A 57,671-nucleotide genomic window follows, 5' to 3' on the forward strand; every position below is an offset into this window, starting at 1 on the left:
GCCGGACGGGCTGGATTTTCCAGCCCGTCCGGCGCTTGAGGACCGGGGGTCCGGGGGCGGAGCCCCCGGTTCGGGAAGGGGCGGGGTGGGGAAGAACCGCCGGAGGCCCTTAGACCCGGGCTGCCGCTGACCGGCCCAGCAGCACCCAGAGAAGGAAGGGCCCACCCAAGACGGTCGTCACGATGCCGACCGGCACCTCGACCCCGTCGAAGACGATCCGTCCCACCGTGTCGGCGAGGACGATCAGCACGGCGCCCGTCAGCATCGACCCCAGCACCGGCACCCGCAGCGGCCCGGCCAGCCGCCCCGCGATGACCGGTGAGGCCAGGGCCACGAAGCCCACCGGGCCGCAGATGCCGACGGCGAGCCCGGCCAGCCCCACCGCGAGCAGCAGGCACACGAGCCGGACCCGGCCCGGGGCGACGCCGAGCGACGAGGCGGTGGAGTCGTCGAAGCGCAGCACGTTGAGCTGACGCGCGACGACGAGCGCGAGCGGGACGAGGACCGCGAGGCCGATGAGGACGGGGACGGCGACGGAGTAGCCGCGCCCGTTGAGGCTGCCGGAGGTCCACACGTACAGGGAGCTGGCGGAGTTGAGGGAGCGGCGCGAGAGGACGACCTGGGTGACGGCCGAGGCGAGCGCCGACATGGCCAGGCCGACGACGAGGATGCGGTAGCCGCGCTGGCCGAGGCCGCCGGAGACGGTGGTGACGACGAGGACGGCGGCGAGGGCGCCGAGCGGGCCCGCCCACCAGGCGCCGAAGGTGCCGGTGAGGGTCGTGGAGAGCAGGACGGCCGCGGTGGCGCCGTCGTTGACGCCCAGCAGTTCCGGCGTGGCGAGGCGGTTGCGGGCGAGGGTCTGGGTGAGGCAGCCGGCGAGGCCGAGGGCGGCGCCGGCGGCGAGGCCGGCGACGATCCGCCCGAGCCGGAACTTCTGCACCATCAGCACGTCGAAGTGGTCGCCGGAGCCGAAGACGGCGTTGAAGGTGCGGCTCAGGCTCATCTCGTTCTGGCCGGCGTAGGCGGACAGGACGACGGCGGCCACCAGCAGCGCGGCCAGGGCGAGCGCGGCGAGCGTGGCCCGGCGCGGCAGCAGCAGCGACAGCGCGCCGCGCCGCACGACCAGGCTCTCGGAGCGCTCCTTCGTCCCCTGGGGCAGACGCGGGAGGCGGGGGAGGAGCCGCCGGGGCGGGCGGCCGGCCTCCTGTGTGGCCGGGTCGGTCATGCCCATCGCGCCCATGCGCCGGGAGCGGACGATGCCGATGAGGACGGGGGCGCCGATGAGGGCGATGATGACGGAGACCGGCGCCTCGAAGGGCCGGGAGACGACCCGGGCCAGCACGTCGGCGCCGGTCAGCACGCCCGCGCCGATGAGTCCGGCGAGGGCGATCTGCGCGGTGAGCCGGGGGCCGGTGACGGCCCGGGCGAGGAATCCGGCGAGCAGGCCCAGGAAGGAGATGGGGCCGACCAGGGCGACGGAGGAGGCGGTGAGCAGGGTGACCGCCACGGCGACGACCACCCGGATGGTGGAGGGCCGGTGGCCCAGGCCGCGGGCCAGGTCGTCGCCGAGCGCCAGCGCGGACAGCGGGCGGGCGATGAGCAGCGCCACGACGAAGCCCACGGCGAGCACGGGCAGCAGGCCGGTCAGCTTGTCGTAGCCCTCGACGCCTGCGAGCGAGCCCAGGACCCAGAAGCGGAACCGGTCGTAGGTCTCGGCGGAGTTGACGATGATGACGCTGGTGACGCCGCCGAAGGTGGCGCCCAGTGCGGAGCCGGCCAGGACCAGCCGCATCGGTGAACCGCCGCCCCGCCGCCCCGCGATGAGCAGGACGAGCCCGCTGGCGACGATGGCGCCCCCGAAGGCCCACAGCAGGTGCCCGAGGCCGCTCTGCACCCCGAGGAAGGCGATGCCGACGACGACGCCGAGCGAGGCGCCCGCGTTGACGCCCAGCAGGCCCGTCTCGGCGAGCGGGTTGCGGGTGACGGCCTGGAGCAGGCTGCCGGACGTGCCGAGCGCCGCGCCGACGAGCAGGGCGGTCAGCGTGCGGGGGATGCGCAGGTCCCCCACGACCAGGGACAGGCGGGAGTTGTCGCGTGCGCCGTCGCGGCCGAGGAGGTAGTCCAGGACGTCGCCCGGCCCGACTTCTCCCGCGCCGATGGACAGGGAGAGGGCGGCGAGCACGAGGACGGCCAGCAGCAGGGAGGCGGAGGCGATCGGAAGGGTCCGGCGGCCGTGCGACGGTCTGGAAAGTGCCTGGTCGTCGACGGCTTCCGCCTCGGTGTCCACGTGCGACAAAGTCATAAGGTAAGGCTAGCCTAATGATATGTGGGGCCCCGAGGGCCTCACGGGCATCGGCATGCGAATCCGGACACACAGCAATAAAGTGGGCATCGTTCCGCAGTCGCCCCCCGAGGAGAGACGCATGCCCACCCGAACCCTGAAGGACAAGGTCGTCGTCATCGGGGGCGCGTCGAGAAACCTCGGCAGCCTCATCGCGCGGGAAGTCGCGGCCGACGGCGCCAAGGTCGTCGTCCACTACAACAGCCCCTCCTCCAAGGAAGGGGCGCAGCAGACCGCCGACGCGGTCAGGGCCGCGGGCGGCGAGGCGGTGGTCCACGAGGCCGACCTGACCCAGGTCTCCGAGGTCGAGGGGCTCTTCGAGGTCGCGGTCGGGGCGTTCGACAAGGTCGACTGCATGGTGAACACCGCCGGAATGGTCATCAAGAAGCCGATGACCGAGGTCACCGAGGCCGAGTACGACAAGATGTTCGCCGTCAACTCCAAGGCGGCCTACTTCATGATGCAGGAGGCCGCCAGGCGGCTGGAGGACGGCGGGAAGATCGTCACCATCGTGACCTCGCTGCTGGCCGCCTACACCGGCCTGTACTCCGTCTACGCGGGCAGCAAGGCGCCCGTCGAACACTTCACCCGGGCGCTGTCCAAGGAGCTGTTCGGCCGCAACATCTCCGTCAACAACATCGCCCCCGGGCCGATGGACACCGGCTTCTTCTACCCCGCCGAGAGCGAGGACTCGATCGCCTACCACAAGTCCTCGGCGATGAACGGCGAGCTCACCAAGATCGAGGACATCGTGCCCTACGTGAAATTCCTGCTCACCGACGGCTGGTGGCTCAACGGGCAGACCCTCTTCATCAACGGCGGCTACACCACCCGCTGACCGGCGGGCGACGCCACCGCGGTACCGGCCCCGCCGGCGGGCTCCGCGCCCTCGGCGGCGAACAGGCGCACCACCGGCGGGATGAGACAGCGCGGCACCCCGGAGGGCGGCCCGTCCAGGACCTCGACGAGCTGGCCGTCCAGGAGATCGCCGATGATCCGGTGCGCGCGGGCCACGCTGCACCCCAGCGTCGCCGCGGCGCTGTGCGGGCTGAAGCCCGGCGCCCGGTCCGCCGCCAGCGTCCGCAGCGCCGAGCGCGTCGGCTCGTCCAGCGCGCCGAACGCCGCCGCCATCACGGACCGCACCGTCAGATCGCCCGAGCTCAGCTCCCGCAGCCGGGTCCGCGGATCGTGCAGCACCTCGTCGGCGAGCGTGCGCATCGTCCAGTGCGGGCGGGCCAGCAGCCGGCAGCCGATCACCCTCAGGGCGAGCGGCAGATGGCCGCACAACTCCGCCACCAGGGCGGCCTCGGAGCGCTCCGCGCGGACGCGGTCCTCCCCGAGCATCCTCGCCAGGAACGTCAGCGACTCCTGCGGGCTGAAAGGACGCGCCTCGACGCATTCGGCGTCCGCCAGTGCCGTGAGCCGGCGGCGGCACGTCGCGATGACGGCCGACTCGCCGACCGCCGGACGTACGCAGCGGATCTGCCCCTCCGAGCCGGCGCCGTCGAGCACGATGAGCACCCGCCTGCGCGCCAGCACGGCCCGCAGCCGGGCGCTGGACTCCTCCAGTGACTCCAGCGACGCCGCCGCGCCGTCCGTGGCCCCGAGCGACTGCAGGATCCGGCGCACCACCTCGTGCGGTGCCTGCGCGGGCCGGCCGGCGGGGGCCAGGTCCACGTAGATCTGGCCGTCGGGAAAACGGGACCGCGACAGATGGGCGGCGTGAACGGCCAGAGCCGTCTTGCCCGCGCCGGGATGGCCGACGACGAGCGTCAGCCGCTGCCTGGCCGGCGCCGCCCCGCCGCCCCGGCGGCCGCCGGGGGACAGCGCGCCGCCCAGCCGCCGCAAGGCGTGCTCACGCCCGGTGAAGTCGGGAATGTCCGGTGGTAGTTCACAGGGGGGAGCGCAGCCGTCCGACGGCGGCGGTTCGCGCTCCGGCGCGAGCCGCGCGGCCCTGGCCGCTTCGACGAGCCCCCGGGCGGCCTCCCCGCCCCGGCCGAGCGCCCCGGCCAGCAGCTCCACGGACGTGCGCCGCGGACGGCCGGTGCGGCCGCGCTCCATGTCGCTGATGGCGCGCACGCTCAGCCCCGATACGTCCGCGAGCTCGGCCTGGGTCATCCCGGCCGCGAGCCGGCAGCGGCGCAGCAACGGGCCGAACGAAAGCCCCTGGCCCTCGTCACCCACCTTCGATTCCCCCTCGGCCGTCCACGGCTGACCCCAGGTTAGGACCATGACCCCCTCAGTCAAGATGCCCCGACCGCGCCTCTTGTTGTACTTCACGGGGTTTGCGGACGCTCGGTGAACTGCGCCCCGAAAAGGGAGCGGTAGCGCACCGGTGGTTTTCCGGAGGTTCCGGGCCGCCGACCGGAAGCCGGCCGGCGATCCGTCCGCGGGCGGTGCGGAACACGTTGCGCGCCGCCGCCCACCGGCCGGAGGATTCCGCGCAAGCGGCTACGGGCCTCGCCGTGCCGTCCACGTAACGGGAAGGTGGCCGATGGCTCCCCAGCTCGAAGCGCTCGCCCGGAGCCGGAACGCCCATGACCCGACCCTGCGTTGAGCCCGGGCCGCGGTACGCCAAGGGCCACTGCTGCGGCGACGGTTTCCTCCTCCTGCTCGACCCCGACGACCGGATCCGCCTGTCCGACGGCGCCGTGCGCGCCCTGTGCGATCCGCACAGCGGGCTGGGCGGCGACGCGCTGCTGCGCCTGGTGCGCACCCGGCGGGGCCGCCTGCCCGGCAGGCCGCGCGGCGACTGGTTCGCCGACGTGCGCAACCCCGACGGCTCCCACGCCCTGACCTGCGGCCCCGGCCTCGGCCTCGTCGCCCGCTACCTCACCGCGGCCGGCCTGGCCCCGCCGGGGGAGATCCTGCTCGCGACGCGCGGCGGCGACGCGCGCACCACGGCCGGCGCCGACGGCCTGACGACGGTGGAACTGCCGCCCGCGCGCGTCCTCGGCCCGTCGGAGGTGACGCTGGACGGGCACGCCTTCACCGGGACCGCCGTGTCGCTGGACAGCCTGCACCTGGTCTGCCCGACCGAACTGCCCGTATCCGCCCTGGACCTGACCCGCGAGCCCCGGCTCGACCTGGCCGACTTCCCGGCCACCTCCGGCGTCCTGGTCCCCGACGTGGCCCTGTCGTTCGTCAACGTCCTGCCCACCGGCAGGCTCCGCGTCCGCGTCCACCGTCCGCGCGTGGGGGAGTTGCCCTCCCGCGGCACCGCGGTGTGCGCGGCGGCCGCGGTCGTCCAGCACACCACCGGCCGCCGGGGCCCCATGGTCGTCGAGAGCGCCTCGGGGCCGCTGTCGGTCACCGTCGGCAGGAACAAGCCGACGCTCCTGACGGGCGCGAGCAGCATCGCCTCCGAGGGCGTCCTGGACGCGCGCTGGCTGGCCTCGCTGTGAGCCGGACGCCCCTCCAAGCGAGGGCATGGGCCGGGTGGCGCGAACACCGTATGGACAACAGCGGGCACGGTGTCCAAGGTCGTAGCGGACCCACGACACCGACCGAGGGGAAGCCATGCGCCCGCGTCGAGCGACCGCCAGACCGTGGATCGTCCCTCTGCTCCTCCTGCTCATGACCGCCGCCATGGCGCTGCCCGCCCTGCCGCACGGCACCGGCGGCACCGCGGAACCCGCGGCGGCAGCCCGCGACAGCGGCGGGGGCCCGCCCCGGCCCCTGGCCCGCGACGTCGTCCTCGCCGTGCACGGCGGCGCGGGCACCGCGCTGCGGCCGGGAAACACCGACGCGCGCACGGAGAAGGCCTACCGCGACGGGCTCGCCGCAGCGCTGCGCGCGGGAGCCGGGGTCCTGCGCGACGGCGGGGACAGCGTGGCCGCCGTCGAGGCGGCCGTGCGCGTCCTGGAGGACAACCCGCTGTTCAACGCCGGCAAGGGCGCGGTGTTCACCGAGGACGCCGGCCACGAACTCGACGCGTCGGTCATGCGCGGCTCGGACCAGGCGGCCGGCGCGGTCGCCGGAGTGCGCCACGTGCGCAACCCCGTCTCCGCCGCCCGCCTCGTGATGGAGAAGACCCGGCACGTGATGCTCGCCGGCGAGGCGGCCGACGCCTTCGCCGCGCGCAGCGGGCTCACGCCCGTGACACAGGACTACTTCTGGACGCAGAAGCGGTGGGACGAGCTCGTGAAGGCCAAGGGGGTACGCGCCGGGACGGAAACACCCGGCGCGAGCACGACCGGCACGGTCGGAGCGGTCGCCCTCGACGGCCGCCGCGATCTCGCCGCCGCCACCTCGACCGGCGGCATGACCAACAAGATGGCGGGCCGCGTCGGCGACTCACCGGTGGTGGGAGCCGGCACCTACGCCAAGAACGGCAACGTCGCCGCGAGCGCCACGGGCCAGGGCGAGGTCTTCATCCGGGGCGCCGCGACCGCCACGATCTCCCACCTGATGGAGTTCGGCGCGATGGACGTGGCCGGGGCGGCCCACGAGGTCGTGATGCGGCGGCTGCCGAAACTGGGCGGCACGGGCGGAGTGATCGCGCTGGACTCCCGTGGCACGTACGCCGCCCCGCACAGCAGCGAAGGGATGCTGCACGGCTATGTGACGGCCGACGGCCGCGTCGTCACGCGGGTGTTCCCGGACGAGCCGGCCCCCGGGCGGTGAACGGGCGGCGCCCGGAATGACGCGCCGCGTGTGCCGCCGGTCACGGTCCCAGGGCGCCGTTCGGCTCGCCACCAGGGCGAATGCGTGGGCCGCAAGCCTGTGTTGACGACGTTGCACTGGAGTCGGCCGGCGGGTGCGCCGAGGATACCGATCATGAACTCCAGCGAGACGAACTCCTCCCGGACCACCGCCGCCCCGCGCGCGGCCGAGGCGACAACAGCCCGGCCGGCGGGCGATGTGCTGGCGGTCGTCAGCCAGAGCGGCCCGACCGTCACCTTCTTCGACGCCGCCACCTACGAGCGGCTCGACGTCCTCGAAGTCCCCGCCGAGCCGCACGAGTTGTGCTTCGACGCGGACCGTCGCCTGCTGTACTGCGCCAGCACCTACGTCTCCGGCTACTACCACGCGCACCAGGGCCGGGCCCGGCGCGTCACCGTCATCGACCCCGACACCCGCACCATCGTGGACACCCTGGACACCTCGCCCGATCACGCGCCCCACGGACTCGCCCTGGACCGCGCCCGGGCCCGGCTGTACGTCAGCGTCGAGGCCACCGCCACCGCCCCCGGCGGAGTGATCGTCTACGACGCGCGGACCCGCGAGCGCGTCGGCAGGATCCCGGTCATGGCCGACGGGCCGCACTGGTTCGCGATCACGCCGGACGGCCGCCGGGGCTACTCCACCAACAAGGAGGCGCCCTTCGTCTCCGTCGTCGACCTCGAACGCGAGGAGTTCACCGGCCGGATCGAGGTGCCCGGCAGCGAGGGGCTGGACCTCTCACCCGACGGCCGCTACCTCTACGTCGCCGCGCCGAAGGGCGACTTCCGCACCCCGCCCGCCGCACAGCCGGGCCTGCGCGTGATCGACACCGCCACGGGGGAGGTCATGCGCACTCTGCCTACCGAAGGAGTGGTCTTCCCCGTTCACACCACGGCCACCGGCGCCGTGCTCGCCGGGGAGCTGCGCATGGCCCCCGAGGCGGGTGGCGCGCTGGGCGAGCAGGTCAACGGCGTGCTGCACGTCTTCGCGCCGGAGACACACCGGCCGGTGGGCCAGGTGGAGGTCGGCCGGTTCCCGCTGACGATCACCTCTTCGCCTGACGGCTCAGTGGGTTACGTGTCGAACGTCGTGTCCAGCACGGTGACCGTGGTCGATCTGGAGCGCGTGGAAGTGCTCACCACCCTCGCCGTCGACCGGGCGGGCGAAGCGGGGGCCCACGGGCTCGCGTACATCCCCGCGGCCCAGGACTGAGGCGGCATCAGGGGCCTCGGGCCGGCCCGGCGCGCCACCCGGGCGGGCGAATCGCGGCGCTGCCCGCGGTTGCGGGAGCCGGCACCTGCCCTGAGGGTGGGTGTCAAGATCATCGAACCGGCATCGCTACCGGGGTGAGGTGACGGGCCGTGCGTCGCCGGCGGTCCGTCACCCGTGAGGAGTCGTGCATGTCCGCATACCGTGACGTCTTCCGGCCTGGCCGCGGGCGCCACCGCCGCCGCCGACGGGCTCCGCTGAAGACGGCCCTGACCGTCTCCGTGCTGGTGGCCTGCTCGGCGTTCATGGCGCACGCGGTGGACGACGACCCCACGGAGTGCGGGCCCCTGGGCGACGCCGGGAGCAACCCCAACTGCCAGGGCCAGGCCGTTGGCAAGCGCGTCGACGGCCCGGCGGGCAAGGCGGGCGGCGGTGGCGCCGACCCGGTGCCCCAGGACGGCGACGGCGCGGGCGCGGTCACCCGGCCGCGCGCACCGGAGCCGGACGGGGTCTGGGACCGCGAGCGGTGCGGCAATACGTCCGGACGGGTGCTGCTGACGCTGGACGACTGGCCGTACAACGACCCGCAGCGGTCCGTGCGGATCGGTGCCCAGCTGCAGGCCCAGGGGGTACGCGCGGCGTTCTTCCTCATCGGGAAGTTCGCCGCCCAGAACCCCCAGATCACCGCGACCCTGCGGCAGCAGGGCCACTGGGTGGCCAACCACTCCTTCTCCCACCGCAAGCTGCCCAGCCTGGACGACGACGTCCTCATGGACGAGATCCGCCAGGGCGTGCCCGGCAACCTGCTCCGCCCGCCCTACGGCGCCGCCGACGAGCGGGAGCGGGACGTCGCGGCCGAGCTGGGCTTCAGGATCTGCAACTGGACCATCGACACCCACGACTGGGAGAAGGTCGACGGCAGGCCCCGCAGCGTGGAGGACATCCGGGCGAGCGTCCGGGACGCCACGCCGGAGGAGAAGAACAGCGGCGTGGTGCTCGGCCACCTGTTCAGCAACTTCCCCGACGCCCTGCCCGGCATCATCAGTGACCTGCAGAACCAGGGCTACGGCGTCTGCCGCAACAACGGACCGGTCACCGAACAGGTGCCCTTTCCCCTCGACTGCTGACCACGGATCAGCGGTAGCGCAGATACTGCCGGCGCACCGCCCGGAACGCCGCGAGCTCCTCCTGCCAGGCGCCCGTCACGGCGTCCGTGCCGGCCCCCGCGTCGATCATGGTGCGCAGCCGGGACGAGCCGGACAGCTTGTCGATGAAGTGGTCCGGGCGCCAGGCGAAGCCGCTCCAGGTCCGCTTGGCGGTGACCAGCAACGCCACCGCCGTACGCACCGGGTCGTAGCCGGCCCGGTCGTGGACGTGCAGCTGCAGGCCGCCCATGGTCCTGCCCTGGAACGGGCCGAAGGTCGGCACGTAGTAGGCCTCCCGGAAGCGGACCCCCGGCAGCCCGGCGGCGTTGGCGGCCTCGGCCCAGCGGCCGTCGAGCCCCTCGGCGCCGAGCATCTCGAAGGGCCGGACCGTGCCGCGCCCCTCCGACATGTTGGTGCCCTCGAACAGCCCCGTGCCCGCGTAGACCAGCGCCGTGTCGGGTGTGGCCATGTTGGGGCTGGGCGGTACCCACGGCAGCCCCGTGGCGTCGTAGAAGTCGGCGCGCCGCCAGCCCGTCATCTCCACGACGGTCAGGTCCACCGTCCGGCCGGCCGCGGCCCGCAGGAACTCGCCGTTGTAGAGCAGCGCCAGCTCGCCCACCGTCATGCCGTGCGCCTGGGCGATCGGCGCCCGCCCGACGAACGTGGCGTAGCGCGGATCGAGCACGGGCCCGTACGCCTCCCGGCCGGAGACGGGATTGGGCCGGTCGAGCACGACGAAGCGCTTGCCGGCCAGGGCGGCCGCCACCATGCAGTCGTAGAGCGTCCAGATGCAGGTGTAGAAGCGGGCGCCGGCGTCCTGACTGTCGTAGACGAGCGTGTCGACGCCGGCCTTGGCGAAGACGTCCGCGAGCGGCTGCCCGCTCTTGCGGTAGGTGTCGAGGACGGGCAGACCGGTCGCCGGATCGGTGTAGTCGCCCTCCGAGAGCCCCGCCTGCGGGGTGCCCCGGTAGCCGTGCTCGGCGCCGAAGACGGCGGTCAGCCGTACGCGGCGGTCGGCGTGCATGACGTCGACGACGCCCCGGGCGTCGGCGGTGATGCCGCTCTGGTTGGTGATGACCCCCACGCGCTGCCCGGCCAGCAGCTGGAAGCCGTCGGCGGCGATCCGCTCGAAGCCGGTGCGCACCCGTACGGCCGAGCCGGCCCGGGGCGCGGGGCCGGGGCGCCCGGCGACGGTGCTCCCGTGCGCACCGGCCGCTGCCGCGGGAGCGGCCGGCCACATCGCTCCGGTGGCTCCGGTGGTCAGCAGGGTGCGTCGGGAAACCGTCATACTCCCGCAAAGTAGCCCATCAGCGGCCCGTTGCCGTGTACCTCACCGGCAAGGCGTGCACGCCGCGCAGCATGAGGCTCGGCCGCCAGGTGAGCTCGTCGGGATCGCAGTCGAACGCCAGGTCGGGGCAGCGTCGCAGGAGGGTCTCCAGGGCGATGGACGCCTCCATCCGGGCGAGGGAGGCGCCGAGGCAGTGGTGGATGCCGTGGCCGAAGGCGAGGTGGCCGCGCGCGTCGCGGCGGATGTCGAAGCGGCCGGGCTCGGCGAACCGCCGTGGGTCGTGGGCCGCCGCCGCGAGGACCACGATCACGGCCTGCCCGGCGGGGAGGGTGGTGCCGCCGATGTCGACGGGCTCGGTGGTGTAGCGGTAGGCGGCCCGCTCCACCGGGCAGTCGTGGCGCAGGATCTCCTCGATCGCGCCGTCCAGCAGCGAGCCGTCGGCCCGCAGCGCGGCGAGCTGGCCGGGGTGGCGCAGCAGGGAGTGGACGCCGCTGGAGATGAGGTTGACGGTGGTCTCGTGGCCGGCGACGAGCAGGACGAAGGCCATGCCCGACAGCTCGGCGGGGGACAGCCGGTCGCCGTCGTCGGCGGTGCGGGTCAGGGCGCTGAGGAGGTCGTCCTGCGGGTCGCGGCGCTTGGTGTCGATGAGGTCGGCGAGGTAGCCGGTCATCTCCCCCATGGCGGCCATCGCCGTTTCCGCGGTCGTGGGCAGGATCATCTCGTTCGACCACGCGCGGAAGGCGGCCCGGTCGGCGGCCGGGACCCCGAGCAGCTCACAGATGACGGTCAGGGGCAGGGGGAGGGCGAAGGCTTCGACGAGGTCGGCCCGGCCGAGGGGCAGCATGTCGTCGAGCAGCTCGTCGGCGATCCGCTGGATCCGGGGGCGCAGGGCCTCGATGCGCTGGGTGGTGAACTCCTTGACGACCAGCTTGCGCAGGCGGGTGTGGTCCGGCGGGTCGGTCTGGAGCATGTTCACGCCGATGCTGTAGCCGCCGTCGCCGTCCCAGCCGGGCGAGTTGCGTATGTCGTGGCTCATCCGGGGATCGGTCAGCACCGCCCGTGCCTCCTCGTACCCGACGACGAGCCAGGCTTCGCGGCCGTCGGGGGTGAGGATCCGGTGGACGGGGCCCTGCTCGCGCAGGCGGTCGTAGAGGGGGTGCGGGTCGGTGTCGAAGTCGGTTCCGGGGGGTGTCAGTTCCTCGAGCGTGGGTGCGGACATGGGCGTTCCCTTCTCTGCGCGGTGACCTGCCGGGGAATCAACCGGGGATCACTCCCCAGTTGATGGTCGTGACCGTACCAGAGAACTGGGGCATGCTCCCCACTTTTACGGCGGGTGGGGGCACCGGCCCGATGCCCCGTCAATGCCCGCCGGGGCTAGGCCCGGGGCCGGCCGGTCCCCGGCGCCCGCCCGGACCGTTCGCCGTCGCGCTCTCCCGCGCCCGCCGCGGAGTCCGCGGCGTCCCCGGCGGGTGGGCCGGTCCGCCTCGACTGCCGGTCCGTGTAGGCGGTCAGCACCGGCAGCGTGAGCACCAGCCAGCACGTGGCCAGCAGCCAGCCCCCCACGATGTCCGTGGGCCAGTGGACGCCCAGGTAGACGCGGGTGGCGGCGACGCCGATCGCCCACAGGGCGCAGCACGCGGCGGCCACCCGCCCCGCCAGGGGCGGCGCCACCCGCAGCAGGGCCCAGGCCAGCAGCCCGGCCACGATCGCGCTGGTGGTGGCGTGCCCGGAGGGGAAGGCCGCCCCGGAGGAGTCCGTGACCCGGTCGGCGAGGGGCGGCCGCGGCCGGTCCACCGTGACGCGCACGGTCATCCGCACCAGCTGACCGAGGGCCAGTACCGCCACCGACGCCAGGACGACCCGCGCCCGGTGGCAGGCGATCCAGCCCGCCAGCGCCGCCAGCGTGTAGGCGGCGAGGCCCGTCCCCGTGTCGGTCAGCAGCTTCGCGACGTCCACGGCGCCGGCGGACCGCCGCTCCAGCGCCGCGTCGTGCAGCGCCGCGTCCACCGGGAACGGCACGCCCCGCGCGGCCACCACCAGAGCCGTCAGCACGGCCAGCGCCACAGCCGCCGGGATGACGATCAGGCAGGCCCGTCGCGAGGGCCGGGGGCCGTTCACGCGGTGGTCAGCAGGAGCGGCCGCAGCCGGCCCTTGCGGGCCCGTTCGACCCAGGGGGTCCCGCGGGTCGCCCAGATGGTCAGCGGAACGGCCAGCGCCACCCCGAGCAACGCGCCGCCGACGACATCGTGCGGGTAGTGCGCGCCGAGCCAGACCCGGGAGGCGGCCATGGCCACCGCCGCCAGCAGGGCCACCGCTCCCAGGCGCCGCTCGACGAGCCACAGCGCCGCGGCCGTCGCGAAGGCGATCACCGCATGGGTGCTCGGGAAGGACCAGTCGCCGGGAGCCGGGCACGACTCCAGCGTGAAACTCCGCGGTATCGACCGGCAGGGCCGCTCCTCGCGCACCAGTGTCCTCAGCATCATGTCCACTCCGTAGACGACCGCCACCACCCAAGGCGTGGCCAGCGCCCTGGCCATCATCGGGGAGTCCGAGCGCCGGGCCAGCCACCAGGCGGCGAGCATCAGCGCGGCGAACAGCCCGAGGCCGAAGGCCGACCACGTGGAGACCGTATCGTTCAGCAGCCAGGGGGCGTGCCGCGCGTCCCGGGTGATGGCGGTGTAGAGACCGCCGTCGATGCCCGAGCCGTCGAAGACGGGCAGCACGACGACCGGGAGCCCGGGGATGCGGAGAGGGGCTAACGCTATGCCGTTCATCGCCGTCCTCCGTCCGGGCCGGCGGACGCGCCCGCCTCCGCGGCCGCCCGGCGCCGGCTGCGCAGCAGCTCCAGGGCCAGCGGCAGCAGCGAGAGCGCGACGACGACGCCCACGATCGGCAGCAGGTAGCGGTCCACGTCCGGTACGGCGGACCCCAGCCCGTAGCCGGCCAGGACCAGCCCCACCGTCCACAGCAGGCCGCCGGCCACCTGCCACACCGCGAACGCGCGCGGCGCCACCCCGAGCGCCCCGGCCAGCGGATTGAGCACGGTCCGTACGACGGGGACGAAACGGGCCAGCACGATCGCGCGGGCGTGCCCGTACCGGTCGAGCAACTCCTCGGCCCGCGCGGCCCCTTCCCGCAGCTTCTTGTTGCGGGAACGGGCCAGCAGGGCCCGGCCGCCCCGCCGGCCCAGCACGTATCCGCACTGCGCGCCGGCCAGCGCGCCGGCCACGGAGGCGGCCAGCACCTGGACCAGGTCCAGATGCGGCCCGGAGTGCGCGCCCGCCCTGCTGAGCAGCCCGGCGGTGAACAGCAGCGAATCGCCGGGCAGGAAGAACCCGACGAGCAGACCGGTCTCGGCGAACAGCACGACGGCGACGCCGAGCGCGCCGAATGCCGCCAGGAGGGAAGAGGCGTCCAGGACATTGACGGCCAGGACATGAGCGGATGGTGGTGCGAGCACGAGTGCGATGCCTCCCATGATCGGGGGCGGCCGCGGGGCCGGCCCGAAGGAATTGCCGGGCAAGCTGATTATCCGGATCACGGTGGGCAGTTCATTTCATCGCCGCCCGGAAATACAAGAATCCCCCCGCCCCGGGGCCCGTACACCCGGAGCAGGGGGATTTGGTGGCACCGCGGCGAACGTCAGTGACCGTGCTGTACGTGCTCTTCGTGGTGCTCGTGGTGTTCGTGCTGATCGCCCGAGGAGTTGCCCGAGCCGTTCCCCGAAATGATCGGGATCTCGTCCAGCAGGTGCGACAGCGGGTCGTCGCCGTCGTTGATCGTGGAGTTGTCCGTGCACTGCTGCTGCTGCTGGGACGTGAGGATCGGAATGTCCTGGACGCCGATGTTGAGCAGTGCGATGAGCGACTGGATGCCGATCTTGCCGATGCCGATGCACGGCTTGTTGAGCGTGCCCTGGATGAGGCTCATCTGCGGGCTTTCGTGGCCCCCGGTCTTGGTGTTGCCGTAGCCGGTCTTCGCACCGTTGGCGTTGGCGACATCCTGGTCGTTGCCGATGGCCATCGCGGGGGAGGCGACGGCGCCGACCGCGGAAGCAGTCACCGCAGCCGTGGCGAGTACCTTCTTGAGCACGTCTATAGCCTTTCGATCGATCGATGTTTCCCACCGGGAAGCGACCTGAGTAACTACAGGCGAATTCAGAAGTTCCGGAATTTCACTCATTCGAGCCAGCGGGCCATTTGGGGGCCGGTGCGCCCAACTCCGTATTAGCGGGCCTCTTCCCGAAGGCGCGCTGTGCAATTGAGTGACGGCGCCGGGGTCCGGACCGCCGTGACTGGTAGCGTGCGCCGCACGGCGGGTTTCTCAGCCGTCGGCCCGCTCGGACAGCGCCCCCACACGTTGCGTCCGGGCGGGCTTTTGGACGCCCGGTGAATCGACCGTGTCGACGGTGCCGATGGAGGAGTGTCTGCGTGACCGTTGAATACATTCGCTACCGCATCACCGATCCCGACCGCCGGGCCGCCTTCGAGAAGGCCTACGCGGCGGCCGCCAGCCATCTGTACGCCGCGCCCCAGTGCCTGGCCTACGAGTTGTCGCGCGGGGTGGAGGAGCCCGAACGCTATGTCCTGCGCATCGAGTGGTCCTCCGTGGAGGACCACGAGCGGGGGTTCCGCGGCGGCCCGCACTTCCCGCCCTTCCTGGACGAGGTCAGGCCCTACACCGACGACATCGAGGAGATGCGGCACTACGAGCGGACCCTCGTCGTCGACAAGCGCCGTATGTGAACGGCGTGTGACGCGCACCACAGTCGGCGGGGCGGTGGATCCCGGCCGGGACGTATACCCTCGGGGATGTGAACATGCTCGTCAAACGCCGCCACGTGGACTTCGTCCGTGTCACGAGCATGTCCTGTCGCCGCTTCGGCTGATATGTACGCCTGCGCCCAGCCCGCTCTCCGGGCCGAGGCCGCGTCCATCTTCCTTCTGCTTTTCAGCTTTGCTGCTCTTCTGCGTTCCTCTTATTCCTTAGCCGCTGCCCGGCTCCGCCCTGCCCGCATACCCTGCGGCGCACCCGCGGACCGTCCGGCCACCGCCGGACGCCTGCCCGGGCCCCTCACGCTGTGGACCTCTCATGATCAACGAGCTTCCCGTCCTCGATCTCTCCGCCGCCTCCGCCGGTCCCGAGGCCCGTGCGCGCTTCCATGACGCGCTGCACACCGCCGCCCGCGACGTCGGCTTCTTCCATCTGACCGGCCACGGCATCACCCCCGCCGAGACCGAGGATCTGATGCGCACCATGCGCGCGTTCTTCGCCCTCCCCGAAGCGGACCGGCTGGCCATCAGCAACCTCAACTCGCCCCATTTCCGCGGCTATACCCGCATCGGCGACGAGCGCACCGGCGGCAGCCGCGACTGGCGGGACCAGCTCGACATCGGCGCCGAGCGGGCCGCCCGCGTCCCCGGCCCCGACGAGCCCGGCTACTGGTGGCTCGAGGGCCCGAACCAGTGGCCCGACGCCCTCCCGGAGCTGCGCACCGCCGCCCTGCACTGGGTCGAGCGGCTGAGCTCGGTCGCCGAGCGGCTGCTGCACGAACTGCTCGCCGCGATCGGCGCCCCCGAGGACTTCTACGACGACGCCTTCGCCGACCGTCCCCACCTGCACCTGAAGCTGGTCCGCTACCCCGGCAGCGCCCCCGACGGCGCCGCCCAGGGCGTGGGCGCCCACAAGGACTACGGCTTCCTGACCCTGCTCCTGCAGGACCAGGTCGGCGGCCTCCAGGTCGAGAACCCCGACGGTGACTTCATCGACGTGCCGCCGCTGCCCGGCGCCTTCGTGATCAACCTGGGGGAGCTGCTCGAGGTCGCCACCAACGGCTACCTCAAGGCCACCAACCACCGTGTGGTCAGCCCGCCCGGCACCCGGGAGCGGTTCTCCGTCCCCTTCTTCTACAACCCCCGCCTCGACGCCCGCATCGAGCCCCTGCCCTTCCCGCACGCCGACAAGGCCCCGGGCGTCACCCAGGACGAGACCAACCCGCTGTTCGCCGAGTACGGCCGCAACGAGATCAAGGGCTGGCTCCGCGCCCACCCGGGGGTCGCCCGCCGCTACCACGCGGAGCTGCTGGAGGGCGCCACCTCGCCCGTGGTCTGACGCCCGGGCCCACACCCCAGCCCCGCAGCCCGCTGATCAAGGGTTTATAAGGTATCGGCGGGGAATGACCTTCGTATGCGCGCCAGGGCGCGGTGGGGAAGCAGGGGGTGGGGTCATGAGCGTCCGGCTGGGGACGGGCATCGGCTGGCGGCCGGAGATCGCCGAGGACATCGCGGGCCTGCCCGGCGTCGACTGGGTGGAGGTGGTGGCGGAGAACATCTGCCCCGGCCACCTCCCCGACGCCCTGCGGCTGCTGCGCGGGCGCGGCACGACCGTCGTCCCGCACGGGGTCTCGCTCGGCCTCGGCGGAGCGGACCGGCCCGATCTGGGCCGGCTGGTCGCGCTCGCCGAGCTGGCCGAGGCGCTCGGGTCCCCGCTCGTCACCGAGCACATCGCCTTCGTCCGGGCCGGGGGCGCGCTGACGGGGGCCCCGCGGATCGAGGCCGGGCACCTGCTGCCGGTGCCCCGCACCCGCGACGCGCTGGACGTCCTGGTGGAGAACGTGCGCATGGCCCAGGCCGTGCTGCCCGTACCGCTCGCGCTGGAGAACGTCGCGGCGTACCTGACCTGGCCCGGCGACGAGCTCAGCGAGGGCCGGTTCCTGGCCGAGCTCGTCGAGCGGACCGGCGTGGGGCTGCTCGTCGACGTCGCCAACCTCCACACCAACCACGTCAACCGCGGCGAGGACCCGGCCGTCGCCCTGGCCGAGCTGCCGGCCGAGGCCGTCGCCTACGTCCACGTGGCCGGCGGCTTCGAGCGGGACGGCCTGTGGCACGACAGCCACGCCCATCCGGTGACCCGCCCCGTCCTGGACGTACTCGCCGCGCTGTGCGAGCGCGTCGCACCGCCGGGGGTACTGCTCGAGCGCGACGACGACTTCCCCACGGCCCAGGGGCTGGCGGCCGAGCTCGACGCCGTGCGCGCCGTGGTCGAAGGGGCGCGCGAGCATGTCTGAACCCGGCACCGACGCGGCCCGCGAGCGGCTCGCCCGGGCCCAGCTCGCCCTGCTCTCCGCGCTCGTCGCCGACTCCCCGGCACCGCAGGGCTTCGACCCCGGGCGGCTGGAGGTCCAGCGCCGGGCCCTGCTCTCCAAGCGTGCCGGCGTCGTCGCCAAGGTGGCACCCGGCCTGCGCGAGATCCTGGGCCCCGACTTCCGGCGCCTGTTCCTGACCTATGCCCGGGGCCGGCCCATGACCGAGGGCTACCGCCGCGACGCGCTCGACTTCGCCCGCCACCTGCTCCACACCGGCGCCGTGGCGGAACCCGGGCGGGGGCGGCTGACGGCCTGGGTGGCCGAACGGACCCCCGCGCCCGCCCCGGCCAAGGGACCACTGCGCCGCCTCGCCGCGGCCCTGCGCATCGGGCGCGTATAGCGCTGTCCCTCACAACAGCCGGTACACCGCGTCCAGGGCGTCGGTGATGAACATGTGCCCCGGCGCGTGGGTGATCGCGAACGGCGGTGCCGACGCCATCAGGGCGGCCTGGGGGGTGACGCCGCAGGCCCAGAAGACCGGGACGTCGCCGGGGTGCAGGGCCACCGGGTCGCCGAAGTCGGGCCGGGAGAGGTCCGTGATGCCGAGGGCCCCGGGGTCCCCGGCGTGCACGGGGGCGCCGTGGACGGCGGGCATGCGCGCGGTCAGGCGCCGTGCCGTGTGGACGAAGTCCGCGGGGATGGGCCGCATGGAGACGACCATCGGGCCGTGCAGCCGTCCGGCGGGGCGGCACCCGCGGTCGGTGACGTACATGGAGACGTTGCGGCCCTGTTCGATGTGGCGCAGGGGCACGCCCGCCTCGCGCAGGGCTCCTTCGAAGGTGAAGCTGCAGCCGATGAGGAAGGCGACCAGGTCCTCGCGCCACAGCCCGGTCACGTCCGTGGGCTCCGCCACGAGCCTGCCCTCACGCCACACGCGGTACTTCGGCAGATCGGTGCGCAGGTCGGCGCCGGGGGCGAGCGGGGTGGTGGGGACGCCGGGTTCGGTGACGTCGAGCACGGGGCAGGGCTGGGGGTTGCGCTGGGCGAAGAGCAGGACGTCGTACGCCCAGTCGGCGGGCACGGCGATCAGGTTGGCCTGGGCGCGGCCGTCGGCCCAGCCGGCGGTCGGCTCCGTGCGGCCCGCACGGAAGGCGGCGCGCGCCTCGGCGGGCGTGACGGTGGAGTGGGGCCCGTACGTGTGCGTGGTCGTTCCCATGAGCACCTCTCGAAGGCTGAAGCGAAGGCGAGGGTGGGGCACAGGGGCGTGAATGCCGGTCAGCGTATGGATTGTTGAACAATTCTGCAAGGAGGGAAGCGACCGGTCCGGATCGCGCGGAGCGGAACGGCGAGTACCGGACAGCCGCGATCCTCACCGTCCGTTATGCGCTCGGCGGTTCGCGGTGTCCGGTCGCGCGCCGCCGCGCCGTTGACCTCTGACGCTTCGTCAAGTGCCCTGCATGGACGCCCTTCTCATGCGCTCTCCTGGGCGATTGTGTGTGACCGGATGTCTTCTTGTGTGCCGCCTTGTCCGGACGGACGCTGGTCCGGCAACTCTTGGCATGAACGCGACGTGCGGTCGCCTTTCGTGCCGCATGAATCCTCCGGGCCCGTACGCCCCTTCCGCGTCGGGCACACCCCCACTCACAGGAGGTCGACGAGTTGAACCACTCACGCATACCCGGGCGGCGTACCGCCCTGGCCGTCGCGGGCGTCCTGGCCCTGTCCACCGCCTCCCTCACCCTGGAGAACGCCACGGCGGCCCCGGCGGCACAGCCGGGCACCCTGTCCGCCGACCGCGCCGGCGACCTCTCGCGGCAGATCGAGGCGGAGTTCGGGTCCGCCACGGCCGGTTCGTACTACGACGCCGATGCCCGCAAGCTGGTCGTCGGCGTCGTCGACCGGGCGACCGCCGACCGGGTCCGCTCCGCCGGCGCCGAGCCGCAGGCCGTCACGCACTCGGCCGCCGACCTGGCCTCGGCCCGGGCGGTGCTCGACGCCGAGGCGGCCGTCCCCGGCACCGCCTGGTCGGTCGACCCCCGGCTCAACAAGGTGGTCGTCACCGTCGACTCCACCGTCAAGGGCGAGGACCTGGCCCGGCTCGAGAAGGCCGTCGCCCGCCTCGGCGACAAGGTCGCGGTCAAGCGGACGACCGGTCAGCTCCGGCCGCTGATCGGGGGCGGCGACGCCATCTGGGGCAGCGGAGTGCGCTGTTCGCTGGGCTTCAACGTCTCCAAGTCCGGCCAGCCGTACTTCCTCACGGCCGGGCACTGCGGCAACGCCTCGGCGAGCTGGTCCGCCTCCCAGGGCGGCTCCCGCATCGGCACCGTGGAGAAGTCCTCCTTCCCCGGCAACGACTACGCCCTCGTGAAGTACACGTCCTCCATCGCACACCCCAGCGCCGTCAACCTCTACAACGGCGGCCAGCAGAACATCGGCAAGGCCGGCGAGGCCACCGTCGGCCAGCAGGTACGGCGCAGCGGCAGCACCACCCAGGTCCACGACGGCAAGGTCACCGGCCTCAACGTCACCGTCAACTACCAGGAAGGCCAGGTCAGAGGACTGATCGGCACCACCGTGTGCGCCGAGCCCGGCGACAGCGGCGGCGCCCTGTTCGCCGGGGACACCGCACTCGGCCTCACCTCCGGCGGCAGCGGCGACTGCGACTCCGGCGGCGAGACCTTCTTCCAGCCGGTGCCCGCCGCCCTGAAGGCGGTCGGAGCCCAGCTGCCCTGACCGCGACTACGTGCCGGGGTGCGGCGCCGGAACCGGCGGCGCCGCACCGCCGGCCTCGCCGAGCGCCCAGCTCGCCAGCAGCCGCAGCGACTCCGCGGACGGCGAACCGGGCTCGGCGTGATAGGTGATCAGCTGCTGCTCCGGGTCGGCGGGCAGGACCAGCGTCTCGTAGGAGAGGGTCAGCGCGCCCACCACCGGATGCAGCAGCCGCTTCACCCCGAAGCCCTTGTCCTGCACATTGTGCGCCGCCCACAGCGCCCGGAACTCCGGGCTCTTGACGGACAGCTCGCCCACCAGGGCGGCCAGCTTCGGGTCGTCCGGGTACCGGCCCGCGTCCAGGCGCAGGAGGGCGACGATGTCGGCCGCCTTGCTCTCCCACTCCACGTACAGCTCACGGGTGGCGGGGTCCAGGAAGACCAGCCAGGCAAGGTTGCACTGCTGCGGCGGCAGGGCGGGGAAGTCGCCGAGCAGCGCGCAGGCGAACCGGTTCCAGCCGATGATGTCCAGGCGCCGCCCGATGACGTAGGCCGGGACGCTGTCCATGGTGTCGATGAGCTGCTGGACCGCCGGACGCACCCGCTGCGGGCGGCCCACCGCGGCCCGCGAGGGCCGGGCGGCCGGCCTGGCCAGCCGGTTCAGATGATCCCGCTCGGCCCCGTTCAGCCGCAGCGCACCGGCTATCGCGTCGAGCACCGCCGCGGAGACGTTCTGGCCCCGGCCCTGTTCGAGACGGGTGTAGTAGGCCACGCTCACCCCGGCGAGCTGCGACAGCTCCTCGCGGCGCAGCCCCGGCACACGGCGCCGCCCGCCGTGCGCGGCGAGCCCCACGTCCTCGGGCCGCAGCCGGGCGCGGCGGGAGCGGAGGAACTCGCTCAGTTCGGTGCGCTGATCCATGCACACCAGTATGCGGGCGGTTCGCGCAGGTCAGGGTGGTCCTGCCAGTGGTAGGAACGGCAAGCGTGGGCTCAGTGGAGTTCTGGCTAGGCGGATCCGGCGGGCGCAGGATCGAAGCCATGACGCACACCACTGTCCACGCGTACGCGGCACCCGCGCCGAAGGCCCCGCTGGAGCGGACCACCATCGTCCGCCGCGAGCTGGGCGCGCACGACATCCTCATCGACATCACCTACGCCGGCATCTGCCACTCCGACATCCACACCGTCCGCGCCGAGTGGGGCGAGGGCGGGCCCTTCCCCCTCGTCCCCGGCCATGAGATCGCGGGCGTGGTCGCCGAGGTCGGCTCCGGCGTCACCCGCCACGCGCCCGGCGACCGGGTCGGCGTCGGCTGCTTCGTCGACTCCTGCCGCACGTGCGAGAACTGCCGGGCCGGCCTGCAGCAGTACTGCACCGGCGAGCTCGGCATGGTCGGCACCTACGGCGCCACCGGCCGTGACGGGCGGATCACCCAGGGCGGCTACTCCACGCAGCTGGTCGTGGACGAGAACTACGCCCTGCGCATCCCCGACGGCATCCCGCTGGACGCCGCGGCGCCGCTGCTGTGCGCCGGCATCACGCTCTACTCGCCGCTCGTCCACTGGCAGGCCGGCCCGGGCAAGAAGGTCGCCGTCGTCGGGCTGGGCGGCCTGGGCCACATGGGGGTCAAGCTCGCCCATGCCATGGGCGCCGAGGTCACCGTGCTCAGCCAGTCGCTGCGCAAGAAGGAGGACGGGCTGCGGCTGGGCGCGGACCACTACCACGCCACCTCCGACCCGGCGACCTTCGCGGAGCTGGCGGGCACCTTCGACCTGATCCTCAACACCGTCTCCGCCGACCTCGACCTGGACGCCTACCTCGGCCTGCTGCGGACCGGCGGCACCCTCGTCCAGCTGGGCGCTCCCGAGCGCCCGCTGTCCGTCTCGCCCTTCGCCCTCATCGCCGCGCGCACGTCCTTCGCCGGATCGATGATCGGCGGCATCCCCGAGACGCAGGAGATGCTGGACTTCTGCGGTGAGCACGGCATCGTCCCCGAGATCGAGGTGATCCGCGCCGAGCAGATCAACGAGGCGTACGAGCGGGTGCTGGCCAGCGACGTCCGCTACCGCTTCGTCATCGACACCGCCACCATCTGAGCGCCGCGCCGCACCGGGACGCCCGCCCTCACAGAGGGTGGGCGCACCGGTGCGGCCGCACCGTCTCACTCCCGGTCGCGGGCCGGCTTCCCGTCCTCGGCCTTGTCCAGCTCCCGCATGCGCCGGTGGATCGCTTCGCGCAGGTTCGGGCCGCCCGGGCCGGTACGCGGGCGCTCGTCCGGCCCCGGGGGCGGCTCCTGCGCCCGCTCCCCGGCGGCGGCCCGTCCGGCCTTGTAGCGTTCGATCAGCCGGTGCAGCTCGCGCGCGCGGGCGCTGCGCTTGTCGCTGTCTCGTGTGTTCTCGCCCATGTCGGACCCTCCTCGGACGGCCGGGTCGCGCGGCGTGCCGGCCCCGCCTTCAGCCATTGTCCTGCGTTCCGCCTTCCCAGGTGCCTTCGGCGTGGTCGCCGGACCGCAACGCCTCGATCTGGGACCGCCAGGCGCCGGCCCGGGAGGTGGTGGACTCCTTCACGCGTGCCGTCAGGCTCCGGGCGGCGGAGAAGCGCTCGGACGTGGGCCCGCTGCTGGCGATGCGCTGAGCGGTCTTCGTGCGGGCGTCGATGGCCGCGCGCAGGCTCCCGGCGCGGGCGGTGAGCTTGCCCAGGTCGCGGAACTGCGGCTTGTCGGTGCCGAACCAGATCTGCTGCCACCAGTGGTCGGTGACCGGGTCGCGCCAGCTGATGTAGCCGCCCGGCAGGATCTGGCGCGGGCCCGGCAGGTGGCCGCCGAAGCTGTAGCGGACACCGGGCGCGTTGACCGGGTCGTAGAAGTTGGGCGTGAAGAAGTCCGACACCAGCATCCCGTTGATCGTGTAGCCGAACTCCGGGGCTTCCGGCGGGTCGGCCACCTCGACGAGGAACTCCACCACGCCCTGCCCGGGCTTGGGCGACTGGCCCGCCACCAGCCGGTTGCCCCACGGGTCGGCGAGCATCTCCAGCATTTCGTGGCTGGCGGTCAGCGACCAGCTGTCGCTGTACTCGATCAGCGAGAAAGGCTGTCCGTTGTCGTCGAGGTGGACGCCGGCCGCACCCTCCATGCCGATGTCGTCCCTGACGATCATGGGCCAGTAGCCGACGGGGACGTCGTCCAGCTTGTCGAAGGCGTCGACGGAGGCCGGGAGGTTCCACAAGGGGGCGAAGTCCCGGATGGCCTGCTTCTGCAGGGCCGCGGCGACGCGGGTGAGCTGGGAGGGGGTGATCTGATCCGTCTCGGAGACCAGGGCGAGCTGGGTGACGAGCATGCGGGGTCCGTCTTTCTGGGGGCGTGGTGGCCGGGGCGATCGAGGGCCCGGGAACCTCGGGGCCCGGGAGGATGCGGTGACTTTGCCCGGCTTTCGCCGTTTGTCACCCATGACCGCCCGCATGGAGTACGGGCCGCCGGCCGGCGCCCGGGATCAGTGCCCCTCGTCCAGCCCGAGCCGCCCGCTGACCCGGGCGTGCAGCCGCGCGAGGCGCTTGGGCGCCCACCAGTTGAGCCGCCCCGCCACGGTCAGATACGCCGGCACGAGGATGCCCCGCACCAGCACCGCGTCGACCAGCACGGCCACCGCCAGCCCCGTGCCCAGCACCTTGAGCATGGTCACCCCCGAGGTGGCCAGCGCCCCCGTGACCACGGCCACCGCCAGCGCTCCCGTGGTCACGAGCCGGCCCGTCCGCGCGACGCCCTCCACCACGGCCCGCCGGTTGTCGCCGGTCAGCCCGTAATGCTCCCGCACCCGCGACAGCAGGAAGATCTCGTAATCGAGGGCCAGGCCGAAGGCGATGGAGAACATCAGCAGCGGCATCGTCATGTCCAGCGCCCCGGTCACCGTGAAGTCGCCCAGCGCGTCGCGCAGATGACCCTCCTGGAAGACGAGCACCATCGCCCCGAAGCTCACGCCCAGGCTCAGCGCCGCGATCAGCAGCCCCTTCAGGGGAAGCAGCACGCTCCCGGTGAGCAGGAAGAGCATCGCCCACGTCGTCGCGGCGGCGACGGCCGCCGCCAGCGGCAGCCTGGCCCGTACCGCCTCCCGCGTATCGGAGAGCATCGCGGCCCGCCCGGTCACCAGCTGCCCGCCACCGGGACCGGGCACGGCCCGCAGCCGGCGCACCAGGTCCCGGGCCTCCTGCGACTGGGGGTCCTGCGGGCCCGACACCTGCAGTACCGCGCCCCGGCCCATGCCGGGCGGCACCGCCGTGCGGGCCCACCCCGCCCGGTCCACCCCCGCCAGAGCGGACACCTTCCGCTCGTAGGCGGCCAGCGCCGCACCGTCCCGGGCGGGGACCGCGTCCGGAAGGACCACCGTCACCGTCCGCTCGGGGCGGACGGGAAAGCCCTCGCGGATCTCGGCGGCCGTGCGGTGCGCCTCGGTGTGCGCGGGCAGCACGCGCTCGTCCGGCAGGCCGAAGTGCACCCGGGCGAACGGCGAGGCGAACATCAGCAGGGCGATCGCGCACCCGCCGCCGTAGTACAGCGGACGCCGCGAAACGGCTCCCGCGACGGTCCGCCAGAGCGGGCTGTCCGGCCGCGGCGGGCCGCAGGGGCGCCGCCCGCGCAGCAGGCTCAGCGGGTCCCAGCGGTTGATCCGGGTGCCGATGAGCGCCAGCACGGGGGGTACGACCATGGTCGCGGCGGCCGCCGAGAACACCGCGACCGCCATGCCGGCACAGGCCATCGACCGCAGGAAGGGCAACGGCAGCACCAGCAGGGCCGACATCGACAGCGTCACCGCGGCCGCGGACACCGCGACCGTGCGGCCCGCCCGGCGCGCGGTGCGCCGCACCGCCTGCTCCACGCCGTGGCCGGCGAGCAGCTCCTCGCGGTAGCGGGTGACGAGGAACAGCCCGTAGTCCACGGCCAGCCCGAAGCCCAGGGCGCTGGTGAGGTTCATGGCGAAGACGGACACGGGCATGGCGAGCGTGAGCAGCTTCAGCAGCGCGAAGGTGCCGACGACGGAGACCGCCCCGATCGCCAGCGGGACGAGCGCCGCGACCAGCGACCGCAGCGCGACCAGCAGGAGCAGCAGGGTCAGCGGCGCGGCCACCAGCTCGGCGCGCACCAGGTCCCGCAGGCCGGCCCGCCGGGCCTCCGCGCTGACCCAGGCCGAGCCGGTGGCGGAGACGCTGAGCACGCCACGCGTGCCGGTCAGGGTGGGCACCAGGCCCTCCGCGGTGCGTGCCGCGTCCCGGTCGGCGCCCGTCAGGTCGGCGGCGAGCAGGGCCCGCGAGCCGTCCTCGGACCGCAGGGAGGGGTCCTTGTCCGTCCAGTACGAGCGCACGCTCGCCACTCCGGCGGAGCGCGCGAGCCGCCGCGCGAGGCGGCGCCCCTCCTCGCGCGCCCGGGCGCCGTCCACGCCGCCCTCGGCCCGCACGAGCAGGACGAGGTCGGGGTACCCGGCGCCGAAGCGGTCGGCCAGCACGGTGTCGGCGCGGGCCGATTCGGTGTCGGTGGCGGCGTAGCCGCCGTCGGCGAGCCGCTCGGAGGTACCGGCGCCGGCCACGGCGAGCACGGCCGTCAGCAGGACCGTGACCGCCGGCACCAGCCAGGGCCGCAGGCGCGCGAGGACGCCGTCGGCCTGCCCTGCCGCGGCCCCCGGGGCCGCCGGCTCCGGGCCCAGGGCCGCCGTGTCGAGGTCCCGGGGCGGCGTCATGGGACCTGGTGGAACAGGACGGTGTTCCGGCCGCCGCAGCCGACGCCCGCGCGCGGAAGGTCGGTTGGGGACACCTTGCCGATGCCCGCGCGCGGAGTGCCGCTTGGGGGCGCCATGCCGATGCCGTCCCTCACGGCGCCCGCCACGCCGGTGTCGCGTACCCGGCCCCACCCTGCTGGGGGCCGATGGTGCCGGTACCGGCCGCCATGACCCGCTCGATGAAGGCCGCCGCCTCGCCGAGCGTGGCGCCGACGGGCTCCTGGTCCAGTGTCACCCTCAGCCGGTCCTGGACCACGGTGACCAGCTCGGCCTGGGCGAGCGAGTCGATGTCGAGCTCGTCGAAGGTCACGTCCGGGGCGATCTCCTCCTCGCGGACGCCGAAGCGGTCGGTGAGCAGACGGGCCATCAGGTCGTACACGGGTTCCATCGATCGTGCTCCTCGATCGGGGGCGGACACCGGGCACCAGGCACACGGGTCATCTCATGCCATAGCACTCTTTTCCGGTTGTGTTGTCGCAGCAGCGTCCCCCGGCGGGCGGCCGGGCCCGGACAGACACGCGCGCCCCACCGGGCGCGTCACCCGTCCTGCCGAGGCCGCCACCTGGTCCTCGCCCAGACACGTGCCGCACGGCGGGCTGCGCACCAGGCCGCCGATGCGGCAGGTCAGGTGCGCTGGAGCATGAGAACGGCGATGTCGTCGGTGTGCTGGTCGGTGGGGCCGGTGTGGTGGATGAGGCTGTCGACGAGGTGGTGCAGGGGGAGGTCGCCCGCCTTGGCGAGGTGTTGGACCAGATCGGCGGTGGTCTGGCCGATGTCGGTGCCGGGGGTTTCGACGAGGCCGTCGGTGTAGAGGGCGAGGAGGGTCCCCTCGGGCAGGGGAAGGGTGGTGAGGGGGTAGGAGGGCGTTCCCATGCCGATGCCGAGAGGAGGCCCGGGGTCGATGTCGACGGCGCGGGCCCGGTGGTCGGGGTGTCGCACAAGCGGGGGCGGGTGCCCGGCGCCGGCGAGCGTCACCTGGTGGCGGGCGAGGTCGAGGTGGGCGTAGAGGCAGGTGACGAACCGGTCCGTGCCCAGGTCGGCCAGGTCGCGATCGGTGCGGGTGAGGACTTGGCCGGGAGTCGCGCCGGCGGTGGCGTGGGAGTGGACGGCGGTGCGGACCTGGCCCATGAGGGCGGCGGCTGTCACGTCATGGCCTTGCACGTCGCCGATGACGGCTGCGGCGGTGGTGTCGGTGAGGCGGATGAGGTCGTAGAAGTCGCCGCCGATGTCCATGCCGTGGCTGGCGGGCAGGTAGCGGGCGGCGACATCGAGCCCGGTCAGGCTGGGCAGGGTGTGGGGCAGGAGGGTCTGCTGGAGGGTGTGGGCGAGGTTGTGTTTGGCGTCGTAGAGGCGGGCACGGTCCAGGGCCTGGGCGATGAGACCCGCCAGAGGCGTGAGAAGAGCTCGTTCCGCGGTGGCGAACGGGTGTGGGTGGTTGAAGGCGAGAAGGCAGCACCCGATGGGGCGTCCGGAGATGATGAGCGGCAGGAACGCCCATGCCTGTTTGTCGCTGGTCTGCGGCGCCCTGGGGTAGGCGCGGGCCAGCTCGGCGGGGTCGGCGAAGAAGGATGAGGCCCCGGTGGCCAAGGCGTGGCCCGCAGGGGTGAGGTCGGCGTCCGTGGGCAGGCCGTCGAGCTGCGCGATGACCTGCGGGGCGTAGCCGCGGTGTCCGATGATCTTGATGCGGCCGGCTTCGGTGGTGGACAGGATCAGGCCGTGAGCGCCGAAGGCGGGCAGGACCTGATCGGCGAGCAGGTCGACGACGTCCTGGACGCCCACGGTCTCGGTCAGCGCGGCTGCCAGATGGACCAACAGGTGCATGCGACTCGCAGTCAGGGCACCGGTGGGAGCCGTATGCGCGCGGACGGGCTTGGACGGGTGATCCGCGGTGCGACGGGGGCTGACGAGGATGCTGACGCCGCTGTCATCTGGGTGGAGGCTGAAGTCGAGCCACTGCTCCGGCGGACGCAGGACGGTCAGGGTAAGGGGTTCATGGCTGGTGACGGCCGTGCGGTAGGCGTCCATGCAGGTGGCGTTGTCCAGCCAGGGCAGCGACTGCAACGGCTGGGTGCCCAGCAGCTGCTCCACCGGCCTGCCCAGCAGGGCGGCGGCAGCGGTGTTGGCGAAGGTGATCCGGCCTTCCAGGTCGAGGGCGAGGGCGCCGAGAGAAAGACGCTCGACCAGGCCGGCCGCTGCGAGCGCCGACTGTGCCTGCGCCGCGCCAGGGCGGTGCAGAGGGACGAAACGCGGCCTGTCCGGAATGACCGGAGGAGGAACAGCCGCGTCCAGGACCCGGGCGACACGCCGAGCGCTGAGGGCGATGCGTCCGCGCTCGCGGGGGTCGAGGCGGGCCGGACGGCTGGGAGGCCACAGCAGGATCAGCGTTCCCCAGCAGCGTCGGAGGCCTTTGAGCGGGGAGACCGCGAACGCGAGCCGGTAGGGGATGCTCGCTGCGGCGCGCGGGTACAGACGGGCGAACTCCTCCTGGCAGCCCACCCAGACCAGCCGCTCCTCACGTACCGCATCCGGGTTCGGCCCGTGGGAGGCGAGCGACATGCGCCACCACGGCACGTACACCTCTACCGGCAAGCCGCACAGCACGACCAGGCCCAGCTCTGCCCCTGCCGGGTCCACCAGGTACACGCCCCCGGCCATGGCACCCGTACGATCCACAGCCGCCACCAACGCCTCGCCCAGCGGATCAACAGCGCCAGGCCGCTCACCGTGCTCAGTCACCTGACATAGCACCTAACGCCCATAGTGGGACCGTACGCCCGCGCCGTGGTGACGGCGCGCGGGAACGGAGGGCAGCCGGAGTGCGAGCCGATTCAGCGGGGCGCTGCGTGGCAGGTGTTGACCGCTGGAGCGCGCTGGTTCTGTCTGTGCTGTCATACTGTCCACTCTTTTAGGTGAATTGTGCCCAGGGCATCTGTCGGGCGTCGGCAGATGGGCGGTTACCTGGCCATGCCTGTACGGACAAGCGGATACGCCCGAAGAGGGGGTACGGCCGTGAATTTCAGGATCACCAGAAAGCGGCATGGTTCAGTCGCTGTGATGACAGCGCTGGCCGCGACAGCAATGATCTTCTCTCCCGGAGCGGCGTCAGCCGCCGACCCGCCAGTAGGCGACGGCAAGTACCACGCCATCAGCAACGTCAGCGGCCTTGTGCTCGAGCGAGAGGGACGGTGTGCCAACCCGACCGGATACGCCATCATCGACGCTGACAGCCAAGTCAACGCGCAGCTGTTCCGGTTCGACCTCAACGCGGAGGGCACCGTATACATCTACGACCGGTGCGGGGCTTTGCGAAGTCGTGCGCTGACTGCCCCGTCCCAAGCGGGGGGCAGGGTCGGAATGCAGGCGTATGAATCGACCCGTGCCGACCAGAAGTGGAACGTCACCAAGGACTCCAGCGGCAGGCTGACCATCACGAGTGTGGCGGGCGGCTATGCGCTCGACACCGACGGAACGGCTGCGCTTTCTGAGGTAGTGGCCAACACACCCGATCCCCAGTCGTCCACTCAGCGGTGGGCGGTGGTCAGCACCGTCCCATAGAGGGTAGAACGCGGCCGAACGCGCCGGCGTCCCCGCTGTGTCCGCCCGGCACCTCGCCGCGGCCGGACGCCGCCCAGACGGACTCTCCGCCGGCCGTTACCGCCAAAAGCGCCACGACGACCGGGAATGCCCCACGGGCCGGGAGATGACCACGGTGCCGGCCGGCCCCGTCGCGCTGTGACACCGCCCACGCCCGGGCGCCGGAAATTCCGGGGCGTCCGGGCGGGGCCCAATGGCATGCTGTGGGACGTGAACGGTCCCGAGATTCATGTCAGCTTCGCCCCTGAGCTGCGGCTTTTCATCGCCGCCGAGCGTCGTCGGCCGCGTGCGGCCGTGGTCACCGACGGCGTCTCCACCCTCGGGCACGTGATCGAGTCCCTCGGCGTCCCGCTCACCGAAGTGGGCGCGCTGTCCGTCGACGGCCGCCCCGTGCCGGCCTCGCATGTGCCGGCCGCGGGCGAGGAGGTGGAGGTCCGGGCGGTCGCCCGCCCGCAGGAGGTCCCGGGGGCACCGCTGCGCTTCCTCCTCGATGTGCACCTGGGAACGCTCGCGCGGCGACTGCGGCTGCTGGGTGTCGACGCGGCCTACGAGAGCGACGACATCGGCGACCCGGCGCTTGCCGCGCTCTCCGCCTCCCAGCAGCGCGTGCTGCTCTCCCGCGACCGGGGCCTGTTGCGCCGGCGGGAGCTGTGGGCGGGCGCGTACATCTACAGCGACCGGCCCGAGGAGCAGCTGAGGGACGTACTGAGCCGCTTCACGCCCCCTCTGGCTCCCTGGACGCGGTGCACCGCCTGCAACGGTCCGCTCCAGGACGCCGACAAGGAGGCCGTCCGCGAACAGCTCGAGCACGGCACGCGCCGGACCTATGACGTCTTCGCGCAGTGCATCACCTGCGGGCGGGTGTACTGGCGCGGCGCGCACCACAGGCGGCTGGAGGCGATCGTCGAGAAGGCGGTGCGCGAGTTCGGCGCCGCCGCGGCCTAGGCGCGGCACATGCGCATCCCCGGCGCCGGGTGCAGGCTGGAAGAGCCGGGTGCACGCTGGAGGAAAAGCGCCAGGAGGTGGACGTCATGCAGACGATCGTCGGTTGGCACATCGAGGTCGAATTCGAAGAGGTCGAGAAGCGGACGCGCGCGGCCGCACTGCTCAGGCTCCAGGACGGCACGGAGCTGAGAGCCCGCGGGCACGCCACCCGCCACCCCGACGACCCCGAGCAGCAGCGCGTCGGCGAGGAGCTCGCCGCGGCGCGGGCGCTGAACGAGCTCTCCCGGGAACTGCTGAAGAAGGCCGGGCACGACATCGAGGAAGTCACCCACGTCGAGGCTCACCCGGCGATGTGAGCCGCCCCCGCCCGGTGGACGGACACCGGCCGGCGGTCCCCGGGACCGTCCCCGGGCCCGGTCATCAACTTTGGTAGGACGACGTCGCTACCTTCGGCGCATGTGCCGGACCGGGGCCACTGCCTATGGTTCGAGGGTGAACGTACGAACGTGGGCCCGTGATCTGTGGCGGCGGCTGGCGGAGCCGGGGGAGTGGTCCCGGCGCCGGACCGCCGGGGAGATTCTGCTCGCCCTCACGCTCGCCCTGCTGGCGGGCTGGGCCGAGACCGGCCACGGCTGGCCGCGGATCATTGCCGTCGCCGTGGCCGTCGGCGGCCTGAGCCTGCTGCGGCGCGTCCTGCCCGCCACGGTGCTGATCGCGGCGGGCGTGGTGACCGGGGTCTTCGGCGGGGCCGGGCTGCTGCTCCTTGCGGTGGCCGGCTGGTCCGCCGGGCGCAGGATCGCGGGGGTCCTGCGTGCCCTGGTCGCCTTCAGCCTCTCCTTCGCGCTCTCCATGGCGCTCGCGTTGTGGCAGACGCCCGACCAGGCCCTCCTCACCCTGGTCTTCTCCACCCCCCTCTTCCTGGTGTCCACGGTGGTCCCGGGCCTGGCCAACCGCTACTGGACCCAGCGCCGCACCCTGTTGCAGACCCTCACCCAGCGCAACGCCCAGCTGTTGCGCGAGCGCGAGATGGTCGCCGGCCAGGCCCGGATGCGCGAGCGGCAGCGCATCGCCCAGGACATGCACGACAGCCTGGGCCACCAGCTCGCGCTCATCGCGGTGCAGACCGGGGCGCTGGAGGTGGACCGGGAGCTGACCGGGCGGCAGCGCGAGGCGGTGGGCGTGCTGCGGGAGGCGTCGGTGGCCGCCATGCAGGAGCTGCGCGAGGTGGTGGGCATCCTCAAGGACGGCACCCCGGAGGAGGAGCAGCCCACGTCCCGGGTGGTGGCCGGCATCGAGGAGCTGGCCGACGCGGCCGCGGCGGCGGGGATGCGCGTGACGCTCGAGCGGTTCGGGGAGGCCCGGCCGCTGGCCCCCGCCGCCGACCACGCGGGCTACCGCATCGTGCAGGAGGGGCTGACCAACGCGGCCAAGCACGCCCCGGGCGCCCCCATTTCCATCGCCCTGCGCTACGAACCCGACTCGCTCCTGGTGGAGGTCGCCAACGGGCCGGTGCCGGAGTGCGGCGGGCCGCCGCCGGAGGCGGTCAGTGGCGGGCAGGGGCTGACCGGGCTGCGGGAGCGGGCCCGGCTCGTCGGCGGCATGGTGTTCACCGGCCCCGCCGAGGGCGGCGGATTCCGGCTCGCCGGAGTCCTGCCGTACGACTCGGCGGAGGCGAGGGAGACGCGGGGGACGAAGGGGGCTGCCGCCACGGGCACGACCTTCGTCGACGCGGGGGACGACTTTCGGGAGCAGACCGGGCGGGGGGCTCCGGGCGACGGTGGACCGGTCATCGACCGGCTGGATCCGCGCGAGGAGTTCAAGGACATCATGAGCACGAAGAAGAGCAGCGGCTGCCTGATCGGCTGCGGCATAGGTCTGCTGATCCTGGTGGGCCTGGCCGTGGTGGCCCTCTTCGGGGTCGGAAAGATCATGGACGAGGCGGACAAGGCCATGATCGACCCGAGCGTCTACCAGTCGGTGCGCACCGGCGACCCCGAGCAGCAGGTGCGCGAGAAGCTGCCTTCCGGGAAGTCCTTCCTCGCCTCCGACGTCAAGGGCAAGCTCCCGGCCGAACCGGCCGGCACCAGCTGCCTGTCCCTGCTGTCCACCGACACCTCGAAGGGGCTGACCACCGACACGGTTTACCGCTTCTGTTTCAAGGACGGGAAACTGTCCGAGAAGCGTGAGTTCCACGTCAAGAGCTAGTGCGCAGCACACGACCGTGAGCAGGGGTAGACCAGGTGATCCGCGTCCTCATCGCCGACGACGAGCCACTCATCCGGGCGGGCATCAGGATGATCCTCACCTCGGCCGACGACATCGAGGTCGTGGCCGAGGCGGCGAACGGGCGGGAGGCGGTCGAGCTGGCGCGGCGGCACGGGGCCGACGTGGCGCTTCTGGACATCCGGATGCCGGTGATGGACGGCCTGGCGGCACTGGCCGAACTGGGCCGGGCCGTTCCCGGCGTCCGGGCGCTGATCCTGACCACCTTCGGTGAGCGCGACAACGTCCTGCGGGCCCTGCGGCAGGGCGGGGCGGGCTTCCTGCTCAAGGACTCGGCGCCCGCCGAGCTGATCGGCGCGGTACGGGCGGCCGCGGCGGGCGACGCGTATCTCTCGCCCGCCGCCACCCGGCACGTCGCCGACTCGCTGGCGACCGCGGCCGCCGCCGGCCGGGACGAGGAGGCCCGGGCCCGGGTGGCGGGGCTGAGCGAGCGCGAGCGCGATGTCCTGGCCCTGCTCGGCGAGGGGCTCTCCAACGCCGATGCCGGCCGGCGGCTGCACATGAGCGAGGCCACCGTGAAGACATACGTCAGTCGGATCCTCGCCAAGCTGGGGTGCGACAACCGCGTTCAGGCCGCCCTGCTGGCGCGTGACGCGGGCCTGGGCACCTGAGATCCACGGAGCCCCGCCGAGAACCGTGCGACGAAAGAAACAAAGGTTTTTGGCCACTTCTGCCTGACATGTGGTCAGCGAGCGGGTGGCTTTGCGATATCTTTTACGGCGTTCCCTCGGGATCGTGCGTCCCATGCGACGCCGGAACGACGTCGAGAGTGCGATGCAAACGCACCTCGCGGAACGCTCAGCACAGGCACGCCTCCGGCGAACCCACCGGGTCCCGCCGCGCACCGCCCTGCCCCAAAGTCTCCTGACCCGTACCGTTTCACCTAGGCAAAGGCCGCATGCCCGTCCATCAGCTCTCGGACCTCATACGTTATAGCCGCCATAACTCTCCCTTCTACTCGTCCCTCTACGCGCACCTGCCGCCGGTCGTCGACCGCCTCGCCGACCTCCCGGCCGTGGACCAGGGCGAGTTCTGGAAGGCCAACACCCTTCACGACAACCAGGTGCTGACCGCGCCGCTCGGCGAAGCGGTCGTCTACAAGACCGGCGGCACCACCGGAGCGCCGAAGTTCTCCTGCTACACCCGTGAGGAATGGCGGGAGTTCGTCACCGCCTTCGGCCAGGGCCTCGTCGACGCGGGGCTGCGTCCGGGCCACCGGGTGGCGGACCTGTTCTACGCCGGCGAGCTCTACGCCAGCTTCCTCTTCATCCTCGACTCCCTCGCCCACGCCCCCGTCGACAACGTGCGCCTGCCCATCGGGGGCGCCGCGCCGCTGGAGACGACCGTTCCCACGCTCGAGGACTTCGCCGCCCAGGTGGTCGCGGGCACCCCCACCACCCTGTGCCGGCTCGCCGAGCACCTGGTGGCCACGGGCCGTCAGCTGCCCGCCGTCGAACTGCTCTTCTTCGGCGGCGAAGCGCTCTTCTCCGACCAACGGCGCCTGCTCGCCGCCGCCTTCCCCAACGCCGAACCGCGCTCGCTCGGCTACGCCAGCGTCGACGCCGGACTCCTCGGCGCCCCCGTACCCGGCCCCGACCCGCGGGTGCACCGCGCCTTCACCCCGCACACCGTCGTCGAGATCGTCGACGAGACCACCGGCGAGCCCATCCACGAGGCGGGGCGGCCCGGGCGCGTCCTGGTGACCCAGCTCTACCGCCGTCTGATGCCCGTCATCCGCTACCCCGCGGGCGACCGCGCCGAGTGGACCGACCCCGAAGCCGGGCACTTCCGCATCCTCGGCCGGGCCGAGGAAGGCGTGCGCGTCGGCCCCGTGTCGCTGTACTCCCAGGACGCCCTCGCCGCCGTCGCCGAGGCGGACACCGACGGCCGCGTCATGGGCACCCAGCTCGTCGTACGCCGCTGGGACGGCCGCGACCAGCTCGTCCTGCGCCTGGCCACCGCCCCCGGCGACGACGACCCCGCCGAGCTCGACGTGCTCGCCAAGGCCGTCGTCACCGAGCTGAACGCCGCCCGCCCGCTGTACCCCGACAGCGTCGCCGCCGGATACGTCCACCCCATGACCGTGGAGTGGGCACGCCACAGCGACCTGATCGTCAACTCCCGTTCGGGCAAGCTCATACGCGTCATCGACGAGAGGCCGACCGCATGACCGCCACCCCGGTGGACGAGGGGCGCCGACTGCCGCTCGTCCTGCGCAACCGTGCCTTCGGCACCGTATGGCTCGCCCAGATCCTCACCCAGGCCGCGGTTCGCATGTTCCAGGTCGGCGTGTCCTGGTGGCTGATCGCCTACGCCGTCAGCAGCGGCCGCGGACTGGCCTCCGGGCTGTTCATGGCGGTCAGCACCCTGCCCGCCGTCGTCCTGGCCCCCGTCGTCGCCCGGACCGTCGCCCGCTTCGCCCACCGCTCGGTGCTGCGCGCCGCGGCCGCCGGCGCCGGAACGGCCGCCGCGGCCCTGGCCGTCTGGGCCTACGCGAGCGACCTGCCGCTCGCCGCCGCCTACGCCGCCACCCTGGCCCTCGCCGCGGGCCAGGCGTTCTTCGACCCGTGCCTGACCACCTCGGTGCCCGAACTCGTCGACGACGAGGACATCGAGGCCGCCACCGGCTTCGAGCTGTCCACCCAGTCGCTGGCCAGCCTCGGCGGGGCGCTGCTCGGCGCACTGATCGTCGACGGCGCCGGAGTCGCGGGCCTGGCCGTCGGCTGCGCGGCCGCCTACCTGACGGCCGCGGTGCTCATCACCACCGTCAGGTTCCGGCCCACCGCCGCACCGGACGCCCCGGAGGGTGAGGAGGCGGCGGCAGCCACCGGCGAACAGCGGCGCACGCTGCGCCGCATCCTCGCCGACCTGCCGTACGTCCGGCGCATCCTGCTCTGCTTCACCGCGGCCAACCTCTTCACCACCGCCGTCTTCGTCGTCATCCCCCTCTACACCAAGTCGGTGCTGCGGGACGGCGGCTCCACCGTCGCCCTGCTGGAGGCGTCGCTCGGCGTCGGCACCCTGATCGGCTCCTTCACCGGCGCCCGCGTCCCCGGCCGCCCCACCGCGCTGGGCGCCTGCCTGCTCGGTGCCATGTCCGCCGCGTTCGCCGTCGCCGGCCTCGTCACCGGACGGTTCGTCATCGCGGGCTGCCTGGTCGTCGCCGGCTGGTGCGTCGGCGTCATCGGGGTCCGCTTCGTGGCGCTGTTCCAGCGGCTCGTCCCCACCGCCGACAAGCCCGGCTTCTTCGCCGTCATGCAGGCCGTGCTCGGCGCCACCTTCCCGCTCGCCTCGCTGCTGTTCGGCCTGCTCGGCGACCACCTCTCCGCGCAGACGCTGTGCCTGATCCAGGCCGCCGGCCTGGTGCCCGCCGCCTGCGCGCTGGCGCTGCTGCGCGAGCGTACGTCCCAGGAACCGACCGCCGACGCCGCCGGGACCCGGACGCCGGAACCCGTGAGCGCGGGAGGAGCGAGATGACCACCACGATCGAGGCGGCGGCCCCCGCCGACATCGCCGATCTGCGGCAGCTCTACTACGCCGTCTACGGCCCGCACTACCCCGTCGCGCTCGGCACCGACCCCGCCGAGATGTCCCGCCTCATCGCGGACCCGCACTCCCTCTGGCTCGTCGCCCGCTGCCCGCGCACCGGCAGCCTGGCCGGCTCGGCGGCCATCCGCAGCGAGGCCGGCAGCCGCACCGGCAAGCTCGAGGGCCTCGCCGTCCACCCGGACCACCGGGCGGCCGGCCTGGCCGGGGCGCTGACCGAGGAGCTGTGCGCGCGGATGCTGGACACCGGGCGGCTGGACTCGGTCTACGCGACGGTCCGTACCGTCAGCGTCGGCCCGCAGCGCGTGGTCTCCCGCAACGGTTTCCGGCCGCTGGGCGTCCTGCCCAACGCCGTGGCCCTCAACAGCCGGGAGAGCCTCGCGCTCTACGCGCGTCACTCCGCCGGGGTCCTCGACCGCCGCGTCCCCGTCGCCGAGGTGCCCGCTCCGCTCGCGCCGCTGCTGCGCACCGTCGAGCGGAACCTGGGCATCGACTACGCCGGCACCGCCGTCACCCCGCCCCGGCCCACGCCGGCGAGCACGACCACGGCAAGGCTGGAGATGATCGAGGCCCCCGGCTTCGTACGCCGCCGCTTCCACGACCGCTTCCCCGACGCCGACCGCTGGTTCTACCCGCTGCACACCCCCAACACCCTGCTGGTGGCCGACGACGACCGCTTCGAGGTGTACGCCTACCTCAACCGCACCGGACGCTACTGCGCCCTGGTCGCCGCCCACCCCGGCCCGGCCGAGGCCGCCGACTGCCTGGAGGCGGTCACCCGGACCCTCACCCACGCCGGCGCCGGCTACGTCGAGGCCCTGCTGCCGCTGTCGCAGCACGGCAAGCTCTCCGCCTTCCTCGCCCAGGGCTTCATCCCCAGCGCCCTCTACCCGGCGATGCGCCCGGACGCCGACGGCTTCCACGACTACGTCGTGATGTCCCGCACCGCCGAACAGATCGACTTCCGCGGCGTGGTCGTCGACGAGCCGCTGCAGCCCTACCTGGACGCCTACGTGTCGGCCTGGGCGTCGACCTACCTGCCCACACTCGAGGTTGCCTCATGAATCCGACCAACCCCCACCTCGCTCCCGTCACCGTTCCCGACCCCCGGCTGCTGCCCCGGCTCCAGGAACTGTGCGACCTGAGCGACCCCTACGCCCACGGCCCCGCCGAGGACGAGCTGTTCGCCGCCGCCATGGCCGAGACCAACGCCTGGCACAGCGCACGCTCCCCCTTCTTCCGCAGCCTGCACGAGTCCGCCGACCCGGCCGGGGCGTTCCGCGCCCCCCTGGTCCACGCGAACTTCTTCAAGCGCCACGAAGTGCTCTCCATCCCCCGCGACGACGTCCACCTGCACCTGACCTCCTCCGGCACCACCGGCCAGAAGTCGCAGATGTTCTTCGACGAATGGACCATCCGCTCCGCCCAGCGCATGGTCGCCCGCATCTTCGAGCGCAACGGCTGGATCACCCCCGACCAGCAGGTCAACTACCTGCTCTCCAGCTACCAGCCGGCCCCGGACCTGAAGCTGGGCACCTCCTTCACCGACAACTACCTCTGCGACTTCGCCCCGGCACGCGAGGTCGCCTACGCGCTGCGCCACACCGGAGCCGGCCACGAGTTCGACCCCTTCGGGACCATCGCCGCCCTGCGCCGCTACGCCGAGGACGACGTGCCCGTACGCATCCTGGGCTTCCCCGCCTTCCTCTGGTTCGCCCTGGAGCGGATGCGCGCCATGGGCCTGCCGCCCCTGACCCTCCCCGAGGGCTCCCTGATCCTCTTCGGCGGCGGCTGGAAGGGCCACGCCGACAAGCAGATCGGCAAGGACGAGCTCTACGGCCGCATCACCGAACAACTGGGCGTCCCCTCCGAGCGGATCCGCGACACCTTCGGCTCGGTCGAGCACTGCATCCCCTACATCGAGTGCGACCAGCACCACCTGCACGCCCCCGTCTACTCCCGGGTGTTCATCCGCTCCACCCGCACCCTCGAAGCGCTGCCGTACGGCGAGCCGGGCTACCTGCACCTGGTCTCGCCCTACATCACCTCCGTACCGGCGCAGAGCGTCGTCATGGGCGACCTCGCCACGCTGCACCCCGCCGAGGAGTGCGCCTGCGAACTGAACACCCCCTGGTTCACCCTCCACGGCCGCGCCGGAGTGAGCCGCAACAAGAGCTGCGCGGTGGCCGCCGCCGAACTGATGAAGGGCATGTCGTGAGGACCGAAAACGTGCAGCACCACTACTGGCAGGGCGCGTTCGTCGACGACGAGGAGGCCGGCCGCCGCCTGGCGGGCCTGCCCGCCGCCGTCGAGGCCGCGCTGGCCGAACCCCTGGACACCGAGACCGTCCTGGCCGCCTGCGAACGGCTCGCGACGGCCCTGCGCGACCCCGCGCACCCCACCCGGGCCCGCCTCACCGAGCACCTCCCCGAGGGCGACGACGGCACCGTCCTCACCGAGCTGGCCACCTTCCTCAGCCGGCCCGAACTGACCCGCAAGCTCCGCCGGGAGCTCGGCGGCACCGCCCCGCAGCGGCTCACCCGGCCCGACGCCAAGGAAATCGTCTACGAGGCGTGGGCACCCGTCGGCCTGGTCGCCCACATCGCCCCCGGCAACGCCGCCACCGTCGCACCGCTGAGCCTCGTCGAGGGCCTGCTGGCCGGAAACGTCAACATCCTCAAGACCAGCAGCTCCGACACCCTCCTCGCGCAGGGCCTGCTCGCCGAACTCGCCGCCCTGGACCCCACGGGAGCCATCGCCGAGCGCGTCATCGTGCTGCGCTTCCCCTCCTCCCGGCAGGACTGGCTGAGCCTGATGTGCGCCCCCGCCGACGCCGTCGCGGTGTGGGGCGGTGAGGCGGCCGTCGAGGGTGTCGCGGCCCATGTGCCGCCGGGCTGCCGCCTGGTGGAGTGGGGCCACAAGATCTCCTTCGCCTACCTGACCCAGGACGCCTGGCAGGACGAGGCCGCCCTGAGCGCCCTGGCCGCCGACGTCTGCCTGCACGAACAGCAGGCGTGCTCCAGCCCCCAGGTCGTCTACCTCGACACCGAGGACCACGCGGAGGTGTTCGCCTTCGCGGAGCGCTTCGCGGCCGTCCTCGGCGCCATGCCCGCCGCGCACGAGGACGCGCTGAGCCCCGCCGAGGAGGCCGAGCTCACCACCACCGAACTCATCGCCCGCCTCGAGGAGCACCTGGGCCTGACCCGCGTCATCGCCGCCCCCGACGGCTCCTGGCGCGTCATGGCCGACACCCGGCCGGCCCTGACCGCCTCCCCGCTGCACCGCAGCGTGTGGGTCAAGCCCCTGCCCCGCAAGAACCTCATCGCCACCCTGCGCCCCATGCGCCGCTACTTGCAGACCGCCGGCATCGCCGGCAGCCGCACCGACATCGCCGAGCTCTCCCGTCTCGCCCTGGCCGCCGGCGCCACCCGCGTCACGCCCCTGGGCAGCATGCTCGGCGGCTACTCCGGCGAGCCGCACGACGGCGTCTACGCCCTGCAGCGCTACAGCCGCCGCGTGGCCGTCCAGACCGACGAGCGCTTCGCCACCACCGCCTGCCTCGACGACCTGACCCGCCCGGCCGCCTTCCCGCCCGCCACCGGACCGCTGCTCGACAAGGCCGCCGTCCAGGAGCTCAACGACAGCGTCGACCGGCGCGACGCCGAGTTGTACTTCCGCAGCGGCGGCAGCACCGGCAAGCCCGCCCTGTCCTTGTTCAGCTACGACGACTACGACACCCAGATGCGCGCCGCCGCCCGCGGCCTGCTCGCCGCCGGCTACGACCCAGCGCGCGACCGCACCGCCAACCTCTTCTTCTGCGGCGGCATGTACGGCGGCTTCATCAGCTTCTTCTCCATCCTGGAGCGGCTGGGCGGCACCCAGATGCCGATGGCGGCCGGCCCCGACCACCGGGTCACCGCCGAGATGCTGGTCACCCACAAGGTGGACACCCTCTTCGGCATGCCCTCCTACTTGTGGCAGCTCCTGCACGACCAGGCGGACCTGCTGCGCTCGTACGGCGGCATCCGCAAGATCTTCTACGGCGGGGAGCACTTCACCGACGAGCAGCGCCGCGTCCTGACCGAGGACTTCGGCATCGAGACCGTCCGCTCCATCACCTACGGCAGCACCGACCTCGGCCCGCTCGGCTACCAGTGCACCGAGTCCACCGGCGGCGTCCACCACCTGCACGCCGACCTGCACACCATGGAGATCCTGCACACCGACGCCGACCGGCCGGTGGCCCCCGGCGAGATCGGCCGCCTGGTGTTCTCCACCCACGCCCGGCGCGGCCAGAACCTGGGCCGGTACGTCATCGGCGACCTCGGCCGCGCCCTGCCCGGCCCCTGCCCCTGCGGCAACAAGGCGCCGCGCTTCGAACTGCTCGGCCGGGGCGGCGACGTGATGCGCGTGGCGTCGTACTTCCTCAACTACCGCCGCTTCGTGGCCATCGCCGAGCAGGACCGCGGCTACAGCGGCGAGCTCCAGGTGATGCTCGACCGCACCGACCTCCGCGAACGGCTCACCGTCCGCGTCGAGCGCACGGACACCGCCGGACCGGCCGAGCTGCGCGCCGCGTTCCTGGCGGGCTACGAGGAGCTGCGGTCGGCCGTCGACGACCGGCTCCTCGACCTCGAGGTGGAGGTCGTGGACGGCGCCGCGTTCGACCGCACGGCCGCCAGCGGCAAGCTGCGGGCGGTCGTCGACACCCGCCACGGCTGAGGCCATTGACGCAGGTGGGGCGGCCTGTCCGCCTCATCTGCGGCTCCCGAGTCAGGAACGCGTCAACGTCGGGCCCCGCCCGGCGGCCATCCACCCGCCCCGCGGTGACGATGGGTCATGGAACCCACGCCGCCGGGCGGCGTGCCGCCGCCCCTGACCTAAGGAACACCCATGGCCCAGGCCAGCGCTCCGCCTGACCCGCCGGGCGCGCGTCCCGGCAGACTGAAGGTCTACCTCGGCGCGGCCCCCGGAGTCGGCAAGACCTACCGCATGCTGGACGAAGGATGGCGGCGCGCCCTGCGCGGCACCGACGTCGTCGTGGCCCTCGCCGAATGCCACCACCGCCCGCACACCGAGGAGATGCTCGACGGCCTGGAGATCATCCCCCGCGCGCGGCACGCCTACGGCGAGGGCACCGAACTCGACCTCGACGCCGTACGGCGGCGCCACCCCCAAGTGGCCCTCATCGACGAGCTGGCCCACACCAACGCCCCCGGCGCCGCCCACCCCAAGCGCTGGCAGGACGTCGAGGAACTCCTCGCCGCCGGCATCGACGTCATCACCACCGTCAACATCCAGCACCTGGAATCCCTCAACGACGTCGTCGAGAAGATCACCGGCGTGCCGCAGCGCGAGACCGTACCCGACGAGGTCGTCCGCCGCGCCCACCAGATCGAACTCGTCGACATGGCCCCCGAGGCGCTGCGCCGCCGCATGGCCCACGGCAATATCTACCCGCCCGAGAAGATCGACGCGGCGCTCTCGCACTACTTCCGCCCCGGCAACCTCACCGCCCTGCGCGAACTCGCCCTGCTGTGGATGGCCGGACACGTCGACGAGCGACTGCAGCGCTACCGCGCCGAGCACGGCATAGGCGGCGTCTGGGAGACCCGCGAACGCGTCGTCGTCGCCCTGACCGGCGGCCCCGAGGGCGAGACGCTCATCCGCCGCGCCGCCCGCATCGCCGCCCGCTCCGCCGGCGGCGACCTGCTCGCCGTGCACGTCGCCCGCAGCGACGGGCTCGCCGGGGCCTCGCCCGCCGCGCTCGCCGCGCAGCGCCGGCTGGTGGAGAGCATGGGCGGCAGTTACCACACCGTCGTCGGCGAGCACGTGCCCGCCGCGCTCCTGGCGTTCGCCCGCGCCGAGAACGCCACCCAGCTCGTCGTCGGCGTCAGCCGCCGCGGCCGGCTCCGGCGCGTGACGAGCGCGCGCGGCGTGGGCGAGACCGTCGTCGAGCTCTCCGGCGACATCGACGTCCACATGGTCACCCACGAGCGGGCCGGCCGCGGCCGCGCCCGGCCCGCACCGGGCAGCGGGCTGTCGCCGGCCCGGCGGCTCGGCGGGCCCGTGGCCGGCTTCCTGCTGCCCGTGCTGCTCACCCTGCTGCTGCGCCGGCGCCCGGTCGCCGACGCCCTCAGCCTCAACCTGACCAGTGAGGCGCTGCTCTTCCTCGCGGCCGTCGTCGGCGTGGCCTGCATCGGCGGTGTGGCCTCCGCGCTGCTGGCCTCCGTCACCGCCTCGCTCCTGCTCAACTACTACTTCATCCCACCCGCGGGCCGCTTCACCATCGCCGAGGCCAACAACGTCCTCGCGCTCATGGTCTTCGCCCTCGTCGCCGTCACCGTCGCGGCCGTCGTCGACCGTTCGCTGCGGCTGAGCCGCAGCGCCGCGCACGCCACCGCCGAGGCCGAGACCCTGTCCTCGCTCGCCGGCGGCATCCTCCGCGGCGAACAGGCGGTCCCGGTGCTGCTGGAGCGCACCCGCCAGACCTTCGGCATGGACTCCGCCGAACTGCGCCCCCGCGAGCGCGAGCCCCTCCGGGTGCCGGGCGCGGCCGAGGCCGCGCGGGAGCCGGCCGTCACCCGGGTGCCCATCGGCGAGCGGGACGAGCTGGTGCTGCGCGGCCGCGCCCTGCCCGCCACCGAACACCGCGTCCTGACCGCCTTCGCCGCCCACCTGACGGCCGCCGTGGAGCGCGCCCGCCTCGCCGAGGCCGCCGCCGAGATCGAACCCGTCCGCGCCGCCGACCGCATGCGCACCGCGCTGCTCGCCGCCGTCAGCCACGACCTGCGCACCCCGCTCGCCGGCGGCTGGGCCGCCATCAGCTCGCTGCGCAGCCGGGACGTGGACTTCTCGGCGGAGGACCGGGAGGAGCTCCTGGCCACCGCCGAGGAGTCGATGGCCAAGCTCAGCCGCCTGGTCGACAACCTCCTCGACATGAGCCGCATCCAGGCGGGCGCCCTGACCCTGCACCTGCAGCCCACCGCGCTCGCCGAGGTGCTGCCCCAGGCCCTGGACAGCCTGCCGGACACCCCGGCCGCGGGCGTCCGCGTCCAGGACGTGGAGGACGTACCGTGCGTGCTGGCCGACCCGCCCCTGCTGGAGCGCGTCGTCGCCAACCTGGTGGCCAACGCCACCCGCCACTCACCGCCCGGCCACCCCGTCACCGTCGCCGCCAGCACGCTGGCCGCACGGGTCGAGCTGCGGGTCGTCGACCGGGGGCCCGGCATACGCCCCGCCGACCGCGAGCGCGCCTTCGCGCCGTTCCAGCGGCTCGGCGACACCGACAACACCACCGGCCTGGGTCTGGGCCTGGCCCTGTCCCGGGGCCTGACCGAGGCCATGGGCGGCACCCTCGTCCCCGAGGAGACCCCCGGCGGCGGCCTGACGATGGTCGTCTCCCTGCCCGCCGCCCCGCCCCCGGACGGGCGGGCCTGAGCGGGCCGTTCCCCGCCGCTCAGCGGGGAACGGCCGACGCCCCCGGCTGTGTGCGCGAGGCGTACATCCGGGCGTAGGTCCCGCCGGCGCCGATCAGCTCGTCGTGCGTGCCGCGTTCGACGATCTGGCCGGCCTCCATCACCACGATGACGTCGGCGTCGCGGATGGTGGAGAGCCGGTGGGCGATGACGAAGCTGGTGCGGCCCGCGCGCAGGGAGGTGAGCGCGCGCTGGATGAGAACCTCGGTACGGGTGTCGACGGAGCTCGTCGCCTCGTCCAGCACCAGGATCGCCGGCCCCGCCAGGAACGCCCTGGCGATCGTGATCAGCTGCTTCTCGCCGGCGCTCACGCCGGAGGACTCCTCGTCCAGGACCGTGTCGTAGCCCTCGGGCAGGGTCCGTACGAACCGGTCGACGCAGGTGGCGCGGGCCGCGGCCACGATCTCCTCCCGGGTCGCGTGCGGGGACCCGTAGGCGATGTTCTCGGCGATCGTGCCGCCGAACAGCCAGCTGTCCTGGAGCACGAGCCCGATGTGCCCGCGCAGCTCGTCGCGCCGCATGCGGGTGATGTCCGTGCCGTCCAGCAGCACGCGGCCCTCGCCGGGTTCGTAGAACCGCATGAGGAGATTGCCCAGGGTGGTCTTGCCCGCCCCGGTCGGCCCGACGATCGCCACCGTCCGCCCCGGTTCGACCGTGAGCGACAGGTCCTCGATCAGCGGTGTGCCGGGGGAGTAGCGGAACCCCACGCCCTCGAACTCCACCCGGCCCTCGACGCGCGCGGGCCGCTCCGGGCGGTCGGGGTCCGGATGCTGCTCGTCCGCGTCGAGCAGCGCGAACACCCGGTCCGCGGAGGCGATCGCCGACTGCAGCTGGCCGGCGACGGTGCCCGCCTCGACGATCGGCTGGTTGAACTGGCGGGCGTACATGACGAAGGCCTGCACGTCGCCGATCGACAGCTGGCCACTCACGACGCGCAGCGCGCCGATGACGGACACCAGGATGTAGCCGAGATTGCCGATGAACATCATCGACGGTTCGATCGTGCCGGAGGCGAACTGCGCCTTCGCGCCCGCCCGGTAGACCGCCTCGTTGCGCTCGTCGAAGGCGGCCTCCGCCAGCTCGCGCCGGCCGAAGCCCTTGACGAGGGTGTGCCCGCTGTACATCTCCTCGACGTGCGCGCTGAGCGTGCCGGTGGCGGCCCACTGCTCGGCGTACCGCGGCTGGGCGCGCTTGGCTATCACGGACACCAGCACCACCGACACCGGAACGCTCGCCAGCATCACCAGCGCCAGCAGTGGCGAGATCACGAACATCATGGCCAGCAGGGCCAGGAAGGAGAACACGGACGTGATCAGCTGGGAGAGGGCCTGCTGAAGGGTCTGCTGGAGATTGTCGACGTCGTTGGTGACCCGACTCAGCAGCTCGCCCGGGGGGTGGCGGTCGAAGTGGCTCAGCGGCAGCCGCGCGAGCTTCTCCGTGACCTTCTCGCGCAGGTCGAAGACGACCCTGTTGATGACGAGGGTCGCCAGCCGCCCCTGCAGGAGGGTGAACAGGGACGCCGCGAGGTACAGGGCGAGCAGGATCAGCAGGACGCGTTCCAGGGCGGGGAAGTCGATGCCGTGACCGGGGTGCAGGTCTACCGTGCCGAAGACCCTGGCGAGGGAGCCGTGACCGTCCGCGCGCAGTCGCTCGATCGCCTCCTGGGGGGACGTGCCGGCGGGCAGTCGCCTGCCGACGACGCCCGCGAAGACCAGGTCCGTGGCCTTGCCCAGGAGCACCGGCCCGAAGGCGGCGAGGGTCACACCGGCGATGCCCAGGGCCAGCAGCACGGCGACCAGCGCCCGGTGGGGCCGCAGGAGCCCCAGCAGCCGGGGGACGGTGCCGCGGGGCTTCGGTTGCGCGGACGTCATGCCGCGGCCTCCTCTTCGGTGAGCTGCGAGAGCGCGATCTCCCGGTAGGTGAGGCTGTCGCGCATGAGTTCCGCGTGGGTCCCGGCGGCGACGACGCGGCCCGCGTCGAGCACCACGATCCGGTCGGCGTGCCGGACCGTGCTGATCCGCTGGGCGACCACGACGACCGTCGCCCCCGCGACCTTTGGCGCGAGGGCGGCCCGCAGCGCGGCGTCCGTGGTGTAGTCGAGCGCCGAGAAGCAGTCGTCGAAGAGGTAGACGGCCGGTCTGCGCAGCAGCGTGCGCGCGATGGCCAGACGCTGGCGCTGACCGCCCGAGAGGTTCGTGCCGCCCTGGGCGACGGCGGCGCCCAGGCCCTGCGGCATCCGCTCGACGAACTCCCGGGCCTGGGCGGTCTCCAGGACCTGCCACAGCTCCTCGTCGGTGGCGTCCGGGTCGCCGAAGCGCAGATTGCTCGCGACGGTGCCGGAGAACAACTGGGGCTTCTGCGGTACGAAGCCCACCGCGCGGGAGAGCGCGCCGGGGTCGTAGGAGCGGACGTCGACGCCGTCGACGAGCACCGTGCCGCGCGTGGGATCGAACTGCCGCAGCACCAGGTTCAGCAGCGTCGTCTTGCCGCTGCCGGTGCTGCCCAGGATGGCGACGGTCTCGCCCGGCCGGGCCGTCAGGTCGACGTCGCACAGGACGGGTTCCTCCGCGCCGGGGTAGCGGAACTCCACGGCCCGCAGGTCCAGATGCCCGGCCGCACCCGGGACCGGGGCGGCGACGGGCTCCGGCGGCGGCACGACGGACGGCGCGGTGAGAAGCACCTCCTGAATGCGCTGCGCCGAGGCCTTCGCACGCGGCGCGGCCACGAACACCAGCGTCAGCAGGACGACCGACATCACGATCAGGCCCAGATAGCCGAGGAACGCGGTCAGCGCGCCCAGCCGCATGCCGCCGTCGTCGACGCGGTGCGCGCCGAACCAGAGGAGGAAGACGACGAACGCGTTCATCACCAGCGTCATCACCGGGAACAGCACGGCCATGAGGCGGGCCACCCGCAGCGACAGGGCCGACAGCTCGGCGTTGGTCCGGGAGAACCGCTCGCGCTCGTGCGCCTCCCGCACGAAGGCACGCACCACCCGCACCCCGGTGATCTGCTCGCGCAGCAGCTGGTTGACGCGGTCCACCCGCGACTGCATCCGGTCGTACCAGGGGCCCATCCGGCTCAGCGCGACCCCGAAGACGGCCGAGATCACCACGACGAGAGCCACCAGCAGCAGCGACAGCGGCACGTCCTGGGACAGCGCCAGCACCACGCTGCCCACGCACAGCACCGGCGCCGCCACCGCGACGCCGAACGCCTGCAGCACCAGCGTCTGCACCTGCTGCACGTCGTTGACGGTCCGGGTGATCAGCGACGGGGTGCCGAACCGGCCCAGCTCGCGGGCCGAGAAGTCCAGGACCCGGCGGAAGACCGCGGACCGCAGGTCCCGCCCCAGGCCCATCGCCGTACGGGAGGCCAGCAGCGCCGCGCCGATCGCGGCGGCCACCTGCGCGAGCGCCACGGCGAGCATGACGGCGCCGACGCCGCGGACGTAGCCGGCGTCGGCCTTGAGCACGCCGTTGTCGACGACCGCCGCGCCGAGCGTCGGCAGCACCAAAGCTCCCAGGATCTGCACCAGTTGCAGCGCGAGGAGGAGAGCGACGGCGCGGCCGTAGGGCCGTAGACGGGCACGCAGCAGTCTGATCAGCACAGGGACGAGTCCAGCGCACAACCGGCAAGAGAATCCCTAGTGTTCCGGCGCCCTCGCACCGGAACCCCACCAGGCCCGACCGGAAGAACCGCAAATTCCCTAGTCTATCAGGATTTTGTTGACATCGTTCCGAGGCGACTGCGAGCGTGCGTTCGCAATATCGGCCGGACAGCGGAGGGCGGTCGGTCCGTGGTAGAGGAAGGGAAGGCGATGGGATGTCCAAGCGCGCACTGATCACTGGTATCACCGGACAGGACGGTTCTTATCTCGCTGAACACCTGTTGTCGCAGGGGTACCAGGTCTGGGGCCTGATCAGGGGGCAGGCGAATCCGAGGAAATCGCGCGTCAGCCGCCTCGTCTCCGACCTGTCCTTCGTCGACGGCGACCTCATGGACCAGGCGAGCCTCGTGTCCGCCGTGGACACGGTACAGCCCGACGAGGTCTACAACCTCGGGGCCATCTCGTTCGTGCCCATGTCCTGGCAGCAGTCCGAACTGGTCACCGAGGTCAACGGCATGGGCGTCCTGCGGATGCTCGAGGCCATCCGCATGGTGAGCGGGCTCAACGGCTCCCGGCACCCGGGCACCGCCGGCCAGATCCGCTTCTACCAGGCGTCCTCCTCCGAGATGTTCGGCAAGGCCGCCGAGACCCCGCAGAGCGAGACCACCCTGTTCCACCCGCGCAGCCCCTACGGCGTGGCGAAGACCTACGGGCACTACATCACCCGCAACTACCGTGAGTCCTTCGGCATGTACGCGGTGTCCGGCATGCTCTTCAACCACGAGTCCCCCCGGCGCGGCGCCGAGTTCGTGACCCGCAAGATCTCACTGGCCGCCGCCCGCATCAAGCTCGGCTACCAGAAGCGGCTCGACCTCGGGAACCTCGACGCCGTACGCGACTGGGGCTTCGCCGGCGACTACGTCCGCGCCATGCACCTCATGCTCCAGCAGGACGAGCCGACCGACTACGTGGTGGGCACCGGCCAGATGCACTCCGTGCGCGACGCGGTCCGCTACGCCTTCGAGTGCGTGGACCTGGACTGGACGGACTACGTGGTCATCGACCCGGCCCTCGTCAGACCCGCCGAGGTGGAGGTCCTGTGCGCCGACACCCGCCGGGTACGGACCGAACTCGGCTGGGAACCCACCGTCGACTTCCCGCAACTCATGCGGATGATGGTCGAGTCCGACCTGGAGCAGGCGTCACGCGAGCACCAGTACGGTGACCTGCTGCTGGCCGCCAGCTGGTAGGCGGCACCTCGACACCACCGAAAGCCGTACCAGTGGCCCGGCCGGGGATTTCCCGGCCGGGCCACTGGCGCGTTCCGGCCCCTGCCGACTGGTCCGAACCCGACCGAACCGAAGTACCGAAACAAGGGGACCGGTCAACCGAACCATCCGGAAGAGCAAACCGCAGGTTTAGCCGCGTCCGGTCAGGATGTCGTTGACTCGACTCCGCGGAACTATCTACTGTTCCGATCAGTTGGTCAGAAACCGGGCCATTCGGTTCGAGGCCCGGAAATCGCAATTCTTGACGCATTACTAGCGCGCGGTTCCGAACGTTTAGCGGGATCCGAAAGGTTGGCAGTCTCGTGGCCACTTCCGTACTTGCAGATGAGCAGGCCGTTGTCCGTCCGCAGTTCGAGCAGCCCGGCATGTGTATGGCATATCTGGACCCTGCTCTGACGATCCGGCAGGCGAACCATGAGTTCTTCCGGCAGTTCGGAGCCACCTCCGAGGACGTCTGCGGACGCAGGTTCCAGGAGCTGGTGCACCCCAGCGTCCAGCAGCCGCTGCTGCGCCAGTTCTCCGGCCTCGTCGAGGGCCGGCGCCAGCGGTTCGCCACGCACGTGGTCGCCCTGCGACAGGAGGAGTCCCGCGAGGACTCCGCGTTCTCCAGCACGTTGACGGCCGTCTCGGTGCGCGGCGGCACCCCCGGCGACGCCGCGATCCTGGTCATGATGCCGCCGACCCAGGCGTCCGCGGAGGAGGCGGGCGTGGTCACCAACCGCAAGAAGATCCTCACCGAGATCGACGCCCGCATCCTCGAGGGCATAGCCGCCGGCATCTCCACCATCCCCCTCGCCTCACGCCTTTACCTCAGCCGGCAGGGCGTCGAATACCACGTCACCGGCCTGCTCCGGAAACTGAAAGTCCCCAATCGCGCCGCCCTCGTCTCCCGGGCCTACTCCATGGGTGTACTCAAGGTCGGCATGTGGCCGCCGAAGGTCGTCGAAGAATTCATCAAGTAGTCGCCGTCCGCGCCGGAGTCCAGGGAAACACCTAGACTTTATGTGCCGCCCCCACCGGTTCGTTCGGAATTCAGTAACCCACGGGTAAGCGGAATCTCCGGCCGGGAAAAGTCATGGCCCCGCGGGCGCAGGGAGTGGCGGCCGTGCGGCGCGCCCTGCCCGGCGCCCGTCCGCCGCCCGGCGGAAGATCCCGCGCGGTACGCCGGTTCGGAAGGAACTCTTCCGGGAACCCGCCCGCTGTACACGGTGAATGCAGCGAAGCCCGTGCCCTCAGCGGCACCCGGCGATGGGGGGAACCCATGCGCGTAACCCGTACCACGTGGCGTTCCGGGGCGGCGCTCGCCCTGCTGGCCTTGGTGACCGTGCCGGCCGTCGCCCTCGCGGCGGTCTCCGGCCCTTCCTCCCCGTCCGGGGGACAGGGCGCGGCCGGGCCTCCGGCGCACGAGGGCAGCCCGTCCTCGGTGACGGACCGCGTGGCCGCCTTCTACGGCGCGTACGTCGACGCCCGCAGCGGTACGCCCGACACGATCCTGGCCGACGCCCTGCGCTCGCACTTCCTCACCAAGGAGTTCCGCGACCGCCTGGCCGCCTGGGAGCGCGAGAACGAGGCCGACGGGGCCTTCCGGGCCCAGAACGCCCCGCGTGCCTGGCGCGTCACCTACGACAACAGCGGTGCCGGGCACACCTGGACGCGGGTGAGGCTCACGTGGGGTGACGAGAAGAAGCCCACGTACACCTATCTGAGCGTCCAGTCGGACACGAGTTCCCAGCTCATCTCCGACATCAAGGAGGCCCAGGCCCCCGCCGGCGGCTGAGGCGACCGGACAGGGGCCCGGGGCCGGTCAGTCCTTCTCCGCGTAGCGGTGGCGGGCCCACATCGGCAGGCCGAACCAGCACAGCACCAGCCAGGTGACGAGCCCGCCCACCACCCACGGCACCGCCGTGTTGTGCATCGCGATGCGCAGGATGAGCGTGAGGGCCGAGGCGACGGTCGCCAGGAGCAGCACGACTCCCAGCAGCGTCATGCGTGACGCCCAGGCGACCGTCTGCGGCTTCAGCCGGTGCCCGGTGACGAGCCGGTGGAAGGAGACGGGACCCACGAGGGCACCGGTGGTGGCGGCGCCCAGAAGCACGGTGACCACATAGATCGCCTTGTCCGTCGGCCCCAGCAGGTGGAACTGCGGCGTGAACACGACGGTCAGCAGGAAACCGAAGAGGATCTGGACGCCGGTCTGGGCGACCCGCACCTCCTGCAGCAGCTCGTTCCAGCGCCGGTCGGCCCGCTCCTCGGGCGATTCGTCGCGGCCTTCGCGCCGTGCCTCGCTGGATGCCATACCGTCCCGTCCTTCGCGTCTCCCCGGTTCGGACGCGCCGACCGGGCTCCGAGGCTAACCGGGCAGGGGCGAACGGCGGACGAAGGACATGCCGCAGGGGCTGCCCAGCCGGGCGCTCTCACCCGTCACGTACGCCGCGTTGTGGCGGTGCCAGTACAGGGAGTCGATCCACAGCGGCTCCTGGCGCTCCCAGTACGGCTTCATCCACACCCCGGCCAGCGGGTCGCGCTGCCGGTCGTAGCTCCAGCGCCGCACGTCCGACTCGTACAGGTCGGTGTACCAGTCCCGCTTCCGGTCGAGGTCGCTCAGCCGGAACGTCATCCGGCGCTCGCTGCCCGCGTAGGAGGAGTCGATCTCCAGCCGGGCGCGGCGTCCGTCGAGGCTGCCGAGGTAGTGGCCCCGCCCCACGGGAAGCCCGCACCAGTCGTCGAAGCCCCTGAACGGCCGGTTGTCCACGCGGGGAGGCGCCACGGTGGAGCGGTGGAACACCATCGGGTGCCGGTGCCCGGCCGGGCCGGCGGTACCGGACAGGATGTCGGTGTCCCAGGTGTGGATCAGCAGGGTGGGCCAGGACAGGAGGGCGGGGCCGCCCAGCGTGATGGTGCTGACGGACCGGCTGTCCGGGGGGATGTTCCGGCGGCTGCCGGTGTACGTCTCGTCCCGGTCCAGGTCGGTGAAGGTGAAGTAGAGGGTGCGGAGCATGGCGGGCGGCTCCTGGATCACGGCGATCCTCAGCCGGGCCCGGCGCCCGTCATAGACCCCTTCCCAGGTGCCGTGAAAGTCACGGACGTCGTGAAAGACACCCCCCGCCGCGGCGCGCGCCGCGGCGGCCGCGGGCACCGTGCCGCCCAGGGCGATCCCCCCGGCGGCGAGGGCGGTGCCCAGGGCGGACTTCAGGGCGGTACGGCGGGACATCGAGCGGTGCTTCATCGAACCTCCCGGCTCTCCCGGCTCTCCCGGCACGTTCTGCGCTCGCGGCACTTGTGTGCGGCGGGGCATGTCTCATCATGTGGGGGAGACGGCGGGCGGCACAGTGCCCGATTGAGCCGCGGTGAGCGCGCCGGTCAGTGGCCCGTGTCGTAGCCCTGGCGCAGGAGGCCGTGGGCGCGCAGCCCGGCACCGTAGCGGCGCAGGAGCAGCACGGCGGTGGTGGCGAGGCCGGTGAGCAGGCCCAGCCAGATGCCGAGGGTGTCGAGGCCCGCGCCGTAGCCCAGGAGCCCGGCGGCGGGCAGTCCGACGGCCCAGTAGCCGACGAGGGTGATGCGGAAGCCGCTCCTGGTGTCGTCGAGGCCGCGCAGGAGGCCGACGCCGATGTTCTGGGCGCAGTCGAAGAACTGGAGCACGGCGACGACCAGCAGCAGCCGGGTCGCGATGTCCACGGCGGTGGCGTCACCGGTGGTGCCGGCGTCGAAGAACGGGCGCAGCACCAGGCCGGGCAGGGTGACGTACACCGCGGCGACGGTGGTCATGACGGCGGCGGCGCAGGCCAGGGCCGTGTTCTTGATGCGCCGGGCGGCGCCGACGCGGCCGAGGGCGAGCTCGCGGCTGACGTTGATGGACGCCGCGTGGGAGAGCCCGACGGCGACCTGGAAGACGATGTAGACGAGTTGATTGACGGCGGTGTGGGCGGCCAGGGCCGCGCTGCCGAAGGAGCCGGCCATCAGGGCCGTGACGGAGAAGAATCCGGCTTCCGAACCGTAGGTGGCGGCGATGGGGACGCCCAGGCGCAGCAGCTCGCGCATCGTGTCGCGGTCGGCCTTGAGGACGTCGAGGCCGATCAGCGGGGCGAGGACCGGGTCCTTCTTCGCCGAGGCGTACAGCGCGAGGAAGGAAAGCAGGTAGACCGTCGACGTGGCCACGCCGATGCCGGGCAGGCCCAGCTCGGGCAGCCCCCAGGTGCCATGGATCAGGAGCCAGTCGAGGCCGGCGTTGACCGCGACGGAGGCGAGGGTGATCCGCAGCAGGGCCTGGGGGCGGCGCATCCCCACGGTGAACTGACGGACCGCCTGGAACCACAGGCACGGCAGCAGGCCGGGGGCCAGCGCCAGCAGCATGGTCTGCGCGCGGCCGGCGACGGCCGCCTCCTGGCCGAGCCGGGTGAGGCTCTGGCCGATGAGGAGCATGAGGAGGGCCCCGGCCAGGCCGGCGAGCGTGGCCACCGCCATGCTCGCGCGGACGATCCGGCGGACCTCCTCGTCGGCCTCCGCCGCGGCGTCGTCCGCGAGCTCGGCCCGGGCGGCGGCCGCCGCGATCCGGTTGCCCACGGAGGTGATGAGGCCGACGCCCATGGTGCGGAGCTGGTTGAAGATGACGATGGCCAGGCCGCCCGCCGCCAGTTCCCGGGTGCCCAGCAGGCCCATCATCACCGTGTCGGTGGTGGTCAGGGCCACCTGGGCGAGCTGGGTGAGGACGAGGGGGACGGCGAGGACGGCCAGCGCGCGGCTGTCGCGCAGGAGGGTGGTCGGCTGCAGGGAGGGCATCAGATCGTGCGGAGCTTGGAGAGGGTCTCGTCGACCTCGCGCTCCACGACGGGGTCGAGCAAGTTCCGGGCGGTCATCCAGTCGTCGTCGAAGACGGTGTCCAGGTACTTCTCGCCGCCGTCGTTGATGAGCGCGACCATAGTGGTGGCAGGCGGCAGCGACGGCAAGCGGGTCAGCGCCTCGTACACCACGCCGCCCGCGGAGCCGCCGATGAGCAGGCCCGTGCGGGCGACGGCGCGGGCGGTGGCGAACGCCTCGACGTCGCCGACCTTCACGCCCTCGTCGATCAGGTCGAAGTCGACCAGCGCGCCGATCGTGGCGCCTTCGGGGGTGCCGGTGCCGGACTGGTAGTAGGCGTGGGCCGGACCGCCGAAGGCGATCGACCCCTTGGGCTCCACGCCGATGGTCCGCACACCGGGCAGGAGCCTGCGCAGCTCCCGTGCGGTGCCGCACAGGCCACCGCCGGTGCCGACGGCGGCGATGAGGATGTCGAGGCGTCCGTCGAGGGCCTGGTGGAGTTCATGGGCGACCGGGTGGTAGCCGACACCGTTGCTGGGGTTGTTGTGCTGCTCGGTGAAGAAGGTGTTGTCCTGGCGGCGGGCCATGGCCTCGGCGAGTTCCTCGCGGGCGGCGGTGGCGAGCTCCCCGGTGCCGTCGGCGGGGACGTGGACGAGTTCGGTGCCCATCGCCTTCATGACGCGCAGCTTGTCGGCGCAGGCGTGGTGGTCGACGACGGCGGTGAAGGCGTAGCCGCGCTCGGCGGCGATGACGGCCAGGCCGAGGCCGGTGTTTCCGGAGGTGGACTCGATGATGCGGCCGCCGGGGCGCAGCGCGCCGCGGGCCTCGGCGTCGACGACCATCTGGCGCGCCATGCGGATCTTGGCGCTGCCGGTGGGGTTGTACATCTCCAGTTTCAGGAGCAGGCGGCTGCCGTTGCCGGTGCGGCACAGCTCGAACAGCGGGGTGCGGCCGATGAGGTCGGAGATGCGGGAGACCACGGCGGGGCGCGTCAGTGCCTCGTTCATGGGAGGAGCTCCTGTGACAGGCGGGACAGCGGGGACAGCGGGGACAGCGGGAGAACGGGGAGAACGGGTCAGGGGTCTCAGGCGGGGTGGCGGTCCAGGCGCCAGCGCGGCCGGCCTGCGCGGGGTTCGACGACGACTTTGGGTGGCAGCGGCAGCTCATGGAACGGGGACTCGTTGGAGTCCATCTGGTAGCCCGCCGTGTTGGGGTAGACCAGCAGGTCACCCGGCGCGGGCCGGGCGGGGAAGGGGATCTTGCGCCAGGTGAGCAGGTCCGATTCCAGGCAGGTCGCGCCCCCTACGCACGCGGGGTGGACGCCGGGGCCCCGGGCTCGGCCGGCCGGGGTCACCAGGACGGGGTCGGGGAGGTACTCGCTGTTGAACCACTGTTCCGAGATGCTCAGGCTCGTCCCGTCCACGGTGAGGATGGCGTAGCCGTCGCGGTCCTTGACGCCCTGGACGCGGAAGACGGAGGCGCCGGCCCGGTCCAGCAGCGCGCGGCCGGGCTCCAGCAGCAGGCCGGTGCGGGTCTCGCGGAGCCGGTCGCCGAGGCTGTCCCGGCCGCCGGCGGGAACGGCGGCCAGGATGGCGCGCAGCGCGCCGGCTCCGGCGACCGGTGAGTGGTACGGGTAGAAATCGGCGGCCGCGAACGCCTTGCGGGCGTGGTAGTGCCCGGGGTGCTGTGCGGCGAGGAAGGCGTGCCAGTCGCCGGCCGCCGCGTAGTCGACGGCGAATCCGCCGCCGATGCCGATCCGGTCGGCCCGCAGTCCTGCGGCGCGGGCCTTGAGACAGAGGTCGACGAGGTGTCCGGCGAGGTCGGCGCGCGGCTGGACGGCGTAGCCGCAGAGGTGGAAGCAGAAGCCCTCCATCCGGACGGCGTCGCCCGCCCGTCCGCACCTCGTCAGGGCCGCTTCGAGCTCGGGGACGTCCATGCCGAAGCGGCTGTGCGGCTGGGCCGGGGGGAGCCGGCGCAGCAGCAGCCGGGCCGGGCGGACCGTGCTCGTGCGCGCCAGGGCGAGGAGGCGGTCGAGTTCGTCGAGGGAGTCGACCGCGATCAGGGCGCCCTGCCGGACCGCGACGCGCAGCAGTTCCTCGTGCTTGGCCGGGCCGGTGACCACGATGTCCTCCCCGCGCACCCCATGGCCCAGGGCCTCGCGGAGTTCGCCGGAACTGGCCACGTCGGCCCCGGCCCCGCCGGCGGCGCAGCGCTCGATCCAGACGGCGGCCTTGTTGGCCTTCTTCGCGTAGTACACCTGCCCGTTCACTCCGGCGTCGGCCAGCGCCGCGCGGAAGGCGGCGAGGTTGGTGTCGAAGCGCCGCGGGAGCAGGAAGTGGAAGGGGCCGCCGAAGGCGTGGGCCAGCTCGTGGAGCACACCGCTGTCGAGCACCGCGTCCGTCTGGGGGTCCGCATACGCGGGAAGGGTGGGCGGAAGGGTGGGCGGGGGAGTGCCGGTCACCGCCACAGCGGCACCCGCGTTCCCAGGCCCTGCTCGGCGGCGAGCTGGGCGAAGCGGTGGCCGAGGGCGATGTCGGTGACGACCAGGCCGCTGTTGTAGGCGAAGATTCGCTCCTGCGGGGCGGTGCGGCCGGCCGCGGTACCGGCGAGGACCGGCGGGAACTCGGCGTCGACGGCGGGGAGCCGGCCGTACGCGTCCGCCATGTCGGTGCCGGTGACCTTCATCTGGGCCTCGCTGGTGGCCACGACGCGGTCGGCGCGGTGCAGCGTGGAGGGGGCGAGGCCGTGGCCGACGAGGATGGCCAGCGCGCCGGGCCTGAGCACGTCGGCCTCGACCGCGGCGGGGGTGTGGGCGCCGGCCGTGGCCACGATGACGTCGGCCTCTGCGGCGGCGGCCCGCGCGTCGGTGACGACCTCCAGGTCGCGGCCGGGGAAGTGGGCCCGCAGCCGCGCCCGTACGGCCGCGATTCCCTCCGGGTGTGTGCCGAAGAGCATCAGCCGGTCCAGTGCCGGCAGTGTGGTCAGCAGGAACGGCAGGGCCAGCCGGCCCTGGGTGCCGGTGCCGATCACCAGCGCGCTGCGCGCGCCGGGGGCGGCGCATTCGCGGGCCAGCAGGGCGGAGACGGCCGGGGTGCGCAGGGAGCCGATGCGGCCGCAGTCCATCATCGCCACGGGCAGGCCGGTGACGTCGTCGTACAGGGTGAGGGCGGTGTAGTAGTGCTGCTCCTCGCGCCCTTTGTCCAGGCCGTGCTTGTACGAGGTCTTGATGGCGACGACGTCGCGGGAGCCGTCGCGGCCGAGCATGGCGTAGGAGACGGAGTGGCCGTCGCGCGGTTTGACGGTCAGTTTGCGCGGGTTGTCGGACAGGCCCGCGGCGAGGGTGCGGTAGGCGTTCTCGACCGTCTCGACGACGTCGGGCAGGGATATCTCGATGCCGGCCAGGTCGCTGGTGGACAGGGCGCGTACGGCGGTGGCGTCGGCGGGTATGCGGTCGCCGGCGGGGGGCGGGGCGGTGGGGGTCATATCAGTTCCTCGCGGGGGTGCAGGGACGCCGTGGTCAGGTGCGGTGCACGCTCGGTGCGACGCCGGGCGGGGCCGGGGCGGACGGCGGTGGGGCACGAAGAGGAGGGAGAGGTGGAGGAGATGGAGGAGATGGAGGAGTACGCCTCGACGGCTTTTTGCCCGTAGCCGTGCTCGCCGGTTTCGGCCGGGGGGCGGGTGCGGCGGCCCGGGACGCGCACGGAGGCGCGCTTGAGCCAGCGGTCGGTGCCGTCGTAGCGGGCCTGGAAGGGGACGCGTCCGTGGACGACCAGGTCGTTGTCGATGACCAGTACCTCTCCCGGGGCGAGGGTCACCGCCCGGGAGACGCGGATGAGTTCGCGCTCCAGGCGGGCGTAGGCCGCACGGTAGCCGGGGGTGGCCTCCTCCAGTGGCGTGTAGGCCGGGTCGAAGCGCAGGGTGAGGCCGTCCTC

47 protein-coding genes and 1 pseudogene (1 of these 48 running past the window's edge) are annotated in these 57,671 nt (G+C 72.8%); 24 read left to right on the forward strand and 24 right to left on the reverse strand.

The genetic code is table 11. The features are described 5' to 3' along the window. Positions 1-109 precede the first annotated feature (109 nt). Positions 110-2,302, reverse strand: coding sequence for a Fe(3+)-hydroxamate ABC transporter permease FhuB (gene fhuB / locus ABZ956_RS26310; protein WP_361898470.1), 2,193 nt, complete (start codon positions 2,300-2,302; stop codon positions 110-112). 121 nt (positions 2,303-2,423) lie between these two features. Here fhuB and ABZ956_RS26315 point away from each other — a divergent pair, with 121 nt between their 5' ends. Beyond that, entirely contained in the window at positions 2,424-3,179 is a 756-nt protein-coding gene (locus ABZ956_RS26315) for an SDR family oxidoreductase (protein WP_361898473.1), read from the forward strand. On the opposite strand, the gene ABZ956_RS26320 is transcribed toward ABZ956_RS26315, so the two are convergent. Then, complete coding sequence (locus tag ABZ956_RS26320; protein WP_361898476.1) at positions 3,164-4,525, reverse strand: NB-ARC domain-containing protein; 1,362 nt, start codon at positions 4,523-4,525, stop codon at positions 3,164-3,166. The two genes, ABZ956_RS26315 and ABZ956_RS26320, sit on opposite strands and share 16 nt — an antisense overlap. A 353-nt stretch (positions 4,526-4,878) precedes the next feature. On the opposite strand from ABZ956_RS26320, the gene ABZ956_RS26325 reads away from it, so the two are divergent. From ABZ956_RS26325 to ABZ956_RS26340, 4 genes are all read left to right on the forward strand, one after another. Continuing rightward, complete coding sequence (locus tag ABZ956_RS26325; protein ID WP_361898479.1) at positions 4,879-5,745, forward strand: diaminopimelate epimerase; 867 nt, start codon at positions 4,879-4,881, stop codon at positions 5,743-5,745. A 115-nt stretch (positions 5,746-5,860) separates the two neighbouring features. Further along, positions 5,861-6,967, forward strand: a complete 1,107-nt coding sequence (locus ABZ956_RS26330) for an isoaspartyl peptidase/L-asparaginase (RefSeq protein ID WP_361898482.1) — start codon at positions 5,861-5,863, stop codon at positions 6,965-6,967. A gap of 153 nt (positions 6,968-7,120) precedes the next feature. Next, positions 7,121-8,218 (forward strand): YncE family protein, encoded by a 1,098-nt coding sequence (locus ABZ956_RS26335; RefSeq protein ID WP_361898485.1) that lies wholly within the window; start codon positions 7,121-7,123, stop codon positions 8,216-8,218. A gap of 188 nt (positions 8,219-8,406) precedes the next feature. Then, positions 8,407-9,342 carry a polysaccharide deacetylase family protein gene (locus tag ABZ956_RS26340; protein WP_361898488.1) on the forward strand — a complete coding sequence of 312 codons (936 nt, stop codon included), beginning with the start codon at positions 8,407-8,409 and terminating at the stop codon, positions 9,340-9,342. Positions 9,343-9,349: 7 nt separating this feature from the next. Here ABZ956_RS26340 and ABZ956_RS26345 read toward each other — a convergent pair whose 3' ends face one another. The 6 genes from ABZ956_RS26345 to ABZ956_RS26370 form a co-directional block, all read right to left on the reverse strand. Beyond that, entirely contained in the window at positions 9,350-10,648 is a 1,299-nt protein-coding gene (locus ABZ956_RS26345) for a DUF1343 domain-containing protein (RefSeq protein WP_361898491.1), read from the reverse strand. Between the two features lie 19 nt (positions 10,649-10,667). After that, entirely contained in the window at positions 10,668-11,867 is a 1,200-nt protein-coding gene (locus ABZ956_RS26350; RefSeq protein ID WP_361898494.1) for a cytochrome P450, read from the reverse strand. Positions 11,868-12,022: 155 nt separating this feature from the next. Then, positions 12,023-12,766, reverse strand: coding sequence for a phosphatase PAP2 family protein (locus ABZ956_RS26355; protein WP_361898497.1), 744 nt, complete (start codon positions 12,764-12,766; stop codon positions 12,023-12,025). Then, positions 12,763-13,422: a phosphatase PAP2 family protein gene (locus tag ABZ956_RS26360; RefSeq protein ID WP_361898499.1), complete on the reverse strand. Its 660-nt coding sequence runs from the start codon at positions 13,420-13,422 to the stop codon at positions 12,763-12,765. The genes ABZ956_RS26355 and ABZ956_RS26360 overlap by 4 nt, the downstream gene beginning before the upstream one ends. Then, complete coding sequence (locus ABZ956_RS26365) at positions 13,419-14,126, reverse strand: DedA family protein (protein ID WP_361898502.1); 708 nt, start codon at positions 14,124-14,126, stop codon at positions 13,419-13,421. Before ABZ956_RS26365 ends, ABZ956_RS26360 begins: the two co-directional genes overlap by 4 nt. A 164-nt stretch (positions 14,127-14,290) precedes the next feature. Continuing rightward, entirely contained in the window at positions 14,291-14,740 is a 450-nt protein-coding gene (locus ABZ956_RS26370; protein ID WP_361898505.1) for a rodlin, read from the reverse strand. Between the two features lie 338 nt (positions 14,741-15,078). Between ABZ956_RS26370 and ABZ956_RS26375 the strand changes: the two genes are divergently transcribed. The 3 genes and pseudogenes from ABZ956_RS26375 (at position 15,079) to ABZ956_RS26385 (ending at position 18,132) form a co-directional block, all read left to right on the forward strand. Next, complete coding sequence (locus tag ABZ956_RS26375; protein WP_361898508.1) at positions 15,079-15,393, forward strand: antibiotic biosynthesis monooxygenase; 315 nt, start codon at positions 15,079-15,081, stop codon at positions 15,391-15,393. A gap of 346 nt (positions 15,394-15,739) precedes the next feature. Next, entirely contained in the window at positions 15,740-16,759 is a 1,020-nt protein-coding gene (locus ABZ956_RS26380; protein ID WP_361898511.1) for a 2-oxoglutarate and iron-dependent oxygenase domain-containing protein, read from the forward strand. A gap of 115 nt (positions 16,760-16,874) precedes the next feature. Beyond that, positions 16,875-18,132 (forward strand): annotated as a pseudogene (locus ABZ956_RS26385) (DUF692 domain-containing protein). Between the two features lie 9 nt (positions 18,133-18,141). Here ABZ956_RS26385 and ABZ956_RS26390 read toward each other — a convergent pair. Further along, a complete protein-coding gene (locus ABZ956_RS26390) occupies positions 18,142-18,948 on the reverse strand; it encodes a putative hydro-lyase (protein ID WP_361898514.1) in 807 nt (268 codons plus the stop codon). A 443-nt stretch (positions 18,949-19,391) separates the two neighbouring features. Between ABZ956_RS26390 and ABZ956_RS26395 the strand changes: the two genes are divergently transcribed. Beyond that, on the forward strand, positions 19,392-20,465 hold the full coding sequence (locus tag ABZ956_RS26395) for a S1 family peptidase (RefSeq protein WP_361898517.1): 1,074 nt from the start codon (positions 19,392-19,394) through the stop codon (positions 20,463-20,465). A gap of 6 nt (positions 20,466-20,471) precedes the next feature. Here the strand turns inward: ABZ956_RS26395 and ABZ956_RS26400 are convergent, their stop codons facing one another. Next, positions 20,472-21,359 carry a helix-turn-helix transcriptional regulator gene (locus tag ABZ956_RS26400; RefSeq protein ID WP_361898520.1) on the reverse strand — a complete coding sequence of 296 codons (888 nt, stop codon included), beginning with the start codon at positions 21,357-21,359 and terminating at the stop codon, positions 20,472-20,474. Between the two features lie 119 nt (positions 21,360-21,478). On the opposite strand from ABZ956_RS26400, the gene ABZ956_RS26405 reads away from it, so the two are divergent. Continuing rightward, positions 21,479-22,534: an NAD(P)-dependent alcohol dehydrogenase gene (locus ABZ956_RS26405; protein WP_361898523.1), complete on the forward strand. Its 1,056-nt coding sequence runs from the start codon at positions 21,479-21,481 to the stop codon at positions 22,532-22,534. Positions 22,535-22,599: 65 nt separating this feature from the next. On the opposite strand, the gene ABZ956_RS26410 is transcribed toward ABZ956_RS26405, so the two are convergent. The 5 genes from ABZ956_RS26410 to ABZ956_RS26430 form a co-directional block, all read right to left on the reverse strand. Beyond that, positions 22,600-22,842: a hypothetical protein gene (locus tag ABZ956_RS26410; RefSeq protein WP_361898526.1), complete on the reverse strand. Its 243-nt coding sequence runs from the start codon at positions 22,840-22,842 to the stop codon at positions 22,600-22,602. A gap of 49 nt (positions 22,843-22,891) precedes the next feature. Next, entirely contained in the window at positions 22,892-23,773 is an 882-nt protein-coding gene (locus tag ABZ956_RS26415; RefSeq protein ID WP_361898529.1) for a hypothetical protein, read from the reverse strand. A gap of 153 nt (positions 23,774-23,926) precedes the next feature. After that, positions 23,927-26,161 (reverse strand): MMPL family transporter, encoded by a 2,235-nt coding sequence (locus ABZ956_RS26420; protein WP_361898532.1) that lies wholly within the window; start codon positions 26,159-26,161, stop codon positions 23,927-23,929. A gap of 130 nt (positions 26,162-26,291) precedes the next feature. Further along, the gene (locus ABZ956_RS26425; RefSeq protein ID WP_361898535.1) at positions 26,292-26,588 is read right to left on the reverse strand and encodes a phosphopantetheine-binding protein; all 297 of its coding nucleotides are present in this window, start codon (positions 26,586-26,588) and stop codon (positions 26,292-26,294) included. A 236-nt stretch (positions 26,589-26,824) separates the two neighbouring features. Beyond that, a complete protein-coding gene (locus tag ABZ956_RS26430; protein WP_361898706.1) occupies positions 26,825-28,855 on the reverse strand; it encodes a SpoIIE family protein phosphatase in 2,031 nt (676 codons plus the stop codon). 399 nt (positions 28,856-29,254) lie between these two features. On the opposite strand from ABZ956_RS26430, the gene ABZ956_RS26435 reads away from it, so the two are divergent. From ABZ956_RS26435 to ABZ956_RS26485, 11 genes are all read left to right on the forward strand, one after another. Further along, positions 29,255-29,755, forward strand: a complete 501-nt coding sequence (locus tag ABZ956_RS26435) for an RICIN domain-containing protein (protein WP_361898538.1) — start codon at positions 29,255-29,257, stop codon at positions 29,753-29,755. A gap of 249 nt (positions 29,756-30,004) precedes the next feature. After that, a complete protein-coding gene (locus ABZ956_RS26440) occupies positions 30,005-30,739 on the forward strand; it encodes a Mut7-C RNAse domain-containing protein (protein ID WP_361898541.1) in 735 nt (244 codons plus the stop codon). Positions 30,740-30,825: 86 nt separating this feature from the next. Continuing rightward, complete coding sequence (locus ABZ956_RS26445; RefSeq protein ID WP_361898544.1) at positions 30,826-31,095, forward strand: DUF1876 domain-containing protein; 270 nt, start codon at positions 30,826-30,828, stop codon at positions 31,093-31,095. Positions 31,096-31,231: 136 nt separating this feature from the next. Then, positions 31,232-32,944, forward strand: a complete 1,713-nt coding sequence (locus tag ABZ956_RS26450) for a histidine kinase (RefSeq protein ID WP_361898547.1) — start codon at positions 31,232-31,234, stop codon at positions 32,942-32,944. A 35-nt stretch (positions 32,945-32,979) separates the two neighbouring features. Beyond that, positions 32,980-33,633 carry a response regulator transcription factor gene (locus ABZ956_RS26455; RefSeq protein ID WP_361898550.1) on the forward strand — a complete coding sequence of 218 codons (654 nt, stop codon included), beginning with the start codon at positions 32,980-32,982 and terminating at the stop codon, positions 33,631-33,633. Positions 33,634-33,920: 287 nt separating this feature from the next. Next, positions 33,921-35,192 carry an AMP-binding protein gene (locus ABZ956_RS26460; protein ID WP_361898553.1) on the forward strand — a complete coding sequence of 424 codons (1,272 nt, stop codon included), beginning with the start codon at positions 33,921-33,923 and terminating at the stop codon, positions 35,190-35,192. Beyond that, positions 35,189-36,499 (forward strand): MFS transporter, encoded by a 1,311-nt coding sequence (locus tag ABZ956_RS26465; RefSeq protein WP_361898556.1) that lies wholly within the window; start codon positions 35,189-35,191, stop codon positions 36,497-36,499. The genes ABZ956_RS26460 and ABZ956_RS26465 overlap by 4 nt, the downstream gene beginning before the upstream one ends. Further along, the gene (locus tag ABZ956_RS26470) at positions 36,496-37,632 is read left to right on the forward strand and encodes a GNAT family N-acetyltransferase (RefSeq protein ID WP_361898559.1); all 1,137 of its coding nucleotides are present in this window, start codon (positions 36,496-36,498) and stop codon (positions 37,630-37,632) included. The genes ABZ956_RS26465 and ABZ956_RS26470 overlap by 4 nt, the downstream gene beginning before the upstream one ends. Next, entirely contained in the window at positions 37,629-38,786 is a 1,158-nt protein-coding gene (locus ABZ956_RS26475) for an acyl-protein synthase (protein ID WP_361898562.1), read from the forward strand. Before ABZ956_RS26470 ends, ABZ956_RS26475 begins: the two co-directional genes overlap by 4 nt. Next, positions 38,783-41,290 (forward strand): acyl-CoA reductase, encoded by a 2,508-nt coding sequence (locus ABZ956_RS26480; RefSeq protein WP_361898565.1) that lies wholly within the window; start codon positions 38,783-38,785, stop codon positions 41,288-41,290. Before ABZ956_RS26475 ends, ABZ956_RS26480 begins: the two co-directional genes overlap by 4 nt. Before the next feature lie 171 nt (positions 41,291-41,461). Then, positions 41,462-44,008 carry an ATP-binding protein gene (locus ABZ956_RS26485; RefSeq protein WP_361898568.1) on the forward strand — a complete coding sequence of 849 codons (2,547 nt, stop codon included), beginning with the start codon at positions 41,462-41,464 and terminating at the stop codon, positions 44,006-44,008. A gap of 19 nt (positions 44,009-44,027) precedes the next feature. On the opposite strand, the gene ABZ956_RS26490 is transcribed toward ABZ956_RS26485, so the two are convergent. Beyond that, a complete protein-coding gene (locus tag ABZ956_RS26490; RefSeq protein WP_361898571.1) occupies positions 44,028-45,917 on the reverse strand; it encodes an ABC transporter ATP-binding protein in 1,890 nt (629 codons plus the stop codon). Next, positions 45,914-47,656, reverse strand: coding sequence for an ABC transporter ATP-binding protein (locus tag ABZ956_RS26495; protein WP_361898574.1), 1,743 nt, complete (start codon positions 47,654-47,656; stop codon positions 45,914-45,916). Before ABZ956_RS26495 ends, ABZ956_RS26490 begins: the two co-directional genes overlap by 4 nt. A gap of 215 nt (positions 47,657-47,871) precedes the next feature. Here ABZ956_RS26495 and ABZ956_RS26500 point away from each other — a divergent pair, with 215 nt between their 5' ends. From ABZ956_RS26500 to ABZ956_RS26510, 3 genes are all read left to right on the forward strand, one after another. Then, on the forward strand, positions 47,872-48,906 hold the full coding sequence (locus ABZ956_RS26500) for a GDP-mannose 4,6-dehydratase (RefSeq protein ID WP_361898577.1): 1,035 nt from the start codon (positions 47,872-47,874) through the stop codon (positions 48,904-48,906). 341 nt (positions 48,907-49,247) lie between these two features. Beyond that, entirely contained in the window at positions 49,248-49,907 is a 660-nt protein-coding gene (locus ABZ956_RS26505) for a PAS domain-containing protein (RefSeq protein WP_361898580.1), read from the forward strand. Between the two features lie 299 nt (positions 49,908-50,206). Next, positions 50,207-50,722: a hypothetical protein gene (locus ABZ956_RS26510; protein WP_361898583.1), complete on the forward strand. Its 516-nt coding sequence runs from the start codon at positions 50,207-50,209 to the stop codon at positions 50,720-50,722. A 27-nt stretch (positions 50,723-50,749) separates the two neighbouring features. On the opposite strand, the gene ABZ956_RS26515 is transcribed toward ABZ956_RS26510, so the two are convergent. The 7 genes from ABZ956_RS26515 to ABZ956_RS26545 all read right to left on the reverse strand — a co-directional run. Continuing rightward, entirely contained in the window at positions 50,750-51,241 is a 492-nt protein-coding gene (locus ABZ956_RS26515) for a DUF6328 family protein (protein WP_361898584.1), read from the reverse strand. Between the two features lie 54 nt (positions 51,242-51,295). Next, positions 51,296-52,171 (reverse strand): hypothetical protein, encoded by an 876-nt coding sequence (locus tag ABZ956_RS26520; protein WP_361898587.1) that lies wholly within the window; start codon positions 52,169-52,171, stop codon positions 51,296-51,298. A 134-nt stretch (positions 52,172-52,305) separates the two neighbouring features. Then, positions 52,306-53,721, reverse strand: coding sequence for an MATE family efflux transporter (locus ABZ956_RS26525; RefSeq protein WP_361898590.1), 1,416 nt, complete (start codon positions 53,719-53,721; stop codon positions 52,306-52,308). Further along, positions 53,721-54,746 (reverse strand): cysteine synthase family protein, encoded by a 1,026-nt coding sequence (locus ABZ956_RS26530; RefSeq protein ID WP_361898593.1) that lies wholly within the window; start codon positions 54,744-54,746, stop codon positions 53,721-53,723. The genes ABZ956_RS26525 and ABZ956_RS26530 overlap by 1 nt, the downstream gene beginning before the upstream one ends. Positions 54,747-54,823: 77 nt before the next feature. Continuing rightward, complete coding sequence (locus tag ABZ956_RS26535; protein ID WP_361898596.1) at positions 54,824-56,206, reverse strand: Y4yA family PLP-dependent enzyme; 1,383 nt, start codon at positions 56,204-56,206, stop codon at positions 54,824-54,826. After that, positions 56,197-57,222, reverse strand: a complete 1,026-nt coding sequence (locus ABZ956_RS26540; RefSeq protein ID WP_361898598.1) for an ornithine cyclodeaminase family protein — start codon at positions 57,220-57,222, stop codon at positions 56,197-56,199. The genes ABZ956_RS26535 and ABZ956_RS26540 overlap by 10 nt, the downstream gene beginning before the upstream one ends. After that, on the reverse strand, positions 57,219-57,671 hold the end of the coding sequence (locus ABZ956_RS26545; protein WP_361898601.1) for a TauD/TfdA family dioxygenase. Its footprint extends 672 nt past the window's final position; the window shows 453 of its 1,125 coding nt (coding positions 673-1,125); the start codon falls outside the window, past its right edge — the gene reads right to left on this strand; its stop codon occupies positions 57,219-57,221. The genes ABZ956_RS26540 and ABZ956_RS26545 overlap by 4 nt, the downstream gene beginning before the upstream one ends.

Origin of the sequence: Streptomyces sp. NPDC046261 (assembly GCF_040646235.1) — a bacterium.
Taxonomy (GTDB): Bacteria; Actinomycetota; Actinomycetes; order Streptomycetales; family Streptomycetaceae; genus Streptomyces.

Excerpts from the sequence above, each read along its gene's own strand:
- fhuB (WP_361898470.1), bottom strand. The coding sequence starts at position 2,302 with ATGACTTTGTCGCACGTGGACACCGAGGCGGAAGCCGTCGACGACCAG.
- ABZ956_RS26315 (WP_361898473.1), top strand. The coding sequence starts at position 2,424 with ATGCCCACCCGAACCCTGAAGGACAAGGTCGTCGTCATCGGGGGCGCG.
- ABZ956_RS26325 (WP_361898479.1), top strand. The coding sequence starts at position 4,879 with ATGACCCGACCCTGCGTTGAGCCCGGGCCGCGGTACGCCAAGGGCCAC.
- ABZ956_RS26330 (WP_361898482.1), top strand. The coding sequence starts at position 5,861 with ATGCGCCCGCGTCGAGCGACCGCCAGACCGTGGATCGTCCCTCTGCTC.
- ABZ956_RS26335 (WP_361898485.1), top strand. The coding sequence starts at position 7,121 with ATGAACTCCAGCGAGACGAACTCCTCCCGGACCACCGCCGCCCCGCGC.
- ABZ956_RS26340 (WP_361898488.1), top strand. The coding sequence starts at position 8,407 with ATGTCCGCATACCGTGACGTCTTCCGGCCTGGCCGCGGGCGCCACCGC.
- ABZ956_RS26345 (WP_361898491.1), bottom strand. The coding sequence starts at position 10,648 with ATGACGGTTTCCCGACGCACCCTGCTGACCACCGGAGCCACCGGAGCG.
- ABZ956_RS26350 (WP_361898494.1), bottom strand. The coding sequence starts at position 11,867 with ATGTCCGCACCCACGCTCGAGGAACTGACACCCCCCGGAACCGACTTC.
- ABZ956_RS26360 (WP_361898499.1), bottom strand. The coding sequence starts at position 13,422 with ATGAACGGCATAGCGTTAGCCCCTCTCCGCATCCCCGGGCTCCCGGTC.
- ABZ956_RS26365 (WP_361898502.1), bottom strand. The coding sequence starts at position 14,126 with ATGGGAGGCATCGCACTCGTGCTCGCACCACCATCCGCTCATGTCCTG.
- ABZ956_RS26380 (WP_361898511.1), top strand. The coding sequence starts at position 15,740 with ATGATCAACGAGCTTCCCGTCCTCGATCTCTCCGCCGCCTCCGCCGGT.
- ABZ956_RS26390 (WP_361898514.1), bottom strand. The coding sequence starts at position 18,948 with ATGGGAACGACCACGCACACGTACGGGCCCCACTCCACCGTCACGCCC.
- ABZ956_RS26400 (WP_361898520.1), bottom strand. The coding sequence starts at position 21,359 with ATGGATCAGCGCACCGAACTGAGCGAGTTCCTCCGCTCCCGCCGCGCC.
- ABZ956_RS26405 (WP_361898523.1), top strand. The coding sequence starts at position 21,479 with ATGACGCACACCACTGTCCACGCGTACGCGGCACCCGCGCCGAAGGCC.
- ABZ956_RS26410 (WP_361898526.1), bottom strand. The coding sequence starts at position 22,842 with ATGGGCGAGAACACACGAGACAGCGACAAGCGCAGCGCCCGCGCGCGC.
- ABZ956_RS26415 (WP_361898529.1), bottom strand. The coding sequence starts at position 23,773 with ATGCTCGTCACCCAGCTCGCCCTGGTCTCCGAGACGGATCAGATCACC.
- ABZ956_RS26420 (WP_361898532.1), bottom strand. The coding sequence starts at position 26,161 with ATGACGCCGCCCCGGGACCTCGACACGGCGGCCCTGGGCCCGGAGCCG.
- ABZ956_RS26425 (WP_361898535.1), bottom strand. The coding sequence starts at position 26,588 with ATGGAACCCGTGTACGACCTGATGGCCCGTCTGCTCACCGACCGCTTC.
- ABZ956_RS26430 (WP_361898706.1), bottom strand. The coding sequence starts at position 28,855 with ATGGCCGGGGGCGTGTACCTGGTGGACCCGGCAGGGGCAGAGCTGGGC.
- ABZ956_RS26435 (WP_361898538.1), top strand. The coding sequence starts at position 29,255 with ATGACAGCGCTGGCCGCGACAGCAATGATCTTCTCTCCCGGAGCGGCG.
- ABZ956_RS26445 (WP_361898544.1), top strand. The coding sequence starts at position 30,826 with ATGCAGACGATCGTCGGTTGGCACATCGAGGTCGAATTCGAAGAGGTC.
- ABZ956_RS26460 (WP_361898553.1), top strand. The coding sequence starts at position 33,921 with ATGCCCGTCCATCAGCTCTCGGACCTCATACGTTATAGCCGCCATAAC.
- ABZ956_RS26465 (WP_361898556.1), top strand. The coding sequence starts at position 35,189 with ATGACCGCCACCCCGGTGGACGAGGGGCGCCGACTGCCGCTCGTCCTG.
- ABZ956_RS26470 (WP_361898559.1), top strand. The coding sequence starts at position 36,496 with ATGACCACCACGATCGAGGCGGCGGCCCCCGCCGACATCGCCGATCTG.
- ABZ956_RS26475 (WP_361898562.1), top strand. The coding sequence starts at position 37,629 with ATGAATCCGACCAACCCCCACCTCGCTCCCGTCACCGTTCCCGACCCC.
- ABZ956_RS26485 (WP_361898568.1), top strand. The coding sequence starts at position 41,462 with ATGGCCCAGGCCAGCGCTCCGCCTGACCCGCCGGGCGCGCGTCCCGGC.
- ABZ956_RS26490 (WP_361898571.1), bottom strand. The coding sequence starts at position 45,917 with ATGACGTCCGCGCAACCGAAGCCCCGCGGCACCGTCCCCCGGCTGCTG.
- ABZ956_RS26500 (WP_361898577.1), top strand. The coding sequence starts at position 47,872 with ATGTCCAAGCGCGCACTGATCACTGGTATCACCGGACAGGACGGTTCT.
- ABZ956_RS26510 (WP_361898583.1), top strand. The coding sequence starts at position 50,207 with ATGCGCGTAACCCGTACCACGTGGCGTTCCGGGGCGGCGCTCGCCCTG.
- ABZ956_RS26515 (WP_361898584.1), bottom strand. The coding sequence starts at position 51,241 with ATGGCATCCAGCGAGGCACGGCGCGAAGGCCGCGACGAATCGCCCGAG.
- ABZ956_RS26520 (WP_361898587.1), bottom strand. The coding sequence starts at position 52,171 with ATGAAGCACCGCTCGATGTCCCGCCGTACCGCCCTGAAGTCCGCCCTG.
- ABZ956_RS26525 (WP_361898590.1), bottom strand. The coding sequence starts at position 53,721 with ATGCCCTCCCTGCAGCCGACCACCCTCCTGCGCGACAGCCGCGCGCTG.
- ABZ956_RS26530 (WP_361898593.1), bottom strand. The coding sequence starts at position 54,746 with ATGAACGAGGCACTGACGCGCCCCGCCGTGGTCTCCCGCATCTCCGAC.
- ABZ956_RS26540 (WP_361898598.1), bottom strand. The coding sequence starts at position 57,222 with ATGACCCCCACCGCCCCGCCCCCCGCCGGCGACCGCATACCCGCCGAC.